This window comes from Umezawaea sp. NPDC059074 (assembly GCF_042738955.1).
Lineage (GTDB): Bacteria > Actinomycetota > Actinomycetes > Mycobacteriales > Pseudonocardiaceae > Umezawaea.
In genome coordinates, this window is sequence record NZ_JBHYHC010000061.1 from 1 (window position 1) to 52,880 (window position 52,880).

Annotated in this window: 50 protein-coding genes; 26 read left to right on the plus strand and 24 right to left on the minus strand. The window is 70.9% G+C overall.

From position 1 onward, the window contains the following. From ACFWW9_RS25810 to ACFWW9_RS25825, 4 genes are all read right to left on the minus strand, one after another. On the minus strand, positions 1-1,044 hold a 1,044-nt coding region (locus ACFWW9_RS25810; RefSeq protein WP_390383001.1), incomplete at its 3' end, for a HEAT repeat domain-containing protein. Between the two features lie 41 nt (positions 1,045-1,085). After that, on the minus strand, positions 1,086-1,568 hold the full coding sequence (locus ACFWW9_RS25815) for a universal stress protein (protein WP_390383004.1): 483 nt from the start codon (positions 1,566-1,568) through the stop codon (positions 1,086-1,088). A gap of 1 nt (position 1,569) precedes the next feature. Further along, a complete protein-coding gene (locus tag ACFWW9_RS25820; protein WP_390383007.1) occupies positions 1,570-2,799 on the minus strand; it encodes an SLC13 family permease in 1,230 nt (409 codons plus the stop codon). Between the two features lie 69 nt (positions 2,800-2,868). Then, on the minus strand, positions 2,869-3,264 hold the full coding sequence (locus ACFWW9_RS25825) for a nuclear transport factor 2 family protein (RefSeq protein WP_390383010.1): 396 nt from the start codon (positions 3,262-3,264) through the stop codon (positions 2,869-2,871). An 88-nt stretch (positions 3,265-3,352) separates the two neighbouring features. Here ACFWW9_RS25825 and ACFWW9_RS25830 point away from each other — a divergent pair, with 88 nt between their 5' ends. Next, positions 3,353-3,730 carry a winged helix-turn-helix transcriptional regulator gene (locus tag ACFWW9_RS25830; protein WP_390383013.1) on the plus strand — a complete coding sequence of 126 codons (378 nt, stop codon included), beginning with the start codon at positions 3,353-3,355 and terminating at the stop codon, positions 3,728-3,730. Here ACFWW9_RS25830 and ACFWW9_RS25835 read toward each other — a convergent pair. Then, on the minus strand, positions 3,712-4,410 hold the full coding sequence (locus ACFWW9_RS25835) for an SDR family oxidoreductase (RefSeq protein ID WP_390383016.1): 699 nt from the start codon (positions 4,408-4,410) through the stop codon (positions 3,712-3,714). The genes ACFWW9_RS25830 and ACFWW9_RS25835 overlap by 19 nt on opposite strands. An 80-nt stretch (positions 4,411-4,490) precedes the next feature. On the opposite strand from ACFWW9_RS25835, the gene ACFWW9_RS25840 reads away from it, so the two are divergent. Beyond that, the gene (locus ACFWW9_RS25840; protein WP_390383019.1) at positions 4,491-4,952 is read left to right on the plus strand and encodes a winged helix-turn-helix transcriptional regulator; all 462 of its coding nucleotides are present in this window, start codon (positions 4,491-4,493) and stop codon (positions 4,950-4,952) included. Positions 4,953-5,226: 274 nt separating this feature from the next. Here the strand turns inward: ACFWW9_RS25840 and ACFWW9_RS25845 are convergent, their stop codons facing one another. After that, a complete protein-coding gene (locus ACFWW9_RS25845) occupies positions 5,227-8,112 on the minus strand; it encodes a BTAD domain-containing putative transcriptional regulator (protein WP_390383022.1) in 2,886 nt (961 codons plus the stop codon). A 330-nt stretch (positions 8,113-8,442) separates the two neighbouring features. Continuing rightward, the gene (locus ACFWW9_RS25850; RefSeq protein ID WP_390383025.1) at positions 8,443-8,814 is read right to left on the minus strand and encodes an STAS domain-containing protein; all 372 of its coding nucleotides are present in this window, start codon (positions 8,812-8,814) and stop codon (positions 8,443-8,445) included. A gap of 134 nt (positions 8,815-8,948) precedes the next feature. On the opposite strand from ACFWW9_RS25850, the gene ACFWW9_RS25855 reads away from it, so the two are divergent. The 4 genes from ACFWW9_RS25855 (at position 8,949) to ACFWW9_RS25870 (ending at position 14,135) form a co-directional block, all read left to right on the plus strand. Beyond that, entirely contained in the window at positions 8,949-9,296 is a 348-nt protein-coding gene (locus ACFWW9_RS25855; RefSeq protein ID WP_390383028.1) for a MerR family transcriptional regulator, read from the plus strand. 73 nt (positions 9,297-9,369) lie between these two features. Continuing rightward, positions 9,370-9,807, plus strand: a complete 438-nt coding sequence (locus tag ACFWW9_RS25860; protein WP_390383146.1) for a response regulator — start codon at positions 9,370-9,372, stop codon at positions 9,805-9,807. Positions 9,808-10,143: 336 nt separating this feature from the next. Then, positions 10,144-12,465 (plus strand): cellulose binding domain-containing protein, encoded by a 2,322-nt coding sequence (locus ACFWW9_RS25865; RefSeq protein WP_390383031.1) that lies wholly within the window; start codon positions 10,144-10,146, stop codon positions 12,463-12,465. Then, positions 12,462-14,135: a cellulose binding domain-containing protein gene (locus tag ACFWW9_RS25870; protein ID WP_390383034.1), complete on the plus strand. Its 1,674-nt coding sequence runs from the start codon at positions 12,462-12,464 to the stop codon at positions 14,133-14,135. Before ACFWW9_RS25865 ends, ACFWW9_RS25870 begins: the two co-directional genes overlap by 4 nt. Positions 14,136-14,248: 113 nt before the next feature. Here the strand turns inward: ACFWW9_RS25870 and ACFWW9_RS25875 are convergent, their stop codons facing one another. From ACFWW9_RS25875 to ACFWW9_RS25890, 4 genes are all read right to left on the minus strand, one after another. Beyond that, a complete protein-coding gene (locus ACFWW9_RS25875; RefSeq protein WP_390383037.1) occupies positions 14,249-16,357 on the minus strand; it encodes a putative bifunctional diguanylate cyclase/phosphodiesterase in 2,109 nt (702 codons plus the stop codon). A gap of 212 nt (positions 16,358-16,569) precedes the next feature. After that, positions 16,570-17,040, minus strand: coding sequence for a PepSY domain-containing protein (locus ACFWW9_RS25880; protein WP_390383040.1), 471 nt, complete (start codon positions 17,038-17,040; stop codon positions 16,570-16,572). An 87-nt stretch (positions 17,041-17,127) separates the two neighbouring features. Continuing rightward, a complete protein-coding gene (locus ACFWW9_RS25885; RefSeq protein WP_390383043.1) occupies positions 17,128-18,387 on the minus strand; it encodes a sensor histidine kinase in 1,260 nt (419 codons plus the stop codon). Between the two features lie 6 nt (positions 18,388-18,393). After that, positions 18,394-19,077: a response regulator transcription factor gene (locus tag ACFWW9_RS25890; RefSeq protein ID WP_390383045.1), complete on the minus strand. Its 684-nt coding sequence runs from the start codon at positions 19,075-19,077 to the stop codon at positions 18,394-18,396. 92 nt (positions 19,078-19,169) lie between these two features. Here ACFWW9_RS25890 and ACFWW9_RS25895 point away from each other — a divergent pair, with 92 nt between their 5' ends. Both ACFWW9_RS25895 and ACFWW9_RS25900 read left to right on the plus strand, forming a co-directional pair. Further along, a complete protein-coding gene (locus ACFWW9_RS25895) occupies positions 19,170-19,628 on the plus strand; it encodes a hypothetical protein (protein ID WP_390383048.1) in 459 nt (152 codons plus the stop codon). A 56-nt stretch (positions 19,629-19,684) separates the two neighbouring features. Next, positions 19,685-21,550 (plus strand): cytochrome c oxidase assembly protein, encoded by a 1,866-nt coding sequence (locus ACFWW9_RS25900; protein ID WP_390383051.1) that lies wholly within the window; start codon positions 19,685-19,687, stop codon positions 21,548-21,550. A gap of 21 nt (positions 21,551-21,571) precedes the next feature. On the opposite strand, the gene ACFWW9_RS25905 is transcribed toward ACFWW9_RS25900, so the two are convergent. Then, on the minus strand, positions 21,572-22,357 hold the full coding sequence (locus tag ACFWW9_RS25905; protein WP_390383054.1) for a DsbA family protein: 786 nt from the start codon (positions 22,355-22,357) through the stop codon (positions 21,572-21,574). Between the two features lie 99 nt (positions 22,358-22,456). Between ACFWW9_RS25905 and ACFWW9_RS25910 the strand changes: the two genes are divergently transcribed. Then, positions 22,457-24,613, plus strand: a complete 2,157-nt coding sequence (locus tag ACFWW9_RS25910; RefSeq protein ID WP_390383056.1) for a heavy metal translocating P-type ATPase — start codon at positions 22,457-22,459, stop codon at positions 24,611-24,613. On the opposite strand, the gene ACFWW9_RS25915 is transcribed toward ACFWW9_RS25910, so the two are convergent. Further along, on the minus strand, positions 24,610-25,341 hold the full coding sequence (locus ACFWW9_RS25915; RefSeq protein ID WP_390383059.1) for a zf-HC2 domain-containing protein: 732 nt from the start codon (positions 25,339-25,341) through the stop codon (positions 24,610-24,612). The genes ACFWW9_RS25910 and ACFWW9_RS25915 overlap by 4 nt on opposite strands. A gap of 63 nt (positions 25,342-25,404) precedes the next feature. Here ACFWW9_RS25915 and ACFWW9_RS25920 point away from each other — a divergent pair, with 63 nt between their 5' ends. Then, on the plus strand, positions 25,405-25,971 hold the full coding sequence (locus ACFWW9_RS25920) for a sigma-70 family RNA polymerase sigma factor (RefSeq protein ID WP_390383061.1): 567 nt from the start codon (positions 25,405-25,407) through the stop codon (positions 25,969-25,971). A gap of 61 nt (positions 25,972-26,032) precedes the next feature. On the opposite strand, the gene ACFWW9_RS25925 is transcribed toward ACFWW9_RS25920, so the two are convergent. The 6 genes from ACFWW9_RS25925 to ACFWW9_RS25950 all read right to left on the minus strand — a co-directional run bounded on the left by ACFWW9_RS25925 (position 26,033) and on the right by ACFWW9_RS25950 (position 32,547). After that, positions 26,033-27,655: a cellulose binding domain-containing protein gene (locus ACFWW9_RS25925; RefSeq protein WP_390383064.1), complete on the minus strand. Its 1,623-nt coding sequence runs from the start codon at positions 27,653-27,655 to the stop codon at positions 26,033-26,035. 172 nt (positions 27,656-27,827) lie between these two features. Then, positions 27,828-28,433: a GNAT family N-acetyltransferase gene (locus ACFWW9_RS25930; protein ID WP_390383067.1), complete on the minus strand. Its 606-nt coding sequence runs from the start codon at positions 28,431-28,433 to the stop codon at positions 27,828-27,830. Next, positions 28,430-30,007: an amidohydrolase gene (locus ACFWW9_RS25935; protein ID WP_390383070.1), complete on the minus strand. Its 1,578-nt coding sequence runs from the start codon at positions 30,005-30,007 to the stop codon at positions 28,430-28,432. The genes ACFWW9_RS25930 and ACFWW9_RS25935 overlap by 4 nt, the downstream gene beginning before the upstream one ends. Next, positions 30,004-30,408 (minus strand): acyl-CoA thioesterase, encoded by a 405-nt coding sequence (locus ACFWW9_RS25940; RefSeq protein WP_390383073.1) that lies wholly within the window; start codon positions 30,406-30,408, stop codon positions 30,004-30,006. The genes ACFWW9_RS25935 and ACFWW9_RS25940 overlap by 4 nt, the downstream gene beginning before the upstream one ends. Further along, a complete protein-coding gene (locus tag ACFWW9_RS25945) occupies positions 30,405-31,808 on the minus strand; it encodes an AMP-binding protein (protein WP_390383076.1) in 1,404 nt (467 codons plus the stop codon). Before ACFWW9_RS25945 ends, ACFWW9_RS25940 begins: the two co-directional genes overlap by 4 nt. Continuing rightward, positions 31,801-32,547 carry an enoyl-CoA hydratase/isomerase family protein gene (locus ACFWW9_RS25950; RefSeq protein ID WP_390383079.1) on the minus strand — a complete coding sequence of 249 codons (747 nt, stop codon included), beginning with the start codon at positions 32,545-32,547 and terminating at the stop codon, positions 31,801-31,803. Before ACFWW9_RS25950 ends, ACFWW9_RS25945 begins: the two co-directional genes overlap by 8 nt. Positions 32,548-32,640: 93 nt before the next feature. On the opposite strand from ACFWW9_RS25950, the gene ACFWW9_RS25955 reads away from it, so the two are divergent. Beyond that, on the plus strand, positions 32,641-33,270 hold the full coding sequence (locus ACFWW9_RS25955) for a TetR/AcrR family transcriptional regulator (RefSeq protein WP_390383082.1): 630 nt from the start codon (positions 32,641-32,643) through the stop codon (positions 33,268-33,270). Positions 33,271-33,274: 4 nt separating this feature from the next. On the opposite strand, the gene ACFWW9_RS25960 is transcribed toward ACFWW9_RS25955, so the two are convergent. Further along, the gene (locus tag ACFWW9_RS25960) at positions 33,275-34,138 is read right to left on the minus strand and encodes an alpha/beta fold hydrolase (protein ID WP_390383085.1); all 864 of its coding nucleotides are present in this window, start codon (positions 34,136-34,138) and stop codon (positions 33,275-33,277) included. Between the two features lie 98 nt (positions 34,139-34,236). Here ACFWW9_RS25960 and ACFWW9_RS25965 point away from each other — a divergent pair, with 98 nt between their 5' ends. Further along, positions 34,237-34,626, plus strand: coding sequence for a nuclear transport factor 2 family protein (locus ACFWW9_RS25965; protein WP_390383088.1), 390 nt, complete (start codon positions 34,237-34,239; stop codon positions 34,624-34,626). Positions 34,627-35,569: 943 nt separating this feature from the next. Here ACFWW9_RS25965 and ACFWW9_RS25970 read toward each other — a convergent pair. Beyond that, positions 35,570-35,776 (minus strand): CsbD family protein, encoded by a 207-nt coding sequence (locus ACFWW9_RS25970; protein ID WP_390383091.1) that lies wholly within the window; start codon positions 35,774-35,776, stop codon positions 35,570-35,572. A gap of 221 nt (positions 35,777-35,997) precedes the next feature. Between ACFWW9_RS25970 and ACFWW9_RS25975 the strand changes: the two genes are divergently transcribed. The 8 genes from ACFWW9_RS25975 to ACFWW9_RS26010 all read left to right on the plus strand — a co-directional run bounded on the left by ACFWW9_RS25975 (position 35,998) and on the right by ACFWW9_RS26010 (position 43,188). Then, positions 35,998-36,555, plus strand: coding sequence for an RNA polymerase sigma factor (locus ACFWW9_RS25975; RefSeq protein ID WP_390383095.1), 558 nt, complete (start codon positions 35,998-36,000; stop codon positions 36,553-36,555). Further along, positions 36,546-37,085 carry an Asp23/Gls24 family envelope stress response protein gene (locus ACFWW9_RS25980; protein WP_390383098.1) on the plus strand — a complete coding sequence of 180 codons (540 nt, stop codon included), beginning with the start codon at positions 36,546-36,548 and terminating at the stop codon, positions 37,083-37,085. Before ACFWW9_RS25975 ends, ACFWW9_RS25980 begins: the two co-directional genes overlap by 10 nt. A gap of 13 nt (positions 37,086-37,098) precedes the next feature. Next, on the plus strand, positions 37,099-37,452 hold the full coding sequence (locus tag ACFWW9_RS25985; RefSeq protein ID WP_390383101.1) for an Asp23/Gls24 family envelope stress response protein: 354 nt from the start codon (positions 37,099-37,101) through the stop codon (positions 37,450-37,452). Further along, complete coding sequence (locus ACFWW9_RS25990) at positions 37,452-37,781, plus strand: hypothetical protein (RefSeq protein WP_390383104.1); 330 nt, start codon at positions 37,452-37,454, stop codon at positions 37,779-37,781. Before ACFWW9_RS25985 ends, ACFWW9_RS25990 begins: the two co-directional genes overlap by 1 nt. A 61-nt stretch (positions 37,782-37,842) precedes the next feature. Beyond that, positions 37,843-38,298 carry an Asp23/Gls24 family envelope stress response protein gene (locus ACFWW9_RS25995; RefSeq protein WP_390383107.1) on the plus strand — a complete coding sequence of 152 codons (456 nt, stop codon included), beginning with the start codon at positions 37,843-37,845 and terminating at the stop codon, positions 38,296-38,298. A 402-nt stretch (positions 38,299-38,700) separates the two neighbouring features. After that, positions 38,701-38,877, plus strand: coding sequence for a hypothetical protein (locus ACFWW9_RS26000; protein WP_390383110.1), 177 nt, complete (start codon positions 38,701-38,703; stop codon positions 38,875-38,877). Positions 38,878-39,560: 683 nt separating this feature from the next. Further along, positions 39,561-40,481: a ketopantoate reductase family protein gene (locus ACFWW9_RS26005; protein WP_390383113.1), complete on the plus strand. Its 921-nt coding sequence runs from the start codon at positions 39,561-39,563 to the stop codon at positions 40,479-40,481. A 133-nt stretch (positions 40,482-40,614) separates the two neighbouring features. Beyond that, positions 40,615-43,188, plus strand: a complete 2,574-nt coding sequence (locus tag ACFWW9_RS26010) for a glycoside hydrolase family 9 protein (protein ID WP_390383116.1) — start codon at positions 40,615-40,617, stop codon at positions 43,186-43,188. Here ACFWW9_RS26010 and ACFWW9_RS26015 read toward each other — a convergent pair. From ACFWW9_RS26015 to ACFWW9_RS26025, 3 genes are all read right to left on the minus strand, one after another. Beyond that, on the minus strand, positions 43,185-43,775 hold the full coding sequence (locus tag ACFWW9_RS26015) for an acetoacetate decarboxylase family protein (RefSeq protein WP_390383120.1): 591 nt from the start codon (positions 43,773-43,775) through the stop codon (positions 43,185-43,187). The two genes, ACFWW9_RS26010 and ACFWW9_RS26015, sit on opposite strands and share 4 nt — an antisense overlap. A 143-nt stretch (positions 43,776-43,918) precedes the next feature. Beyond that, complete coding sequence (locus ACFWW9_RS26020; RefSeq protein WP_390383123.1) at positions 43,919-45,580, minus strand: FAD-dependent oxidoreductase; 1,662 nt, start codon at positions 45,578-45,580, stop codon at positions 43,919-43,921. Then, entirely contained in the window at positions 45,577-47,025 is a 1,449-nt protein-coding gene (locus ACFWW9_RS26025; protein WP_390383126.1) for a flavin-containing monooxygenase, read from the minus strand. The genes ACFWW9_RS26020 and ACFWW9_RS26025 overlap by 4 nt, the downstream gene beginning before the upstream one ends. Positions 47,026-47,096: 71 nt before the next feature. Here ACFWW9_RS26025 and ACFWW9_RS26030 point away from each other — a divergent pair, with 71 nt between their 5' ends. The 6 genes from ACFWW9_RS26030 to ACFWW9_RS26055 all read left to right on the plus strand — a co-directional run bounded on the left by ACFWW9_RS26030 (position 47,097) and on the right by ACFWW9_RS26055 (position 52,703). Continuing rightward, positions 47,097-48,134: an AraC family transcriptional regulator gene (locus ACFWW9_RS26030; protein ID WP_390383129.1), complete on the plus strand. Its 1,038-nt coding sequence runs from the start codon at positions 47,097-47,099 to the stop codon at positions 48,132-48,134. A 71-nt stretch (positions 48,135-48,205) separates the two neighbouring features. Continuing rightward, positions 48,206-48,949: an SDR family NAD(P)-dependent oxidoreductase gene (locus tag ACFWW9_RS26035; protein WP_390383132.1), complete on the plus strand. Its 744-nt coding sequence runs from the start codon at positions 48,206-48,208 to the stop codon at positions 48,947-48,949. A 53-nt stretch (positions 48,950-49,002) separates the two neighbouring features. Further along, entirely contained in the window at positions 49,003-50,106 is a 1,104-nt protein-coding gene (locus ACFWW9_RS26040; RefSeq protein WP_390383135.1) for a pyridoxal-phosphate dependent enzyme, read from the plus strand. Continuing rightward, positions 50,103-50,723 carry a transcriptional regulator gene (locus tag ACFWW9_RS26045; protein WP_390383138.1) on the plus strand — a complete coding sequence of 207 codons (621 nt, stop codon included), beginning with the start codon at positions 50,103-50,105 and terminating at the stop codon, positions 50,721-50,723. Before ACFWW9_RS26040 ends, ACFWW9_RS26045 begins: the two co-directional genes overlap by 4 nt. A gap of 2 nt (positions 50,724-50,725) precedes the next feature. Then, on the plus strand, positions 50,726-51,793 hold the full coding sequence (locus ACFWW9_RS26050) for a DSD1 family PLP-dependent enzyme (RefSeq protein ID WP_390383141.1): 1,068 nt from the start codon (positions 50,726-50,728) through the stop codon (positions 51,791-51,793). Between the two features lie 4 nt (positions 51,794-51,797). Further along, positions 51,798-52,703 carry an ornithine cyclodeaminase family protein gene (locus tag ACFWW9_RS26055; RefSeq protein WP_390383144.1) on the plus strand — a complete coding sequence of 302 codons (906 nt, stop codon included), beginning with the start codon at positions 51,798-51,800 and terminating at the stop codon, positions 52,701-52,703. The last annotated feature ends 177 nt before the right edge of the window (positions 52,704-52,880 follow it).

The following is a 52,880-nucleotide window of genomic DNA, read 5'->3' on the forward strand; positions in this document are numbered from 1 at the left end:
GTCCAGCTCCACGGCCCGACCGCGCAGCACGGCGACCACCGCGCGGACCACGACGTCAGACGGGTCGGTCAGCATCCGCTCGACCAGCGCCACGTCCACCGCTCCCAGCCGCCGAAGCGCCCGCACGGCCGCGGCTCGGACACGGGGCTCAGGGTCCGCCAGCCACGGCCGCACCAGAGCGGCGTCCGCGGGCTCGCCGGTCTCTCCCAGACCCGCCACCCCGCGCGGCAGTGCGACGCGGTACCGATCGGCCGCGTCGGGCACCAACCTCTGAGCGACCGACCGCACCAACGGACTCCGGTCGAACAACGCCGCCACCGCCGCGTCCCGCCTCCCGAGCACGCGCACGGCTTCCGCCCGCACGGACGCGGCCCGGCACGACAGCAGCACCCGGAACGCGTCGACGTCGTCCGCCAACCGCGTCGCCGCCGCCACGCACCTGAGCCGGATTGGCAGGTCCGGATCGCACAACGCCCCGCGCAGCACCGAACCCAACCCCAGACTCCCCCGCCTCAGCGCCACGTCGTAGGCGAAGCGCCGCACCCGCACGTCGGCCACCGCCAACGCCGCCGCCAGCACCTCGGGCTCAGCCTCGCGCAACGCGGCCTCCACCCGGTCCGCGAGCCACCCGCCCAGCCGCCGCTCCCGAAGCGCGAACGCCACCGGTGCCAAGTCCACGACACCCGGCCCGTCCAGCAGCCGTTCGCACGCCGTCCGGGCACGGTCGCGCACCGGCCCCACCCAGTCCGCCGACCGCAGCGCCAGCACCTGCGGCCACTCGCCGCGCTTCGCGATCACCGCGACCTCGGCCTCGCGCACCCACCCGCTCGGCCCGCACGCCATCAGCACCCGCTCCAGACCGCCGATCTCCCCCCGCTGGTCGAGCACCGCGACCCAGGCGGGCCGGACCCACGGGCTGTAGCGCGCGGCCTCGTCCAGCGCGAGCCACGTGCGCGCGGACGCCGTCGTGAGGAAGTCCTCGGCGGCGGTCGGGTCCAGGTCGAGCAGCGACTCCACGAGCGGAGCGCCTTCGGCGGTGATCACCAGGCGATCCTTCCCGCCGACGCCCGACCGGCGCATCCCGTTTACCGAGGTGGCGGTGGGATCGACTCGATGCCGGGCGCCTGTTCCGGCCACACCAGCAGCACCGGGCACGGCGCGTGGTCGACGACGAAGCGGGTGGCGTGGCCGAGGCTCTTGGGGCCGAGCCGCGAGCGGTCGCCGTCGCGGGCGACGATCAGCAGGTCCGCTTCCGACGCCGCGGCGATGACCTGCTCCTCGGGCCTGCCGTGGCGGTCGGTGGTGGTCGCGGGCAGGCCCAGTTCCTCGGCGGCCACGCGCAGCAGCGCGGCGGCGGCCTCGGCGGCCAACTCCTCCACCTGGTTTCCGGGGTCGCGTTCGGGGTGGCCGCGACCCAGCAGACCGGCGAACGCGCCGTGCGCGGCTCCGGGCACGCCGGTGTGCGTCACGTGCAGCAGTTCCACCCGCGCGTCCGGCGGGGCCAGCGTTCGCGCGGCGTGCACGCTCGCGCGCCAGGTGCCTTCGACGATCCAGACGACGATGTCCACATCAGCCTCCGATCACGGTCAGGCCCGCCCACAGTCCGAGCACGGCGAGCACCAGGGACACCGGCACGGTGAGCAGGCCGAGCTTGGTGAACTCGGCGAGGTCGGCCCTGGTGTCGTGCTGGTGCAGGATCCGACGCCACAGCAGGGTGGCCAGCGAGCCGACGTAGGTCAGGTTGGGGCCGATGTTGACGCCGATCAGGACCGCCAGCACGGCTCCGGTGCCGCCCGACGCCGCCAGCGGCAGCAGCACCAGCACGGCGGGCAGGTTGTTGATCAGGTTGGCCAGCACGGCGGCCACGGCCGCCAGCCCCAGCAGTGCGAGCAGCGTGCTGCCGGTGGGGATGAGGTGCCCGACGGCGGAGGACAGGCCGTTGTCCACGACCGCGCGGACCACGATCCCCAGCGCCAGCACGAACACCAGGAACGGGATGCTCGTCGAACCGACCAGCGCCGCCGGGGTCGTGGTGCGGCGCACGAGCGCGCGCACGCCCAGCACGAGCGCCCCGCCGAACGCGGCCCACGCGGGGTCGACACCGAGCAGCGACGTGACCGCGAACCCGACCAGCGTCAGCCCCAGCACCACGAGCACGAACCGCGGGGCCTGCTTCGCGGGCACCGGCACGCCGTCCGCGCCCGCCGCGAGGTCGGAGGCGAAGAACATCCGGAACACCACGTACTCCACGGCCACGGCGGCGAGCCACGGCAGCGCCATGAGCCCGGCGAACCGGGTGAACGAGATCCCGGCCGCGGTGAACGCCAGCAGGTTGGTCAGGTTCGACACCGGCAGCAGCAGCGACGCCGAGTTCGCCAGGTGCGTGCACGCGTACACGTGCGGCTTCGGCCGGGCTCCCAGGCGTGACGCGGTCGCGAACACCACCGGTGTCAGCAGCACGACCGTCGCGTCCAGGCTCAGCACGGCCGTGATCGCCGCGGCGACGCCGAACACCGCGCCCAGCAAGCGTTTCGGGCTGCCCGAGCACAGCCGGGCCATCAACGACCCGGCCGCCTCGAACAGCCCCTCGTCCGCGCACAGACGAGCCAGCACCAGCACGGCGGCGAGGAAGGCAACGACCGGCGCCAGCCGTTCGACCTCCGCGACCGCGTGCGGCACCGAGATCGCCCCGGTCGCCAGCACCACGCCCGCGGCGGGCACCGCCGCCACCGCCTCCGGCCAGCCCCTCGGCCGGATGACGGCGAACGCCAGCACCGCCACCAGCAGCACCACGGACACGACGGTGTTCAGCTCGGACCTCCCCGCACGACGGCGTTCATCATCCAACGCGGCCGGCGGGTCGGCAGATCAGCTCCCCCAGAACTCGTCCTCGGCGGGCTGGTCGGCCCCGAACAGCCACACCTCGACGATGAGGTCGTCGACCACGCGAAGCAGGTCCACGCCGTCCATCGCCAGCTCGCCGCCGTCGCGCGACGCGGTGAAGTGGATGGTCGCGGCCACCAGGTCGCCGTTGCCCATGAGGTGGTCGACGCGGTCGATCCGGAACGTCCCGCCGCTGGTCTCCACCATCCCGCCGATCATGGCGAACACCTCGCCGCTCCCGGACCGCCTGCCGGAGAAGCGGTTCGCGCCGGGCTGGTGCCAGACGACGTCCGGCGACAGCAGCGCGCCGACGGTGTCGAGGTCGTTCACGGCGAGCGCGTCGAAGTACTTCCGGACGACGGCGATGGTCCGATCGGACATGGTGGTGCCTCCCTGTTGTCGTTGCAGGGGGCTATGGTTCCCATTGGTGACCAATTACCTCAACGTAACCATTGGACGGCTGCGAGCCATGTCACAGGACCCGCGCTGGGACGTGCTGTCCCGGACCTGCCCGTCGCGCACGTCGCTGGCGCGCATCGCGAACAAGTGGACCGCCATGATCGTGATCACCCTGGCCGACGGACCCCGCCGGTTCGGCGAGGTCCGCGACGCGCTGGACGGCATCAGCGGCAAGGTGCTCACGTCCACGCTCCGCGACCTGCAACGCGACGGCCTGCTCCGCCGCACCGCCTACGCCGAGGTCCCACCCAGGGTCGAGTACGAGCTGACGCCGCTCGGCCACACGCTGCACGCCCCCTTGGAAGCCCTCTGCCGGTGGGCGGAGGACCACATCCCCGAGGTGCTGACCGCGCGCGACGAGTTCGACGATCAGGCGAACTTCGGGTAGAGCGCAACCACACCACCGGCCAGCTTCGCCTGGACGGACCGGCTGTGGTCGTCGGCCACAACCTCGACCTCACCCGCCTCAACACCGTCGAGCGCGAGCCCCGCAACGATGGCGGGATCGTTCTTCGGCGCGTCGATCCCCGCCGCCATGTCGGTGTCCAGGAACCCGACGTGCAACGCCGTGACCTGCGTGCCCTGGTCAGCCAGCTCATTCCGCAACGCGTTGGTCAACGACCACTGCGCGGACTTGGCGGCGGCGTACGCGGCAAAACCGGGCGCGTTGATCCAGGACAGAACGGACAGCACGTTCAACACCGCACTGCTGTCGTGCTCAGCGAGCTGAGGAGCAAACGCCCTGGTCACCGCCAACGTGCCGAAGAAATGCGTGTCCATCTCCAGCCGAATGTCGTCGAGCGACCCTTCGACCAGCGACGCCCGCGTGTACGACCCGGCATTGTTGATCAGGATCGAAACACCGGTCGCCGTACGTGCCGCCTCGGCCACCGACTCGGGATCGGTCACGTCCAACGCGATCGGGATGACACCGGGCAGGTCGACCGAAGAGGGGTTGCGAGCACCGGCGTAAACCGTGGCACCGCGCTTCAGGAGCTGCTCGGCGAAGTGCCTGCCAAGCCCGCGGTTGGCGCCGGTGACGAGTGCGGTGCGGCCCGAGAGGTCCATGGGATGTTCTCCAGTCTGAGTTGGTTTTTCCAACGTAGCACCTGACTCGGAAAACACAAGTCAGAGGTACGATGACTCACATGGCCACCCCGAAACTGCTGGAATCCCCGTGCTCGATCGCCCGCAGCCTCGGGGTCCTAGGCGAACGCTGGACGTTCCTGGTACTACGAGAAGCGTTGACGGGCTCAACCCGCTTCGCCCAGTTCCGCGACTCCCTGGGCCTGGCCCCAGACGTCCTCACGACCCGCCTGTCAACCCTCGTCGACTACGGCGTGATGACCCGCGAGCCCTACCGCGAACCAGGGAGCAGACCACGAGACGCCTACCACCTCACCCCAGCAGGCCGCGAACTCCACCTAGTCCTAGCCGCACTACAGCAATGGGGCGACCACCACCTGCCCTACAAAGACGGCCCCACAATCGAACGCAGAACCCGCACGGACAACCGCCCCGTACGCGTCGCCTTCGTAGACGACCAGGGCACCGAAATCCCCGAAAACGAAGTAAAAACCCTCCGCACAGCGGCCTACCCCACCACCTAGCCCCCACACGGAGCCGACCTACCCACCCCCAGCACGGTCACGGAAGCACGCAAGCCTCCCGTCGACCAGCCCCCTCCCGCCACCCCGATCCAAAGCGCCCTCATGCCCAAAACGGTTTGTCAAGGCATCTTTCCCGCCTTGACAAACCGTTTTGGGCATGGAGACAATTGCGCGAGCGGGGTGACGGGACCCCCGGACTCACTCAAGCGGAGTGACGCCCCCCGGACCTACGCAAGCAGAGTGACGGACCGAGAACCCACACCCCCGTGGAACTTCACCCGCCCACATTCACCCGAGGCGCAGGCAACCGAGCCCCTTCCATCTGCAACAACCGCTCCGCGATCGCCCGCACAGCAGGCAACTTCAACTCCTCCAAGATCGCCAACGCCCTCAACCACGTAGCCCGAGCCCCCACCCGATCCCCGGCTTCGAGCATCGTGTCCCCAAGCTCCATCAACTCTTCAGCCTCGTACACGGGAACATTCGCCGCCCGGTACAACTCGATGGCCCGTTCCCGATACCGGATCGCCTGCTCGTACTGCCCCCGCAACCGATGCGACTCGGCGAGCACCACCCAGCAGTTCCCTTCCCCGTTCCCATCCCCCAGCTCCCGAAAGATGCTCATAGCCTTCCGGGTCAACGCCACCGCGACCGTGTGATCCCCAAGGTGGGACCGAGCCCAAGCCAACCCGTGCAACGAGTTCGCCTGCCCCAACAAATCCCCAGCCTGCTCGTACAACTCATACGCCAACCGATGATGCTCAGCAGACTCCGCGAACCGCGACCGCCGCCCATCGATCGACCCAAGTCCACTGTGGACATGAGCCTGCTCATGACTAAGCCCCAACGACTGGAAGATCTCCTGCGTCCGCGCCAACAACGCAACAGCCTCATCCGGCCGATCAAGATAATGCCGCGCCCCCGCCAAACTCCGCATCGCCAACGCCCGCCCCAACGGATCACCTTCGATCTCCGAGGCAGCGACCACCACCGACATCGTCGCTTCCCACTCGTGCCACAGCCCTTGGAACTGGAAGTGCTGCTGCATCGACAGCGCCAGCCCCCTGGCATACGCCGGTTTCCCGGTAGCGGCCGCAAACCGAACCACAGCCGTCAAGACCTGACGCTCAGTCGCCAACCACTCGTACGCCTCTTTGTCGTCCTCAGCGACCTCCGGCCGCACCCCCGGCAACGGCGGCGGCGGCGCGTCGAGCACCAGCCTCGGCTTGAGCAGCACGTGCCCTTGGTGCGCGGTCTGCCGATAATGATCCAGCAGCCGCGCCAGCGCCGCCTCACGATCGGCGTCCGAGTCCAGCTCCCGGCTGAGTTCCTTGGCGTACACCTGGATCAGGTCGTGAGCGACGAACCGCCGCGGCGCGTGCTCGGTCACGAGCCGACCGCGGATCAGCTCGATCATCAGCGACCGCGTCTCCCTGGGGTCCGCGCCCAGCAGGCTCCCGGCGGCGGCCAGCGAGATGTCTGGTCCGAGGTGCAGCGACAGCAGCCGGAACAGCCGCGCCGCCCGTTCCCCCAGCATCCGGTACGACCACGAGAACACCGTGCGCACGTCTCCGCTGCTGCCGTCGCCGAACGCGTCCAGGCTGCCTTCCGTGTCCCGCAGCTCGTCGGCGATCGCGGCCAACGGGAAGTCCGGGTGCGCGGCCGCCCGCGCCGCCACCAGGCTCAACGCCAGCGGCAGGCCCGCGCAGAACCGGACGATGTCCTCCACCGCCTGCGGTTCGGCGGCCACGCGGTGGTCGCCGATCCGCTTGACCAGGTTCTCCACCGCCTCCTCGGCGGACAGGACGTCCAACGACACCAGGTGCGCCCCGTCGGTGGCCATCAACCCGGTCAGCCGGTCGCGGCTCGTGACGATCACCAGGCAGCTCGCCGAGCCGGGCAGCAGCGGCCGGACCTGGTTCGCGTCGCGGGCGTTGTCCAGCACCACCAGCATCCGCTTGCCCGCCGTGAGGCTGCGGTAGAGGCCCATCTGCTCGTCCACCGTCGACGGCATCCGGGTCGGCAGGACGTCCAGCGCGCCGAGGAACCCGCGTAAGGCCTCCGCCGGGTCCATCGCCGCGCTGCTCAGGTCGAACCCGCGCAGGTTCACGTACAGCTGGCCATCGGGGTACCGCTCGGCCAGCGTGTGCGCCAGGTGCACCGCGAGCGTGGTCTTGCCCGTGCCGGGCATGCCGTCGATCGCGCAGATCACCGTCGACCCGGACGTGGTCGACAGCCCCGGCACCAGCCCCCGCAGCCGGGCCAGCACCGAGCGGCGACCGGTGAACGCGGGCAGGTCGGACGGCAGCTGCGCGGGCCGCAGTCCCGGCCTGGGCTGCGGACGCGACTCGACCCGTGCGGGCTCCGGCGGCGCCTCGGGCACGACCTCCTGGGCCAGCACGCGCTGGTAGGCCCCGCGCAGTTCCGGTCCGGGGCCGATGCCCAGTTCGTCGGAGAGGTGGGTGCGCACGACCTGGAAGATCCCCAGCGCCTCCGCCTGGTGGCCCGCGGCGGCGAGCAGCAGCATGACCTGCGCCTGGAGCGCCTCGTCCAGCCGGGCCTGCGCCGCCACCGCGCGCAGGGCGGGCAGCAGCTCGTCGGCCATCCCGGCGGTCCGCGCGATCTCGGCGGCCTCCCTGGCCAGCGCGACGCGCTCGTGGTCGATGGTGGAGAACAGCGCGGTCGCCCGCGACCCCACGTCCAGGCCGTCGGCGCACCGGCCGTGCCACAGCCCGAACGCCGAGGCGTACACCGGCACCGCGGCCGCGTGGTCGCCGTCGTCGACGATCCGGTCGGCCTCCGCCACCAGCGCGCGGAACCGCAGCAGGTCCAGCGACCGCTCGTCGACCGCCAGCTCGTAGCCGCCCGCGCGACGGAGGAGCCAATTGCCCTCGGCCCTGGGCGGCAGGCCCGGCTCCAGCATCCGGCGCAGCAGCCCGACGGAGCGGTGGACAACGTTGACAGCGCTCGTCGGCGCGCTGTCGTCCCACATCAGGTCGACCAGTTCCGCGAGGCTGACGGGCCTGCCCGCGCCCGCGAGGAGGAACGCGAGGACGAGGCGCTGCTGCGGGGCGCCGAGGTCGATCTCCACGTCGTCGCGCCACGCCCGGACCGGGCCCAGCACCGTGAAGCGAATCCGCGAGGCGCCGTTTCCCGTCAACTACCGGCCTCCTCGTCGTCATCGGCGGGCTCGTCCCGGACCCACCCGACTTGAATACGATATCAAATAAGGTTTTTCACCTCGGGCACGACGAGGGCGCTCCAGCAGCCGCGCGAAGGGGATTCCCCAGCTCGCCGGACCTGCGGGAACACCACTCGACCCGTCCCGAATGCTGGGAAATCGCAGCCTGAGCGCTCCCATCCCGACAGTGAACAATTCTCGGAATTTCGCCGGTCCGCGCCAATGGCGACCGGGGACGTCCCAGGGCTCCGAAAAGTTGTCAGGTGTGCGAAGGCCGACATTCCGCGCCCTCCGAACGGCGGAATCCGGTCACGCCGCCAGCGCCGCGGCCACCGTGGGGTAGATCTCCAGCAGGCTGTCGAGGGCGGTCAGCTTGAGAGGCCTGGCCACGGCGCGGGTCGCGACGACGATCCGGAACGGCACTCCGTCCCGCAGCCCCCGCTCGTGGCAGCGCACGAGCGCGCTCAGCCCGGACGAGTCGAGGAACGTCACCCCGGTCAGGTCGGCGACCAGCGGCGATTCCGCGCTCGCCGCGCCCACGAGGCGTTCCTCCAGCTCGGGCACCGTGTTCATGTCGACGTCGCCCGCGACGGCGACCACCACCGCGCCGTCCACGGCGCTCTGGTGCACACGCATCCGCGGCGATTCCGCGTCGTAGTCCTGTCCAGGGACGGTGCGCATGACGACCTCTCCTCGCTCGGGCGGACCCGCTGTCCGCGACAGAGAAAATCTACACCCGCGATAGTAGACATTGACGAGCCATCGGCATAGGTTAGGTTTCTGACCGGGTGATCCGCTCCACTCCGGAAGGTCCTATGGGTCCAGCGCACGGCACTCCCGACCGCTCAGCGGACGACAAGCTCGACGACGACGACTACCCCGCCTACTCGATGGGCCGGGCCGCCGAGATCCTCGGCGTGACGCAGGTGTTCCTGCGCGGCCTGGACAACGCCCGGCTGATCACGCCCCAGCGGTCCGAGGGCGGCCACCGCCGCTACTCCCGCTACCAGCTGCGCCTGGCCGGGCGCGTCCGGGAACTGGTGGACCAGGGCACGGCGGTCGACGCCGCCTGCCGGATCGTGATCCTGGAGGACCAGCTCACCGAGGCGCTGCGCGTCAACGAGGAGCTGAAGCGGTCCTCTTCGGACACCGCGCCGAACTGAGCGCGGGCGAACCGCGGCCGACGTGGCACGATGACCACGTCCGCTCAGCCGCAGGATTGGGGACTCCGCCGTGATGGTTTCCGCCGCGTCCGCGATCGACGTCCTGCTCGTCGAGGACGACGCGGGCGACGCGCTCATCACCGAGGAGGCGTTCGAGCACCACAAGGTGTTCAACCGGCTCCACGTGGTGCGCGACGGCGTGCGGGCGCTGGCGTTCCTGCGGCACGAGGGCGAGTACGCGGACGCGCCCCGGCCGGGCCTGATCCTGCTGGACCTCAGCCTGCCGAGGCTGGACGGCCACGAGGTGCTCGCGGCGATCAAGCAGGACGCGGACCTGCGCCGCATCCCGGTGGTCGTGCTGACGACCTCGGAGGCGGAGGAGGACGTCCTGCGGAGCTATCAGCTGCACGCGAACGCGTACGTGACCAAACCGGTCGACTTCGACGCGTTCGTGGGGGCCATTCGGCAGATCGACGACTTCTTCATCACGGTCGTCGCCCGCCCTCGCTGAAAAGTTTCCTGAATCGGTTCAAGACTGCCCGGTTCACGAGTGGGAAATAGTGGGTAATCCACACCGGACGACCCATCGCCGCAGCGTGATACCGGTTGCGGTCGCCTTCGCGCACCCACTGGACCACTGGTTAATAAGCTCTGCCGACCAGGTCGGATCGCCTATTTCACATCCTTGACCAATGGCACCCGAACCAATTCTTCGCCAATCGTTGACGACCGTGCCGCGCGTTACTCACAATGCGTCTCCAAGGTGTGAGCCGCCACACATCTTCGGGTCCACGATTGTCCCTTGGAGGTTTGGGTGTCCCGAAGTCATCGCCTACGTCGAGCCGCCGTGCTCGGGTTGGTGGGTTCGCTCGCCGCGGCGGGCGTCGCCGTCCTGGTGAACGCCGCCGACGCGGCGCCGGGTGCGGGCGCGCTCACCGGGTTGAACACCTCGGCGAGCAACCGCCGGGCGCCCGTGAGCGGCCTGTACGACTGGAGCAAGGCCGGATACCGGGGTGGCCAGAACCTTCCCGGTGCCGGTGAGACCAATCCCAGCGCCGCCTGCCAGATCACCGCGGCGGAGCTGGCGAGCCAGTTCAACGTCAAGCCGAACGACGGCGCCGACGACTCGGCGGGTCTCCAGTCGGCCATCGACTCGATCAAGTCCACCTGCTCCCCCTCGGCGAGCTACACGAAGCTGAGCCTGATCACGCTGCCCGCGGGTGAGCTGGCCGTGTCGCGCGAGCTGCACGTCGACGCGGACTACCTGATCATCCGCGGCGCGGGCAAGGACGCCACGAAGATCACCTACAAGCCCGACGCGAACACCCTCTACGACACCCTCACCGAGGACGGCTCGGACTGGGACGAGGACGGGATGACCGCGGGCGCGGGCAAGGGCGGCTGGCTGTGGCCGGGCCGCGGCCTGTTCCGGGTCCAGTCGCGGGGCGTCGACCCCAGCTACGCGAGCGACTACGCCTCGGCCCCCGCCAACCGCAAGGACATCTTCGAGGGCACGGTCAACGTGCACTGGAAGGTCGGCGCGAAGCTGCGGGCGAAGCCGGGCGACACCGTGAACGCGGCCAAGCAGGGCGACCGCACGGTGTACCTCGCGACGAACGCGAACATGGCGAACATGACCGTCGGGTCGTTCATCAACATCCGCGCGGCGAACTCGGTGAAGTTCTACGAGCAGCAGAAGGCGACCGGGACCGAGTTCCCGATGCTGAACATGCACATGCGGGCGCAGATCTTCACGATCTCGTCGGTCGACACGGCGAACAAGACCGTCACGGTCGACAAGCCGCTGGAGTACGACGTCCCGGTGAACTCCACGTCGGACGGCTCCGCGCCGATCGACGGGGCGGTCTACGACTCGAAGGCCTCGCCGCTGGTCGACCCGGTCGTCGGCGTCGGCTTCGAGGACTTCGGCTTCACCCAGGCGATGCCGGGCCTCAACCAGGCCGACTCGGTCGACAACTACGGCAACATGGCCCCCAACGCGGAGATGCACGGCATCGTCTTCAAGTGGGCGGCGAACTCCTGGGTGCGCGGCATCAAGGCGGAGATGACCGGGTCGCACCCGATCGTCACCGAGGAGGCGAAGAACCTCCAGATCGTGGACAACGAGCTGGACGGCTCGTGGAACAAGGGCAAGGGCGGCAACGGGTACTTCCGCGGCTCGCGCGTGTGGGACTCGCTCTACGCGGGCAACACCTCGCGCAACCTGCGGCACTTCACGTTCCAGTGGTCCGCGTCGGGCAACGTCGTGATCGGCAACGACTTCGACTCCGACCTGAACCTGCACGGCGGGTGGGAGCGCAACAACCTGTTCGAGCTGAACACGGTGCGGGTGTCCTACGCCCACCGCTCGGCCAACTGCCGCGCCAACTGCGGTGAGGAGGGCGGCGGCGGTCCGGACAACTCGAACTGGTTCCCGATCTGGTGGGGCGCGGGCAAGAAGGCCGTCAAGTGGTCCGGCGCGTCCGGTCCCCGCAACGTCTTCTTCAACAACACGATGACCAAGCAGACCGCGACCGGCGGCCCGTTCAACGCCTACTACGCCGACCACACGAAGGTCTACCAGTTCGGCTGGAACGGCACCGGCTACCAGCACCTGGACGTCGGCGGCACGCCCATCTCCGACTGGGCGACCAACGAGCAGCGCGACTACACCGGCGGCCACGGCGTGGACGCGAGCAAGTCGGACACGGCGGCCTCGCTGTTCCTGACCTCGGTCAACTCCACCCCGCCGTCCAACACGACCACGACGACCACCACCACGACGACCACGACGACGTCAACCACCACGACCACCCCCACCACGACGACGACCACGACCACCCCGCCGTCGACCGGCTGCGTGACCGCGAAGGTCACCCAGACCTCGGTGTGGAGCAGCGGTTACGGGGCCGACGTGGTGATCACCAACGGGTGCGCGGCGGCGATCACGGCGTGGACGGTCGAGTTCGACCTGCCCTCCGGCACGACGGTCAGCAGCTCGTGGAACTCCGTCCGGACCTCGTCCGGCCAGCACCACAGGTTCACCAACGCGAGCTTCAACGGCACCGTCAAGCCCGGCGCCACCGCGAAGTTCGGCTTCAACGCCTCGGGCACCGGCCTCGCCACCGGCTGCGCCGTCAACGGAAACCCCTGCGGAGGAACGCGATGAGGAAACGAGCACTGGCGCTCGCCGGTGTGGTCGCCACGGTCGGGGCGCTGCTGAGCGCCACGGCCGCCCAGGCGGCCGCGCCCCAGCTCACCGCCGCCGTCACCCAGACCTCGGTGTGGAACAGCGGCTACGGCGCGGACGTCGTGATCACCAACTCCGGTGACGCGGCCAGCACGTCGTGGACGGTCGAGTTCGACCTGCCGTCGGGCACCACGGTCAGCAGCTCGTGGAACTCCGTCCGGACCTCCTCCGGCCAGCACCACAAGTTCACCAACGCGAGCTTCAACGGCGCCATCAAGCCCGGTGCCACGGCCAAGTTCGGCTTCAACGCCTCGGGCGGCAGCCTGCCGACGAACTGCACGGTCAACGGGGTCGCGTGCGGCGGCGGGACCACCCCGCCCGCCGACACCCAGGCGCCCACGGTGCCGGGCGGCCTGCGGACCACCGACGTCACGGCGAGCTCGGTGTCGCTGTCGTGGACGGCGTCGACCGACAACGTGGCCGTCACCGGCTACGAGGTGCTGGTGGGCGGCGCGGTGAACTCCACGGTCTCGGGCACGACGGCCACGGTCAACGGCCTGTCCCCCGCCACCGCGTACTCGTTCACCGTGCGGGCCCGTGACGCGGCGGGCAACCGCTCGGCGGCGAGCACGGCCGTGAGCGCCACCACCAGCCCGGACGGCGGCGGAGGCGGCGGCACGGTGAACGTGTCCACCGCGGCCCAGCTCCAGGCCGCGCTGGCGGCGGCCACCCCCGGCCAGACCATCAAACTGGCCGCGGGCACCTACCGCGGGTCGTTCGTCGTGAACGGGCGAGCGGGCACGGCGTCGCAGCGGATCACGCTGAGCGGCCCGGCGAGCGCCGTCATCATCAACGACGGGCCGTCGGGTGACGCCCCGTCGTGCCCGGCCCCGACCGCGGGCTGGGACTCCGGGTACGGCCTGTGGGTCTTCAACTCCCCGTACTGGAACCTCACCGGGTTCACCGTGCAGGAGTCGAAGAAGGGGATCGTCCTCGACAACTCCCACCACACGACCATCGACTCCGTGTCGGTGCACCACGTGGACGAGGAAGCGGTCCACTTCCGGCGCTCGTCGGCCGACAGCGTCCTGCGCAACTCGACGATCACGAACACCGGCCTCGTCCAGCCCGGCTACGGCGAAGGCGTCTACCTCGGTTCCGCCAACTCCAACTGGTCGTGCCACGGGAACACCGGCGGGATCGACCGCGGCGACCGGATCCAGGTGCTGAACAACAAGATCGGGCCGAACATCGCGGCGGAGCCGATCGACGTGAAGGAAGGCACCTACGAGGGGGTCATCCGCGGGAACACGTTCGACGGGCAGGGCATCACCGGGGAGAACTCGGCCGACTCGTGGATCGACGTGAAGGGGATCGGGTACGTGATCGAGGACAACATCGGGACGTTCCGCAGTCCTGGCGTGTTCGCGAACGGGTACGAGACCCACAACACGAGCACCACGCCCTCGTTGCCGAACGGCTGCGGGAACGTGTGGCGGAACAACCGGTCGGACCTGGGTGGGGTCGGTCAGTACGCCATCAACATCACGTCGGTGTCGAAGTGCACGGCCATGCCCAACGTCGTGTACGCGTCGAACACCGTGACCGGGGCGGTGAAGGGACTGACGAACGCGAGCGTCACCCCGTAGAACAGCCCCACCGAACGGGCCCGGCGGCTGTCAGGAGCCGCCGGGCCCGTTCGTGTTCGCGGGTTCTGGGGTGGCTCTCCCGGCAGCTGCGATGTGCCTGGTGGTGGGCCACCTCAGTGTCGTTTCGCTTCCCAGATGACCGAGGGTTGCACGTCCCAGTTCTCCGCCACGTCCGGTTTGCCGAAGAGGTACCCCTGGGCGTAGTTGCAGCCCGCTTCGCGGAGCCAGTCGGCTTGTGCGGGGGTTTCTATGCCCTCGGCCACCGCGACCGCGCCCAGTACTTCGGTCAGGTCGATGATGCAGCGGACCACGCCTGCCGTGCGGCCGGATTCTCCCAGCTCCGCCGTGAAGGACTTGTCGATCTTCACGACGTCGAACGGGTAGCGCTGCAAGTAGCTGAGCGAGGAGTAGCCGGTGCCGAAGTCGTCCAGTGCCACGCGCACACCGGTCTCGCGGACGGACATCAGGGCTCGCATGGCCACCTCGTCCGCCCACACCGATTCGGTCACCTCGATCGTCAACGCCGACGGGCGCAGGCCGGTGGTGGTGAGGACCCGGTCGAGGCTTTGCAGGAAGCCCGAGTTGGAGAGTTGGCGGGTGGAGACGTTGACGGTGACGCCGATCGACCTGTCCTGCCAGCGGACCGCCTGGTCGCACGCGTCTTCGAGTACGCGGTTGCCCAGCGGGACGATGAGGCCTGTCTCCTCCGCCAGGCCGATGAACTCCACGGGGCTCAGGAGGCCGTGGCCCGGGCGTTGCCAGCGGACCAGGGCTTCGGCGCCGGTAACCTTGCCGGTGCCCAGGTCGACGATCGGTTGGTAGTGCAGGACCAACTGGCCGTCGTCGATCGCGGCTCGCAGGTCCACCTTGTCGCGTTGGCGGGCCAAGGCCTGCTCGCCCATTTCCGGGACGAACTGGCGGAAGCGGGCTCCTCCCTCGCGTTTTGCCACGTACATGGCGGTGTCGGCGTCGCGGAGCAGGTCGGTCGCCGTGGTGGCGCCCTCGGACACGGCGATCCCGACGCTCGCGCGGATCACCAACTCGTAGCCGAACGCGGACAGCGGCTCGGCCAGGGCGGCGAGGACGCGTTCGCCCAGTCGGCCGCTGTCGTCGACGTCGTGGCCGGGTGCGAGGACGGCGAACTCGTCGCCGCCTATCCGCGCGGCGGTCGCGCCGGGGCCGACGGCTCCCCGGATGCGGTCGGCCGCCGCCACGAGGTACTCGTCGCCCGCTTCGTGGCCCTCGGTGTCGTTGATCTCCTTGAACTGGTCCAGGTCTATCACCAGCAGGCCGACCGGGCCGTCGGCGCCGGGAACCGCTCGTTCGACCAGGTGCAGGAAGTGCGCGCGGCCCGCGAGGCCGGTCAGTTCGTCGCGTTCGGAGCGGGTGCGGAGGGCGTCCTCGCGGCGGGTTCGGCTGCTCACGTCGACCACGGCCACCAGCGTGCCCTCGTCGACCGGGGTCGGGTGGAGGGCCAGCACGCCCGACTCGCCCACCCGGACCTCCACGGGGTCGGTGGCGGGCCGGAGGCAGCCGTGGGCGCACTGGCTGATGTCCGGGCCGTGCGGGCACGGCACCACGCCCGCCGCCTCCCAGTCGAGCAGCGTCCGGGCGCGGTCGTTGTGGAGTTGGGGCACACCGTCGCCGTCCAGCAGCACCAGGCCGACCGGGCTCGCCTGGACGACCGCCGACATGGTCCGGTGCGCCGACGCGGCGAGCCGCGCGGCCCCCACCGTCTTGTAGAGCGCGCCGGAGCCGATGACCAGCCCCACCAACGGCATGATCGCGCCCACCAGCGCGTCGACGCCGACCGGCCGGGAGTGCAGGTCGAACCCGATCGCCGTGCCGAGCCCGATCAGGTAGCCCAGCAACGCGGGAAGGGCTTTCACCGGGAACCACGTCGTCCCGCCGCGCAGCGAGCGCCGGACCGTGACGCCGAACAGGAACCCGATCACCGGTTGCGGGCCGGGGAGCACGAAAAATGCGGCCACGGCGATGATCCCCTCGGCGGCCGCCACCCACCACTCGTCGCCGTCCGGCCGCACCACCCAAGTCGACAGCACGACCACCGCCAGCACCGCCATCGGGTAGTGCAGCGGCCCCTGTCCCGCGCCCGTCAGCGCGGCGACGAGCGCGAGCCCGCCCATCCAGGCGAAAGCACTGGTGAGCAGGCGCACCCCTCGTAGTTCGACCTTGCTCTGCGCTGTCGTCACCTCGTCCACCGGTTCCACGGTCGCGGCCGAAACCCCCAGGTCGTGGCGCGACCGACTCCTGTCGTGCGAAGCCTCGCAATATCCAATCCTCGCACGTCCCGGACAACCGCCAACAGGGTGATCGGATCTGCGGGAAACCATTCCACCAGAGTCCTTTGTGGACCTACCGGAGAGGAAAGAACGGTGAAAGACCCGGCGCACCAGGCCTTTCGCCGCTCCGACTAGTGGTCGTCGCCACCCCTGCCCCGGCGGCCACCGTGGTCGTCACCGCCACTTCCGGTCACCGTTCCGGCCTCAGCGTCCACCCTGATGTCGTAACGCCCACCCGTTCCCTCGACCCGGACGTGCCACTCCCACCGACCGTGTTCGAGCTCCCGCTCGGTGCGGACGACCCGCCCGCCGCCCGCCCGGGCGAGCGCGATCCGCTCGGCTTCGGCCGCCGACACCCCGACCGGAGCCGACGGCGAGTCGGTGGTCGTGGTGGTCGAGGACGAGGTGGTGGTCGGCCGGACCGAGATGGACGTGTCCCGCGGGACGGTCGTCGAGGTGGACGTGCCGGTAGCGCTGGTCGACGTGCCGGTAGCGCTGGTGGAGCGGCTGTCGTCGGCTCCCGCGAACGCCGCGGCGGTCCCCGCGGTCACCAGCAGCGCGAGCGTGCCGCCCACCAGGATCGCGTTCCTCCGGTTTGACATGATCGGCCCCTTTCCGTTGTGAGCTGGACAGGACCCACGGTGCCGATCACCGCCCTAGCGGCGCGCTGTCGCACGGTTAACGCGCTCCTAAGCCGCCGGACCGAACTCCACGGCCACGAGCAGCCCGCCCCACTCGGAGACGTCGAGCCGCAGCCCGCCACCGGCCTGTTCCGCGGTGCGCCGCACGATGTCGAGCCCGAGCCCGCTGGACCCCGATCCGCTGCTCCCCCGCCGCACGGCCGCCGCGTCCAGTCCCGGCCCGGCGTCGGCCACGACCAGCCGCGCGCCGCCGCCGTCACGGGCGGTCAGCGCCACCCGGAAGTCCGTGCCGTCGGGGGTGTGGGCGAAGACGTTGCCCAGCAGGGCGTCCACGCCCGCCTCCAGGTCCGCCTTGGCGACGGCCACCGGCAGCGGTCCGTCCGGCACGTCCACGCCGACCGCCCGGTCGGTGTCCTCGGCCAGCACCAGCCAGAACGCCACCCGCTCGCGCACGACCTCGGCCGCGTCGCTGCCGCCCGCCGGGTCGACGCCCCGCCGCCGGGCCTGGTCGATCACCTGCGTCACGGCCCGCTGCACGGCGTCCACGCCCGCGCCGATGCGGTCGGCGTCGTCGGGCTCCCCCAGCGCCTCGGCGTCCAGCCGCAACGCCATCAGCGGCGTGCGCACCCGGTGCGACAGGTCCGCGATGGTCTCGCGCTCCTCGCGCAGCAGGTCCGCGATGCGGCCCGCGAGCCCGTTGAGCGCCGTGCCGACCACGCCGATCTCCGCGGGCGCGGTCGGGTCGGCCCTGGCGTCCAGCTCACCGCGCGCCAGCCGGTGCGACACGGCGGCGAGCGCGATCGTCGACCGCACCAGCGAGCGGGCCAGCCGGTCGGCGACCACGAGGCTCACCGCGAGCAGCACCACGCCCAGCCCGCCGAGCAGCAACCACGCCCGCCCGACGCCCGCCGTCAACTCCTCGTCCGGCACGAACGTCCGGATCACGCCCAGCGTCGACACCGGCCCGCCGACGGTGAACACGATCTCCCGCCCGCCCGGCACCACACCGGACGCGCTACTGCCCTGGAAGGCCAACTCCACCAACGACGTGCGGTCCGCGACCGCCCCCAGCCTGCTGCCGTCGGCCAGGAACACCGAGGCGCGCGGGTCGACCTGCTGGACGCTCAACGACAGCGCCCGCGAGTCCGTAGTGGCGACCAGCGCGCTGAGCGACTGCGCCCGCACGGTGGCGGCCTGCACGGCCCGGTCGGCGGCCACGTCGCGGATCAGCAGCGCCAGCGGCAGCAGGAACGCGATCAGCACCAGCGAGGTCGTCGCCCCGACCAGCAGCAGCACCCGTCGGCGCACGGCGGCTCACTCCCCCGGCGCGCTGAGCCGGACCCCGACGCCGCGGACGGCGTGCAGGTAGCGGACGTCCTGCGCGGTCTCGCCGAGCTTGCGCCGCAGCCACGACAGGTGCACGTCGACCGTCTTGTCCGGCCCGCCGTAGGGCAGCCGCCACACCTCCGTCAGCAGCTCCCGCTTGCCGACGACCTCGCCCGCCCGGTTCGCCAGGTAGTGCAGCAGGTCGAACTCGCGCGGCGTGAGGTCGAGCGCGCGGCCGTCCAGGCTGGCCCGGCGCGACTTCGGGTCGATCCGCAGCCCGCCCACGACCACCGCGGCGTCCTCGGTGTGCTCGCCGCCGCGCCGCAGCACGGCCCGGACGCGCGCGTCGAGCTGCGCCGCCCCGAACGGCTTCACCAGGTAGTCGTCCGCGCCCGCGTCGAGCACGGCGACGATCTCGTCCTCGCCGTCGCGGGCGGTCGCGACGACCACCGGCACCCGGCTGACCCCGCGCAGCATCCGCAGCATCGTGACGCCGTCGAGGTCGGGCAGCCCGAGGTCGAGCACGACCAGGTCCGGCCGGTCGCCGACCGCCTGCTCCAGGCCCGCCAGCGCGGTCGGCGCCCAGGTCACGACGTGACCGCGCTCGGTCAGGCCGCGGATCAGCGCGGTGCGGATCCGCGGGTCGTCCTCGATCAGCAGCACCTGGGCCATGGGTCGAACGGTAGGCCACGTCCGGCGCCCGCGCGCCCGGCTTAGGAGTCCGTTAGGAGCGCGTTAACGCTCGGCGGCGGCATACTGGCCGCATGTCCCGCCCCTGGTCCGGCCGCACCCGAGCGCTCACGGTGGCGCTCGCCTGGGCGGCCGCGCTGGTGGCCGCGACGGTCGTCGGGCTCACCGCCGTGAACGCCATCGGCAGCGGGATCGTCGGCGCGGGGCAACGCCCGCTGTCCCAGTCCGAAGTGGACGCCCGCCTCTCGGCACTCCCCAGTCCTCCCAGGACTTCCCCCACGCCGACGACGACGTCCACACCGGAACCGACCACCGAGCCGACCGTGGTCACCAGCCAGGGCGGCACGGTCATCGCGCGCTGCTCCGGTGGCCTCGTCGAGGTCATGTCGGCCACGCCCGCCCAGGGGTTCCAGGCGCGGACCGAGTCCGGCGAGGACCACCCGTCGATCCGGTTCACCTCCGGCCGCACCAGGGTGGAGATCAGGCTGCGCTGCGTGGACGGCGTTCCCCGGTCGGAGATCAAGAACGACTGACCGGTGGTCGTCGTCACACCCCGGAACCACTGCGGGCGTTCCCGCGACCGGTGGGCGTGCATCGACTGCTCAGGGCTTCCGGCTGGTTCGCGGCGACGGCGGTGGTCGTCGTGGTGGTCGCGCTGATCGGCGGTGACGGGCACGCGGCCGTCGGCGACAGCGACCCCGGAGCAGCCGTCCGCTACGCGGTCGCGCTGGTGCGGCTGGTCGCGGACGCCTCGGGCGCGCTGTGCGTGGGAGCGCTGGTGTTCGCCGCGTTCCTGGCCGTGCCGCAGGAGTCCGGCGTCCTGGCGGTCGACGGGTACGCGGCGCTCCGGGCCGCCGGACGTGCCGCCACGGCGTGGTGCGCGGCGGCGTCGGCGATGGTGCCGCTGGACATCGCGGACGCCTCCGGCCAACGGCTGTCCGAAGTGGACACCGGCCTGTTCGCCGCGCTGGACACCCCGAAGGCGTGGACCGTCACGGCGGTCCTGGCGCTGGTGGTCGCGGTCGGCTGCCGGGTCGCGCTCACCTGGCCGTCGACCGTCGCCCTGCTGGGCGCGGCGGTGCTCGCGCTGCTCCCGCCGGTCGTGACCGGGCACGCGTCGGTGGGCGCGGGCCACGACCTGGCGTCGAACGCGGCCATGGCGCACGTCGTGGCCTCGGCGGTGTGGCTCGGCACGCTCACCGTGCTGCTCGTCCGCCGCGGCCCCGACCTCGCCCTCCGCCGGTACCGGGTGGTGGCCGCGCTCTGCTGGGGCGTGCTCGCCGCGTCCGGCATCGTCCAGGGCCTGGTGCTGGTCGCGCCCGCCGACCTCGCGACCACGCTGTACGGCCGGTTGTTGCTGGTCAAGGTGGTGTTGCTCGGCGCGCTGGGTCTCCTCGGCATCGTCCTGCGCCGCCGCGCCACCCGCGCCGCCCACCTCGCGGGCATCGACCTGACCTTGCTCGCGGTGAGCGTCGGCGTCTCCGTCGGCCTGGTGCGCCAACCGCCACCGGAGTTCTTCGCGCACCCGGCGACCGCGATGGACTCGCTGATCGGCTACGACCTGTCCACGCCGTTCGACCCGTGGTCGGTCCGCTTCGACCTCGTCCTCGGCACGGCCGCGCTCGTGCTGGCGGTCGGCTACCTCGTCGGCGTGCGGACGTTGCGCGGGCGTGGCGACGCCTGGCCGGCGGGCCGGACCACGGCGTGGCTGCTCGGCTGCGCCGTCCTGCTGCTCGCCACGTCGTCGGCCGTCGGCCGGTACGCGCCCGGCGTGTTCAGCGTGCACATGGTGGCGCACATGGCGTTGACCATGCTCGCGCCGGTGCTGCTGGTGCTCGGCGGCCCGGTGACGCTGGCCCTGCGGGCGGTGCCGACCGGCGAGCACGGTCCCCGCGAGTGGCTGGCGGCGCTGCCGCACTGCCGCCTGGCGCGGGTGCTCACGACGCCCGCCGTCGCGTGCGCGCTGTTCGTCGGCTCGTACTACGCCCTGTACCTGTCGCCGCTGTTCGGCGCGGCGCTGCCGCAGCACTGGGCGCACGTCCTGATGAACACGCACTTCCTGCTGACGGGCTACCTGTTCTACTGGACGGTGATCGGCGTCGACCCCGGTCCGCGCAGGCTGCCGCACCTGGGCAGGCTGGGGATGCTGTTCGCGGTCATGCCGTTCCACGCCTTCTTCGGCGTCATCGTGCTGTCGACCCACGACGTGATCGGGGCGAACTTCTACCGCTCGCTGGACCTGCCGTGGGTGCCGGACCTGCTGGCCGACCAGCACCTCGGCGGCGGCATCGCGTGGGCGTCCGGGGAGGTGCCGATGCTGGTCGTGGTGATCGCCCTGCTGGTGCAGTGGTCACGCGCGGACCACCGCGAGGCCCGGCGGTCCGACCGGCACTCGGACGACGACCTGGCCGCCTACAACGCGATGCTCGCGACCCTCGCGGAGACCCGCCGCTGAGACGGCGGGTCCCCACCGCGGTCAGCCGGTCAGCTTCGACAGCCAGGCCGGGTCGGCCGTGTTGACGATCTGGCCGCCGGACGCCACGGTCGGCGTGCCGAAGTACGACTGGCCCGACTCCGTGCGCTGGAGCGCCGGGTCCGACCCCGCCTTCTGGAACGCCGCCTTCACGGTCGCGTTGTACGTGCCGCCGCGGACGTCCTGCTCGTAGCTGCCGCCGACGCCGAGGTCCTTGCCCAGCTGCACGAGCTGGTCGGCCGTGTACCCCGCGCCGCCTTCACGGGGCTGCGCGCCGAACAGGCTGTCGTGGAAGTCGGCGAACTTCTCCGGGGTGTTCTTCGCCACCGACAGCGCCGCGTTCGCGGACAGCAGCGAGTAGCCCGGCGGCGTCGACTTCGAGTCCAGCAGGTTGACCACGTGGTAGCGCACCTTCAGCTTCCCGCTGGTCACGGCCTGCTCGATGGACGGGCCGTTCTGCTTCTCGAACGTGCCGCAGATCGGGCAGAGGAAGTCCTCGTACACGTCGATCGTGGCCTTCGCGTCGTCCTTGCCGACGACGACGGTGCCGGTCTGCTCCTCCAGCGCCACGGGCACGCCCGCCACGCCCGCCGTGACGGCGGGGATCCCGCCGGTCTGCACGGCCGTGTCCTGCTTCTTGCTCGCCAGCACCACTCCACCGACGACGAAGGCGGCGAGCACCAGCACGACCACCACACCGGCGATGATCGCGACCCGGTTTCCCCCTGCTCCCCTGGCCTGCGCCACGGCCTTGCTGCCCCGCTTGCGCGTGGCGTTCTTGCTGCTCATCGGCTTTCCCGCTCTCCTGTTCTGGCCTACCCCCACACCGGTCGGCCGGGCGGCGCCAGAAGTTCCGGGGAACTCCGCCGCGCCCGTACCCGACCTGTGGTGGACCCGACCGGCGAGCACGAGGGCATCACCGTGGACACCATCCAGGAAAGCACGAACCGGCAGGTCGAGTTGGCAATCGGGGGAATGACCTGCGCAGCCTGCGCGTCGCGGGTCGAGCGCAAGCTCGCCAAGCTCCCCGGAGTGCACGCGGTGGTGAACTACGCCACCGAACGCGCGACTGTGCTCGCTCCGTCCGATGTGGACCTGGCGCGGCTGGTGAGCGCGGTCGACGCGGCGGGCTACACCGCGTCGCCGGTGCTCGACGCGCCGGAACGGGACCCGAGCCGCGCGCTGTGGCGACGGCTGGTCGTGGCCGTGCTGCTCACGTTCCCGCTCGGCGACCTGTCGCTGGCGGTGTCGCTGGTGCCCGCGGCGCGGTTCCCCGGCTGGCAGTGGGTGTGCCTGGCGCTCGCGCTGCCGGTCGTGACGTGGGCGGCGTGGCCGTTCCACCGGGCCGCGGCGAAGAACCTGCGGCACGGGGCGACCTCGATGGACACGCTGGTGTCGCTGGGGGTGCTGGCCGCGTTCGGGTGGTCGCTGGTCGGCCTGTTCGGCGGCGGGCGCGGGATCTACCTGGAGACGGCGGCGGGCGTGACGACGTTCCTGCTGGCGGGGCGGTACTTCGAGGCGCGGGCGAAGCGGACGGCGGGCGCGGCGCTGCGGGCGTTGTCGATGCTGGGGGCCAAGGACGTGGCGATCCTGCGGCCCGGCGGCGAGGTCCGCCTGCCGGTGGAGCACCTGCGGGTGGGCGAGCGGTTCGTGGTGCGGCCCGGCGAGCGGATCGCGGCGGACGGGCTGGTGGACGAGGGCTGGTCCACTGTGGACGCGAGCATGATGACCGGCGAGTCCGTCCCGGTGGAGGTCACCGCGGGCTCGGCGGTCGTCGGCGGCACGATCTCGCTCGGCGGCAGGCTCGTGGTGCGGGCCACCGGGGTCGGCGCGGACACCCACCTGGCCCGGATGGCGAAGCTCGTGGAGGACGCGCAGACCGGCAAGTCCGACGCGCAACGGCTGGCGGACCGCGTCTCGGCGGTGTTCGTGCCGGTCGTGCTGGCGCTGGCCTGCGTCACGCTGGCCGCGTGGCTGCTGTCCGGTCACGCCGCGCAGGACTCGTTCGCCGCGGCGCTGGCGGTGCTGATCATCGCCTGCCCGTGCGCGCTGGGGCTGGCCACGCCGACCGCGCTGCTGGTGGCGACCGGGCGTGGAGCGCAGTCGGGAATCCTGATCCGCGGGCCGCGTGCCTTGGAAGCCACCCGATCGGTGGACATCGTGCTGCTGGACAAGACCGGGACCGTGACCACCGGGCGGATGGCCGTGGAGGAGGTGCACGGCGACGTGCTGCGCCTGGCGGCCGCCGTCGAGTCCGCGTCGGAGCACGCGATCGCCTCGGCCGTGACCGGCGCGGTGGAGGGGGACCTGCCCGAGGTCACCGGGTTCCGCGCGGTGCCCGGCCTGGGGGCGGTGGGCGTCGTCGAGGGGAGTGAGGTCGCGGTGGGCCGCCCGGTGCTGTTCGACGTCGTGCCGCCGGACCTGGAGGCCATCCGGCAGGCGTGGGAGCGGCAGGGGCGCACGGTCGTGGTCGTCGGGTGGGACGGCCGGGCGGAGGGGCTGATCGCGGTGTCCGACGCCGTGAAGCCGAGCGCGGCCGACGCGGTGCGCGACCTGCGGGCGCTCGGGCTGCGGCCGATCCTCGTCACCGGCGACAACGAGACGACCGCGCGGCACGTGGCGGCGCTGGTGGGCATCGACGAGGTGCACGCGGGTGTGCTGCCGGACGGCAAGGTCGCGCTGGTCAGGGCGTTGCGGGAGGCCGGACACCGGGTCGCGGTGGTGGGCGACGGGGTGAACGACGGCCCCGCGCTGGCCGCCGCCGACCTGGGCATGGCCATCGGGACGGGCACCGACGTGGCGCTCGCGGCGGCGGACCTGATCCTCGTGCGGGACAGCCTGGGTACCGTGCCCGACGCGATCCGGCTGTCCCGGCGGACGCTGCGCACCATCCGGCAGAACCTCGGGTGGGCGTTCGGCTACAACGTGGCCGCCCTGCCCGTGGCCGCGCTCGGCCTGCTCAACCCGTTCGTGGCCGGGGCGGCGATGGCGCTGTCGTCGGTGTTCGTGGTGTCCAACAGCGTCCGGCTGAGGAACTTCCGCTAGGCCGCGCGCTTGTGGTTGACCGGCCGCAGGTGCCGCCACCGGCCGCCGGGCTCCGGCTTCGCGGGCACGTCCGCGACGGCGCCGCCCTGGTCGGTCGGGGTGGTGAGCGGCACCCGCTCGGCGGGCGTGCCGTCGCCCGGCGAGCGGTCGCGGTGCACGATCAGCAGCACGACCAGCCCCAGCACCAGCAGCGCGTGCGAGGTGATGCGGGAGACGGGCGCGGCCCCCGAGACCAGGTCCTGCGCCGAGAACGGCACCAGGACCGCCACGAACGCCGCCATCACCGGCAGCATCCCCGTGGTCGCGCCGGGGCGCAGGGCCGTCCAGAACATCCCCAGGCCCAGCGCCAGGTTCCACGCCGTGCTCTCGTTGAACAGGTGGGTCGCGCCGCCCTCGTGACCGGCGTGGCCCGAGTCGACGCCGAACACCTGCGCCAGGCCGAGCGTGAGCTGGGCGACCGCGAGCCCCGCCAGCACGGCGCGGGCCGTCCAACCACGGGTCGACGGCGGCACGTGGGCGGGCGCGGCGGCCAGGATCGACGCCGCGAGGTCCGGCACGTCCACGGCCGGGCGCACCCGCAGCGCACGGGTCAGCGCGCCGAGGCTCGCCTGCCACTCCCGGCACCCGGCGCAGGTGGCGAGGTGCGCGTCCGTCTCCGACGCGGGCACGGGTTCGGCCTCGCCGTCCGCCCGCGCCGACACAGCTTCCCGACAGGTGTCGCAGTCCACGAGGAGATTGTCGGCCAGAACCGCGCGGAAGTTCCCACCGATCGGGTGAGCTAGCCTCCGAACGTGCCCACCCCACGCGACGACGACGCCACCACAGCCTGGGCCCTCGCCGCCGGCGCGGGCGACCGCGACGCGCTGGAGCGGTTCGTCCGCGCGACCCAGCGCGACGTCTGGCGGCTGGTCGCCCACCTGGCGAACGTCGGCGCGGCGGACGACCTCACGCAGGAGGTCTACCTCCGCGCGCTGCGCAGCCTGCCCGGTTTCGAGGGCCGGTCCTCCGCCCGCACGTGGCTGCTGTCGATCGCCCGCCGGACCGTCGTGGACCACATCCGCGCGGCCGTGGCGCGGCCGTCCATCGCCTGGTCGACGGACTACCTGGAGGCGGCCGACGCGACCGTCCACCGGGGTCCCCGCACGGGCTTCGAGGACGTGGTCGAGCTGAACGTGATGCTCGACGGCCTGGCCCCGGAACGCCGGGAGGCGCTGGTCCTCACCCAGGTCTTCGGCCTGTCCTACGCCGAGGTGGCCGACATCTGCGACTGCCCGATCGGCACCGTCCGCTCCCGCGTGGCCAGGGCCCGCGACGACCTGCTGCGCGCGACCGGCCAAGAGGACTCCGGCGTGGTCTGACGGCCTGGCGCGGGGGTTCGCACACCCCCGCACCAGGCCCTGGGACGCCCTGTGGCGCGACCTACCTGGCGGAGCAGGTCGGGAGCGTCCCACCCCCGGTGCCGGTGCTCTGGTAGCCGAACTCGGTCGACTGGCCAGCACCGAGGGAGCCGTTGAAGGCGACGTTGGTGAACCGCACGTCGCCGCTGTTGCCACTGCGGTCGGCGTTCCAGGCGTTGGTGATGGTCGCGCCGGACGGCAGGGTCGCGGCGACCGTCCACCCGGTGATCGCGGACGCCCCCGCCGTGACCTTGACCGTGGCGACGAACCCGCCGTTCCACTGGTTCAGCGAGACCGACGCCGAGCAGCCGCCACCGGGGTTCGGCGGCGGGGTGGTCGTGGTCGTGGTGGTGGTAGTCGTCGTGGTGGTGGGGTCACCGGGTCCGTCGGACAGCGTCGGGGTGGTCCAGTCCCGCCACTGCGCCAGGGTGCCCGCCGCCTTGCTGGAGATCCTGATCGAGCCGGGCGCGTTGCCGGTCTTGAGCAGGAACTTCTGGATGTTCTGCTGCAACGGCGTCCGCCACTCCGGACGGTTGGCGCAGTGGTTGCCGTCCTGGACGTCGGACCAGTAGGTGATGTTGTCGCCCGCGCCCAACGCCTTGTAGACCTCCGCGCCACCCAGCGCGGCCACGCTCGCCGACCGCGGCCCGAGGTTGGCGATGTGCGGGTTGTCCATGATGAACAACCCCCGTGGAGCGACCATCGCGACGATCTCGTGGGTGTCCACCGGCAGCCCGTTCGGGTTGCCCGTGAACGACCCGAACGCGTCCCCCAGCCACGGCTGCTCGCCGTAGGCGCTGCTCAGGCTCTGCGCTCCCTCGCCGGGGATGCCGCGGAAGATCGGAGCGCCCGCGCTGCCGGACTCGATCGGCATGGTCAACGCGATCCGCTGGTCGAACGCGCCGATCACGAACGCGCCCTTCCCGAACCGCGAACACCCCGTGACACCGACGGCGTCCGCCTTCAGGACGGTGCCGCCGGACAGTTCGATGACGTCGATCAGCCTGCTCACACCCCACGACCACGCCGCGAGCAGACCGGTCGTGCTGGTCGCGCCGTAGAGGCTGTAGAACGCGCCCTGCTTGTTGTTGCGGGGCGTGCCCTCCTTGCCCACGGCGTACGGGTCGTAGTTGATCACCGCCGCGCCCGAGGCCTTGATGGTGGCCGTGTCCGCGCCGAACCCGCCGAGGACGACCACCGCCGGGAACGGACCGGTGCCGCTGGGCAGTTCGACCTTCGCCGAGAAGCTGGAGCTCTTGCCGTTGAACGAGGAGTTCACCGTGATGTTCGTGCTGGACACGGTGCCGGTGACGGTCGTGGGCTTGCCGGGCTTCTCGCCGTAGACGGTCTTCTCGGCGAGTTCCCGGATCTCCGCGCGCCTGCACCGCCAGTCGGACTTCGCCGTGAGGCGCGAGCCGTTGATCCTGGTGAAGGGGTCGGGGAGCTTGGCGTTGGAGGGGGTGGAGCCGGGCAGGGTGACGGGGCAGTCCGCGCCCTCGTCCTCGACGGCGGCGATGCTGATGACGGACGCCCGCGCCGGTGTGGTCCTCGCGGCCACCGTGACAGCTCCAGCGACCGTGATGGCGGCCATCGCGAGCAGGGCGACGGCCGACCGGGTCCTCGAGCGGCCCGAGTTGGTGATCACCAGGGCCCTCCTTCCGGGATCATGGAGGTGGCGGCAGGCGCTCAAAAGTTTCGAGTACGTTATCGAAACATGTCAACGGCACCGCGCCGGGTTGCTCCACTTTCCCGGTCTCATATGGCGATCATCAGCACCAAGAACGATCCAGCTTGGTCCTGACACTCGAAACTTTCGACTATCCGAGCCTGCTCGCAACCAGCGTCCGCCGAACGGCCGGATGATCGGCGGCCAGCCCGTACCGGTGCTCGTACACGGCCTCCACGACCGCCCGCAGGCCTTCACCCGTGATCGGCGGGGTCGGCGACCGGTCCAGGTCCACGGCCATCAGCCGCAGCGGGTGCGGCTCCTCGTCGCCGTGCGGCGGCAGGTAGTCGGCCACCGGCAGCAGCAACGCCCCGTTGCGCTCGTAGAACGCGATCCGCCGGTTCCGGACCACGACCTCGTCGGCGTCCACACCGCTCTCGTCCGGGTCCTCCACGTCGTGGACCATCCGCGTGAACCCGGCCTCGCCCATCGCGCGGGTCACGTGCGACCACAGCAGCGACCCGACCCCGCGGCCACGACTGCCCGCCACGAAGTACCGCAGGAACACCCATCCGGTGTCCGCCAACGGCCGCAGGACAGCGAACCCGATCGGCACGTCGTCGACCAGCGCGAACGCCCGGTCCTCCAGCAGCCCGGCGAAGTCCGCGCGCAGGTGCGGCGCGAACCCGTCCTCGTAGATCCCGCGCACCACCTCGAGATCGGCCGCCCCCAACGACCCCGCGTCGACCAGCTTCACCGGAACACCCCTCCGACCATCGTCCGCAGCACCGCGATGTCCTTGATCCGCCCCGGATCCACGGTCGCCGGGTTGTCCGACAGCACCACGAGGTCGGCGAGCTTGCCCGGCGTGATCGTCCCCTTCACCGCCTCCTGGCACGACGCGTACGCGGAGCCGTAGGTGAAGGCCCGCAACGCCTCCAGCCCGTTGATCGCCTCGTCGGGGTTGAAGGAGGCCCCGGACGACGTCACCTGGTTCACCATGTCGTGCATCCCCAGCAGCGGGGCCCCGCGCACCACCGGCCGGTCCGAACTCCCCGGCACGACCAGCCCGGCGTCCAGCAGCGACCGCTGCCGGTAGGCCCACTTCACCCTCTCCGGCCCCAGCGCGCGGATCATGCCGTCGCCGATCTCGTTGACGAACCGGCCCTGCGGCACCGGGACCACGCCCAGCGCGACCGCCCGTGCCACCTGGTCGGCCCGTGCGACGCCGAAGTGCTCGATCCGGTGCCGCGTCCCCGCGCGGGGGAAGTCGCGGGCCGCGGACTCGTAGGCGTCCAGCACGAGATCGATGGCCGCGTCGCCGATCGCGTGCGTGGCCACCCGCCACCCGGACCGGTGCGCCTCGACGATCGTCGCCGCCAACTCCGCGGCGTCCCCTTGCAGGTAGCCGCGTTCGCCGGGCGTGTCCGCGAAGTCCTGGCACATGGCCGACGTGTGCCCGATCAGCGACCCGTCGGAGAACACCTTGACCGGCCCGATCCGCAGCCAGTCGTCCCCGAACCCGCTGCGGATCCCCAGGTCCAGCCCCAACGACAGCCCGTCGTCGGCGTGCGCGGACAGCGACCGCAGCGCGTCCACGGCCACCATCAGCTCGACCCGGACGTGCAGCCGCCCCTGGTCCCGCGCGGCCTGGTACGCGGCGACCTCGACCGGCGACTTCCCGATCCAGCCGCCGCCGATCCCGGCTTCCGTGCAGCTGGTGATGCCCTCGGCGAGGTACTGCCTGCCCGCGAGGTCGATGGCGTCGACCAGCGTGGCCACGGGGTACGGCAGCACCAGCGAGTTCACCAGCTGTTGCGCCTGCTCCTGCAACAGCCCGGTCTCCGTGTCGACGACACCGCCGACGACCTCCACCGGACCTTTGGTGATCCCCAGCGCTTCCAGCACCGGCGTGTTCACCACGCACATGTGCCCGGACGTGTGCTTCAGCCACACCTTCCGCCCCGGCGCGACCCGGTCCAGCTCGGCGCGCGTGGGGTGGCCGCCGATCTTGTTCTGGTCGTACCCGGCCCCGACGACCCACTCGCCCGGCTCGACGGTCCGCGCCTTCTCTCCCACGGCCCGGTACAGCTCGTCCAGGTCCGCGACCCGGAGGTCCACTTCGGACAGTGTGAGCCCGAACCACGCCATGTGGTTGTGCGCGTCGTGGAACCCCGGCACGACCACGGCCCCGCCCAGGTCCACGACCTCGCGCGCGGGCACGTCCTCCAGCGCCACGATCCGGTCGCCGAGGATCGCGACCGACCGCGCGTTCGGCCCGTCGAGGGTGACGACCTCGGCGTTGGTGAGCAGCAGGTCCGCCTCGATCACGACTGGTGCTCCGCGAAAGTCGTGCGGTACCAGTCGCTCCACGGCGACGGCTTGCCGGTCGCCGGATCGGTCTTCACGATCACCCGATACCCCTTCGCGTACGTCACCTCGGCACCGCAGCGGAACCCGTACACCGCGCTGGTGGTCCCGATCCGGTCGAACGTCAACTCCACCCGCAGCGGTCCCGGCGCGGTCACCGCGGCCAGGAACTCCACGTGCAGCTCCCGCACCACGTAGTGCAGGTCGGGATCACGGTCGCCGAACCGCGCCCACCCCTTGCCCAGCTCCTCGAACAACGCCGACTGCGCGCGTTCCACGTGCACCGCGAACCGCGAGTTGTGCAGCGTCCCGTTGAGGTCCAGCTCGTCGAAGAACACCGGGCTGTCCCAGGAGAACGTCATGGCGCGCTCCGGTCCAGCAGCTGCTTGGCGACCCGTTCCGACGGCGTCATCGGCAGGCTCTCGCGGAACTCCCAGTACCGCGGCACCTTGAACGACGCCAGCCGCTCCCCGCAGTACTCCGCCAGCTCCTCCGCGCTCACGTCGCCGACGACGAACGCCTTCACCTCTTCGCCGCGGATCTCGTCCGGCACCCCCACCACGGCCACCAGCGTCACCGCGGGATGGCTCAGCAGCACCTCTTCCACCTCGTGCGCCGCGATGTTCTCCCCGCTGCGCCGGATCATGTCCTTGATCCGCCCCAGGTGGTACACCCGCCCCTGCTCGTCGAGCCGCGCCAGGTCGCCGGTCGGGAACCACCCGTCGCGCAGCACGCTGGGCAGCCCGAGGTAGCCGTCCATCATCCCCGGCCCGCGCAGCAGCAGTTCACCGTTGACGACCTTGACCTCGCGGTGCGCCGCGGGCCGTCCCAGGCAGCCCGACCCCACCAGTTCGTCGTGCTCCTCGGCCCCGACCCGGATGTCCGCGCCGGTCTCGGTCATGCCGAACGCCTCGTACCACCCGACGCCCCAGCGTTCCTCCAGCACGGCGTGCAGCGACGGCGGGATCGCCGAGGCTTGCACGGCCCGCACCCGGTGCGACCGGTCGAGCGGCGACTCGGGCATCCGCAGCAGCAACGTCGGCATCGCGCCGAGGCAGTAGAAGTACGTGACGTCGTGCTCGCGGACCTTGTCCCAGAACGACGACGGGTGGAACCCGTCCAGCACCACCAGTTCCGCGCCGGACAGCAGCGCCGCCACCACGTTCCACTGCGGGTCGATGTAGTGGAACGGCTGCGCCGTCAGCATCACGTCGTCCGCGACGAGCCGGGGGAACTCCTCCACCATGCTGTTGCCCAGCGTCGTCCAGTACCGGTGCGACAGCACGCACCCCTTCGGCGACCCCGTGGTCCCGGACGTGTACTGGATGTTGACCGCGGCCCCCGGATCGACCGGCCCCTGCTCGAACCCGTCCACGGGCGCCAGGTCGTCGACGAGCAGCACCGGCACCGCCAGCGACTCGGCCAACGGCCGGAACTCCTCGGTCGTCACCACCGCGACCGCCGCCGAGTCGCGCAGCAGGTGCTCGGCGTCCACGCTGCGGTACTTCACGTTGACCGGCACCATCGCCGCGCCCAGCCGGGCCAGCGCGAGCCACACCAGCGGGAACTCCGGCTGGTTCCGCAGCCACACGGCGACCCGGTCCCCGGCCCCGATTCCTTTGAGCCGCAACGCCTGCGCGTACCCGGCCGTCAGCCGGTCGACGTCGCCGAAGGTCAGCCGGACGCCGGGGTCGAACGTCCACGCGACCCGCTCCGGCCACAGTTCCCCCGCCCGGCGGACGGCGGTGACGAGGTCAGCCACGGCCGAACTCCTCTCGCGGTGCGTCCCCTTCCCCGGACAGGCTGGTCAGCAGCGCGTGGTCCACCTCGGTCGCGAGTGCCTCCTCGAGCGTCGCGTCCAACCCCAGGTCCAGCACCCGCTTGGCCAGGCTCACGGCCACCCGCGGCCGCGCGGCAATCCGCGCCGCCAGGTCCAGCGCGACCTTCTCGTGCTCACCGGCGGGCGCGACCCGGCTGATCAGCCCGATCGCCGCGGCCTCGACGGCGGGCACCCGCTCGCCGAGCAGCAGCAACTCCTTCGCCTTCGCGAGCCCCACCAGGTGCGGCAGCAGGCGCGAGATCCCACCCGTCACGCTCAGTCCCACGCTGACCTCGGGAAACCCGAACTGCGCTCCCTCGTCGGCGACGACCAGGTCGCACGCCAGCGCGAACTCGCACCCGGCTCCGAGCGCGTAACCGTGGACGGCCGCGATCACCACACCGGGAAACCGCCTGGTCAGCCGCGTGACGTCCTGGATCCGCTCCAGCCGTGCGCGGGTCTCCAGCACGGTCTCGACCGGCTCGGGCTCCTTCAGGTCGTGCCCGGCGCAGAACGCCCGCCCACGCCCCGCGAGCACCACCACGGCCGCACCATCGGCCGCCGCGCGGGTCAACGCGTCCACCAGCCCGTCCGTCAGCGCGGGCACGACGGCGTTCAGCCGCTCCGGCCGGTTGAGGTGGATCAGCGCCACGCCGTCGCGGCACTCGTACTCGACAACCACGGGTGCTCCTCGTAGCCGGTCCCCGATCGATCGATCGATCGGGTTTAATGGTGACCGTAGGTCGGGTCCGCCGAAGTGGTCAAGAGGTGCGTGATGAGTCCGACCGGAACGAGGGTCCGGGACGCCGCGATCGAGTTGTTCGCCGAACGCGGCTTCCACGGCACCGGCATCCGCGACCTGGCCGAACGCGCGGGCCTGTCGTCCGCGACGCTCTACCACTACATGGGCACCAAGGAGGACCTGCTCGTCTCGATCATGACCGAGAGCCTCGGCCGCCTGGTCGAGGCGGGCGAGCGCCTCACCACCGCCGACCCGTTGACCCGGATCATCGGCCTGGTCGAGTTGCACGTCCTCACCCACGCCATGCGCAGGCTGGAGACCAGGGTCGTCGACGACGAGATGCGCTCCCTGTCACCGGCCCGCCGCAAGGCAGTGGTGGCGCTGCGCGACCGCTACGAGGCGCTGTGGCAGGACGCCATTGACGCGGGCGTCGCCGACGGCGTCTTCCACGTCCGCGCCCCGAGGGTCGCCCGCCTGGCCCTGCTGGAGATGTGCGGCGGCATCGCCCGCTGGTACACCCCCGACGGCCCCATCCCCTTGGAAGACCTGGCCCTGCGCTACGCCGAGATGGCCTTGGGCGTCCTAGGCGTGGCAGGCCCACCCCCACCCCTCGACGTCGACACGGTCCGCCGCACCCGCGCCTTGGTCGACGAGATCTGGTGACCGATCACAACACCCGCCCCAAGAACCCGCGCATGTACCCCGCGACCACGTCCAGGTGGCTCTCCAACAGGAAGTGCCCACCGTTCACCAGGTGCACCTCCGCCTCGGGCAGGTCCCGCAGGAACGCCCGCGCCCCCTCCGGCCCGAAGATCTCGTCATTGCGCCCCCACACCGCCAACAGCGGAACCTGACTGGTGCGGAAGTACTCGTGGAACTTCGGGTACAGCTCCACGTTCGTCCGGTAGTCCAGGAACAACCGCATCTGCACCTCGTCGTTCCCCGGCCGCGACACCCGCTCGTGGTCGTGCGTCCACGAGTCCGGACTGACCAGACTCACGTCCGGCACCCCGTGCGTGTACTGCCACCGAATGGCGTCCAGGCTCAACGCCGCCCGCACCGGCCCATCCGTCTCGGGGCTCGGATCAGCCCAGTAGGCCCGCACAGGAGCCCAGAACTCCGGCACCAGCCCTTCCTCGTAGGCGTTCCCGTTCTGCGTCACGATCGCCGTGATCCGCTCCGGCCGCCGCACCGCGAGCCGCCACCCCACAGGTGCCCCGTAGTCCTGCACGTACAACGCGGCCCGCTCCACCCCGAGCTGATCGAGCAACCCGTCCACCACCTCGGCAAGCGCGTCAAACGAGTACTCGAACTCCTCGACCACTGGCGCCCCAGACTGCCCGAACCCCACCAGATCCGGCGCGATCACGTGGTACCGATCAGCCAACAAGGGGATCAACTCACGAAACATGTGCGAACTGGCCGGAAACCCGTGCAACAGCACCACCACCGGCCCATCACCAGGCCCAGCCTCCCGGTAGAAGACAGACTGCCCACCGACAACGGCGGTCCGATGGTGAACCGAAACCATGACTAACCCCTAACGACGCTCAATCCGGTTAGATACCACGCTCATACGACCACGCGATCCCTAACCTGTCAAGCACGCCCATGTGGTTAGATCAATCCATGACCCCTCAAGACATCGTCAACCAGCACATCCGCGCAGGCATGCTCGCCGACGCAGACGCCAAAACCGCCCTCTACACCTCCACCGGCATCTACGAAGCCCCGTTAGCCCACCAAAACGGCCCCTACCCCCACCGCCTGGAAGGCCACAACGCCCTCCACGCCGGCTTCACCACCATCCACAACCTGGCCAAGCACTCCACCCGCCAGGTAGACCCCACCAACTCCACACTCACCCTGCACACCACAACCGACCCAGACGTCTTCATCGTCGAGTTGGACGCCGCCTTCACCAACGCCCCACCGGTCCCACTAGTGCAGATCTACCGCCTACACGAAGGCAAAATCGCCCACCTACGCGACTACTTCGCCCCAGACACCACCCTCTAACCCACACCCCTCCCTCGGAGACCTCACCGCCCCTCTCGCTGGCCAGGCTCACACCGGCCCGCCTCGCCCAGCGAGACACACCACTACCCAACCCACACACCTGAGTGCTCCACCCCCACCCACCCCTCCAACCACTCCCAGCCCTCATCCACGAAGACCCACTTCCACAGCCCCCTCACCGAGCCCTTCGCCCTCACCAACCCCTCGACTTCATAAGGTCATTCAGCCCCACCACGCTCTAGTCCGTGGCAACCGCTTGGCCTCACCAACCCCACGACCCCATAATGCCGCGCGGCCTAACCAACCTGCTCGGCTCAACCAAGCCCTCGGCCTCACCAAGCCCGCCCGGCCTCATCACCTTCGCGGCTCAACAAAACCCCCGGCCTCACCGAACCCTTGGCCTCACAAAACCGCTCGGCCTTACCCAACCGCGCGGCCCTACCAAACCGCTCGGCCCCAGCGACCTCGCGGCCCCAGCGATCTGGCGACTCAACCAACCGCTTGGCCCACCAAGCCCTCGGCCCCACCGCAAACCCGCCCACCAACTTGCCCGGCTTCACCAAGCCCTCGGCCCGCCAAGCCTCTCGGCCTCATCAACCTCGCGACTCCACCAAGCCCCAGGCCTCACCAAGCCCAGCCTCACCTCAAACGCGCCCACCAACCTGCCCGGCTTCACCAAGCCCTCGGCCCACCAAGCCTCTCGGCCTCACCAACCCTGCGACTCCACCAAGCCCCGGCCTCACCAAGCCCGCAGCCCCACCGCAAACGCGCCCACCTCAGCCCTCACCCAAGCCGAGCAGCGCCCGCACTCTCCCCACCAACCCCCTCCCACCACCCTCCAAACACCCCAACCAACCGACACCCCACCCCCACCCGCGCACCACCGTCCTCTCAGGACAGGATCCGGCCGGCAGGCCCCCGACAGACCTGCCGACCGGAAGTCCTACTTGGAGAAGACGTTCTTGATCTTCTCGATGCCATCCCCGACGGCGTCCTTCACGTCCTCCACGACGTTCTTCAGCCCCGCCGACGCCTGGTCCGCCTGACCTTCCGTCTTCAGCTCCTCGTTGCCGGTGACGTCACCCGCGGTCTCCTTCGCCTTGCCGCCGAGCTCCTCGGCCTTGTTGCTGATCTTGTCGCCCAACGACATCGCGCTTCTCCTTCGACGTGCGGCCTCCGGTGGATGACCGTCTCGCGGATAGGACACAGCGTCGGCCGCATTCGTCACGTCCACGATCGAGGGACTACCGGGTGACGACGATCACCGTCGACGATGCTGGTCCAGGCCGTGACGTTTCCGCTCCGGCCGTGTCCTACCGGAAGCCGTTGGAAGGAGAACTCGCCGATGCCGTGCGCAGTCGGAGGTCGGGGATGACGCAGATCGAAGTCGTCGACGACCCGTTGGACGACGTCACGCTCGTGACCCGTGCGCGGGATGGCGACTTGCGAGCCTACGAGGTGCTGGTGCTCCGCTATCAAGGGCAGATGTACCGGTTCGCCGCGCGGATGCTCGCGAACCGGGCTGACGCCGAGGACGTGGTGCAGGAGGTCTTCCTCGCCGCGTGGCGGAAACTCGAGCAACTCCAGGAAGGAGCGGCGTTCGTGTCGTGGCTGTACCGGACGACCACGAACCGCTGCCTCAACGTGATCCGCACTCGCAAACCGCAGGCGGAGGTGGAACCGGAGGAGCACGAGGCGACCGGCGGCCTCCCGGAGCGGTCGATCGAGGTCAGCGAGCAGATGGCCGCGCTCGAGAGAGCACTGCCGACGCTGACGAAGGAGCAACGGGCGTGCTGGCTGCTGCGCGAAGTGGACGGTCTGTCCTACGACGAGATCGCGAAGACCATCGGCTGCTCGGTGACGGTGGTCCGCGGCCGGATCGCGCGAGCAAGAGTGCAACTGGCGGAGGTGATGGCGCCATGGCGATGAACGACACCGACGAGAGCTACCTGCTGCCCTGCGGCCGTGACGTCGAGGCGGTCTGGGACCGGCTCGACGAGATCGACGCGCACGAACTGGAGTGCCCGCACTGCCTGGGTGCCCGCGAGAGCCTCCGCGCTCTGCGCGCGGCCACCGAGGAGATGGCGAACGACACCGAGCAGCCGTCGCACGCGCTCTTCGGGCGGATCATGTCCGCGGTCCGCGCCGACATGGGGCGCGGCGCGATGCTCGCGCTGTCGAACGACGACACCGGTCCCGTCCAGGTGAGCGAACGGGCCATCGCGGCGGTGCTGCGGTTCGCCGCCGACAGCGTCATCGGTGTCCGCGCCCGGCACTGCGAGGTGGTCGCCCACCTGGACGTGGTCTTCGTGTCGATGAGGATCGCGGTGGAGTACGGGAAGTTCACCGTCGGGGTGGTGGACGTGGTGCGCGATCGGGTGACAGCGGCGGCCTCCGCGCGCGTCGGCGTGCGCGTGAACCGCTTGGACATCACCGTCGAAGATTTGTACGACCTCTGAGGGAACGGGCGACATGACAGCGGAGCACGTGATCACGAAACCGGTCGTGGCCGCCGTGGCCGCGCACGCGGCGAGCCGGGTCGTCGGAGTGGTGCGCGTGGAGCCCGGCGTCACCGGTCTGGTCGGTTCGGTGGCGCGCGCCGCCAGGCAACGGCTCAAGGGGCTCGACCCGGCGCCCACCGAGGGTGTCCGGGTGCGGATGGACGGGGACGTGCGAATGGAGATCGACATCGTGACCTCGGCACACGACCAAGCGGCCGCCGTGGCGCGGGCCGTGCAACGAGCGGTCACCCGCGCCGTCACCGCCGCCACCGGGCTCCCGGTCGCGGCGGTGACGGTGTGCGTCCTGGACATCGAGCTGTCGTGATGACGTCGACCGAGGTGGCGGAGAAGCTGCTCGCCGCGCTGCGCGGGGTCCCCGGCCTGCGACCCGCCACGCCGCCGGTGAAACCCACCGTCCCGTGGGTGCCCTGGGACTGGGACACGCTCGCACTCGACCTCGGTGCGGAGGTCGTGGAGGTGCGCGTGGTCGCGACCGCGCTGCCCCTGCCGCCGTTGCTGGCCGAGGCGACCCACGCGCTGCGCGAGGTGCTGCGCCACACCCCGTTCGCGAATGCCCTGCTCCGCATCGTGGTGACGGACCTCGACGCCGGAGCGTTGCGAAACGAGACCCGAACCACACGATCGGGGACGTGACGATCCACCGCCCCGCCGTGTCCTACCACCAGAACCGAAATCAACCCCAAGGAGCGCGACGATGACCACCTCGACCGCCACCACCGAACCGAAGACCGCAGTCGCCACGACGAACGGCAACCTCGTCACGGAGCACGGTTCCACGACGATCGCCGACACGGTCGTGCAGAAGATCGCGGGCCTCGCGGCGCGTGAGATCAACGGTGTCCACGCACTCGGCACCGGCACGTCCCGCGCGTTCGGCGCGATCCGCGAACGCATTCCCGGCGCGTCCGCCAGCGCGGGCCAGGGTGTGTCCGTCGAGGTCGGCGAGAAGCAGGCCGCCATCGACCTGCAACTGCTGGTCGAGTACGGCGTCCCCATCGCCGACTTGGCTCGCTCGGTGCGCCGCAACGTGATCACGTCGATCGAGCGCATGACCGGCCTCGAGGTCGTCGAGGTCAACATCACCGTCGTGGACGTCAACATCCCCGGCGACGACGACACCACCCCACCCGAGCCCGCCCGCGTCCAGTAACACCGACCCCACCCGATAACACCGGTCCTGGCCAACGCCCCGGCCAGCAGGTCCTGCCCACCAGCGCCGCACTCACCCAGCGGCACAGGTGCCGCCCAACCCACTGGCGGCGGGCGAATCCACAACCACCGTGCTCCACCCACACCACAACGCCCGCCAACACCAACACAACCCCTTCACCAGCACACCCGCTAACCAGCACGACCGGCTTCATCCAAAGCCGCCCGTCGCCCAGCGGGAACCGACTCCGCGTTGCGCCGTCCGCATCCAGCGGAATGGCCCTCACCCGACCAGCGTGAGCCAACTCGGCTGGCGGCCCCCAGCCGATAACGACTCCCAAAGCCGCTCATGTCCGGCGAAGCAGGCCCACCAGACCTCGAATTCCACTGGAGACACGACCAGATGACTGCCACCGCACTCGGACTGCTGTCCGGCATCGCGCTCGGCTTCGCCGCGGCGTTCGGCGGGTTCAGCGCTTTTCTCATCGTGCTCGCGTTCGGCGCGATGGGGCTGATCGCGGGGCGAGTGGCTGAGGGCAAGCTGGATCTGTCCCAGCTGACCAACCGGGATCGGGGGTGACCATCAGACACCTGACAGGTCGCGCCGTCCGAAGTGGACGGAGCCGCCATCCCGTCCTGGCGAAGGACTGTGGCCCACTCACGCTGACCAGCCCTCGTGGGACAGCGTCAAGAACTGCGGTGGATGCTCGTGGCCAGGGGGCTCGAGCATCCACCGCTCCACAGGCCCCCGACGGTGGGACGGCCAAGCGCCGAAGCCGAAGAACAGCGGTAGGGATCTCGCCGGACCAGACACCTCCGGACTTCAGCGGAGGCCGATCACCCGCGACCTCTACCCGACCAACCCCACCCGACGGACTCGGCTCGACCGACTCCACCCATGCCAACTCGGCCAGACCGACTCCACCCGTGCCGACTCGGCCAGACGGACTCGGCCAGACCGACTCCACGCGTGCTGGCTTGGCCTGTGCTGGCTCGGCCCATGCTGGCTCGGCCGTGCCGATCCGCCTCGGGCTGTTCCCGTGCCGATCGGCCTCGGGCTGTTGCTCGCCTGGCTGACGACTGCCGTCGCCAACCAGGTCGGGTCAAGGGGGTCTCGTCCAGGGTGGCGACTGCCCGCCGAGGTGACTCAGCCGATGATGCGCGTGGAGCTGGCAAGCCACGCGGTGTGGGTGGTGGGGAGGGGCTTCTCAGAGCGCGGATCGGGGTTGCTGGTGTCGATCACCGCGCCTACCGTCGGCTGGCATGAGGATCCTCGTTGTCGGTGCGGGCGCGACCGGTGGTTATTTCGGTGCTCGGCTTGCTTTGGCGGGTCGTGACGTTACGTTTCTCGTTCGGCCTGGGCGTGCTCGGGTGTTGCGGGAGCGTGGGTTGCGGATCGTCGAGGCCGAGGGTGAGACCTCGGTCGAGCCGACGCTGGTGGAGGCGGGTGGAATCGCCGGGACGTACGACCTGGTGTTGTTGTCCGTCAAGGCGACGACGCTCGTCGGGGCCATTGAGGACTTCGCCCCGGCGGTGGGGCCGGAGACCTTGATCCTGCCGGTGCTCAACGGGATGGCACACCTCGATGTGCTCGCGAAGCGCTTCGGGGAGGGCGCGGTGTTGGGTGGGACCGCGCGGATCGTTACCACGTTGAACGATGTCGGTGACATCGTCCGGATCGGTGGGCCGCACCTGTTGAACTACGGCGCTCGCACGAGTCCGCCGCCCGCGAAGCTCGCCGAGGTGGAGCGGGTGCTCACCGACGTGGGGTTCGACGCGGTGCTGCTCGACGACATCGTCGGCGACATGTGGACGAAGTGGGCGTTCATCACGGCGATCGGGGCGGTGACGTGCCTGTTGCGCGGGTCGGTCGGTGAGGTCGTCGCCGTGCCGGGTGGTGCGGCGTTCGCGGAGGCCGTGGTGGGTGAGACGGCGGCGATCGTGGCAGCTGCGGGGCATCCGGTGCCGGAGCAGCAGTTGGGGTTCATCAAGGCCACGGTGACGACGCCGGGGTCGCCGTTGACGTCGTCGCTGTACCGCGACCTGGTGTCCGGTCGGAGCACGGAGGTCGAGCAGCTGTTCGGTGATCTGGTCGCGGTGGCGAAGCAGGTCGGGGTCGACGCTCCCCTGCTCGGGCTGACGACCGCCGCGCTCCGGGTGCACCAGGCCCGCGTGGAGGGCTGACCCGACTCGGCTCTGTACAGACCGCGAACCTGCCCCTATGTTTCTGGGAGCGCTCCCAGAACGCCGGGGCGTGGCCGTCAGAGCGGACGGCACGGCACCCCTGCACGCGTGCCGAGGCTCGAGGAGATCACCCATGACACCCCGATGGCATCGCGCCACAACGGCGGCCACGATCGCGTTAGCCCTGGTAGTGACAGGGGCGACCGGATATCAAGCGTCAGCGGCGGACTACGAGCGGATCGTCAACGGCGCTTTCTCCAGCGGTACCTCCGACCCCTGGTGGACCGGCGCGGGCACCTCCGGCCGGGTCGTGGACGGCGAGTTCTGCACCGCCGTCACGGGCGGCACCGCGAACCCCTGGGACGCCCTGATCGGGCAGAACGGCGTGCCGTCCGAGGCAGGTCAGCGCTACACGTTCGCGTTCGACGCGCATGCCACCACGGCGCAGCGGATCTCGGCCGTGTCCGGTGAGGGTGTCGCCCCCTACCGGCAGAACGCCAAGGCGGACTTCGACGTCACCACCGCCAAGCAGCGGTTCACGTTCACCTTCACCTCGTCGCTCGACTTCCCCGACGCGGGCAGCGGGCAGGTGGCGTTCCACCTCGGCGGCCAGTCGTTCGACAACACGATCTGCGTCGACAACGTGTCGCTGATCGGCGGGGTCGTGCCGCCTGGCGGCACGCCGGGGACGCCGACCAAGAAGATCCAGGTCAACCAGGTCGCGTACCTGCCCGGTCTGCCCAAGCACGCCACGCTCGTCAGCGACGCCACCACGCCCCAGGCCTGGACCGTGCGCGACGCCGCGGGCACCGCCGTGGCCACCGGGCAGAGCACACCGAAGGGGGTCGACGCGGCCTCGGGCGACCCGGTGCACCTGATCGACTTCTCGTCGTTCGACACCGCGGGCACCGGCTACACGCTGGCCGTCGGCGACGACGTGAGCTTCCCGTTCGACATCACCGCCGCCCCGTTCAACGCCCTGCGCCGCGACTCGCTGGCGTTCTTCTACCACCAGCGCAGCGGCACCCCGATCGAGGCGGCGTACGTCGGCGACACCTACGCCCGCGCGGCGGGCCACCTGAACGTCGCGCCGAACCAGGGCGACGACAACGTCCCCTGCCGGGCCGACCTGAACTGCGGTTACACCCTCGACGTGCGCGGCGGCTGGTACGACGCGGGCGACCACGGCAAGTACGTCGTCAACGGCGGCATCTCGGCGTGGCAGGTGCTGGACACCTACGAGCGGGCCATCGCGCTCGGCGACGCCAGCGCGTTGGGCGACGGCACGTTGGCCATCCCGGAGCGGGCGAACGGCGTGCCGGACATCCTCGACGAGGCCCGCTGGGAGGTCGAGTTCCTGCTGAAGATGCAGGCTCCGAGCGGCATGGTGCACCACAAGGTCCACGACGCGAACTGGACCGGCCTGCCGACGTTGCCTAACCAGGACCCGCAGCCGCGCAGGCTGTCCGCGGTGAGCACGGCGGCGACGCTGAACACCGCCGCCGTGGCCGCCCAGGCCGCCCGGATCTGGAAGACGATCGACCCCGCGTTCTCCGCGAAAGCCCTGCTGGCGGCCGAAAAGGCCTACACGGCGGCGAAGGCGAACCCGAACGTGCTCGCCGACCCCAACGACGGCACCGGCGGCGGGACGTACTCCGACGGCACAGTCACCGACGAGTTCTACTGGGCCGCGGCCGAGCTGTTCACGACCACCGGCGGCGACGCCTACCGCGCCGACGTCACGGGTTCCCCGCTGTACAAGGGCACCAGCCTCACCACGCGGGGCTTCGACTGGGCGTCGACCGGCCCGCTCGGTGACGTGACGCTCGCCGTGGTGCCCAACGGCCTGCCGCACGCGGACGTCGCGGCGATCCGCCAGGCGTTCGCCACGACCGCCGACGCCCACCTCGCCCAGATGGCGACCCAGGGCTACCCGGCTCCCTACCGGAACGCCGACGGCTCCTACGACTGGGGCTCGAACGGTCTGGTGGCCAACAACGCGATGGTGCTGGCGCTGGCGGCAGACTTCACCGGCGACGCCAAGTACCGCGCGGGCGTGTACGAGACGATGAACTACCTGCTGGGCCGCAACCCGACGGGCTACTCCTACGTCAGCGGCTACGGCGACCAGCCGGTGCGCAACGTCCACCACCGGTTCTGGGCCAACCAGCTCGACCCGTCGCTGCCCATCGCGCCGCCCGGCGTGCTGTCCGGCGGCCCGAACAGCGGCTTGCAGGACCCGGTCGCGGCCCGGCTGCTCCAGGGCTGCAAGCCGCAGAAGTGCTTCGTCGACCACATCGAGGCGTATTCGCTCAACGAGGTCACGGTCAACTGGAACTCCGCTCTCGCGTGGGTGGCGAACTGGGCCGCGGAGAAGTCCGACGGCAAGGCCGGGTGCTCCGTCGACTACCAGGTGGCGAAGTGGCCGTCCGGCCAGGTCGCGACCGTCAAGGTGACCAACACCGGCGCGAAGGCCTGGCAGGGCTGGACGTTGGGCTTCGACTTCCCCGGCGGTCAGAAGATCGCCAACGGCTGGTCGGCGGACTGGCGGCAGGACGGCGCGAGCGTCACGGCGACCCACCTGCCGTGGAACACCTCGGTCAAGCCGGGCACGTCGACCTACCTCGGGTTCGTGGCCACGTCGTCCGCGTCCGACGCCGATCCGACGACGTTCCGGGTCGACGGGAAGGTGTGCGGGAAGGGCTAGCCGAAGCGCATCCGGAACGACACCACCGACAGCCCGAGGAACGGCGTCCGGCCGCGCAGCCAGGCCAGCGGCCCGTCGGGTGCGATCCGCCACCGCACGGCGGCGAACCGCACCCGACCGCTCGCCCGCACCGGTGTGCGGGCGAGCGCTCCGCCACGGGTCTGGAACACCGAGCCCGCGACGGGCAGCGGCACACCTCGCCCGTACGAGGTGTGCCGCGCCTCGGCGATGCCGGTCGCCGTGGCGGCGAAGGCGGGAGCGGGCACGATCGTCAGCTCGGCCAACTCCTTGGGCACGCCCCACAACGCGCGTCCACCCGCCCGCGAGGCGGGGCTGTCGACCCAGATGTGCGTGATCGACAGCCCGAACCGGAGGCCGCGGCGCACGAGGACCGCGGTGAGCAGTTCGCGGTACGGGAGCAGGCTGCCGGGCAGGTAATCGACGAACGCCGTCGTCACCAGCGCGCGGCCGAACGCGGTGACCGGCCGCACCCCGGCGGGCAAACCCGGCAGGTCTCCGACACGGGCCGTCCACAGCGACAGGCAGCCGTGCCCGTGCAGGTCCCAGGGCGCGGGCGGGTAGTCCACGAGCACCTCCTCACTTCACCAGGCGCAAAGCGCCCAGAGCGGTGACCGGCCGAGGCAAGTCGCCGACAGAGGCCATCCACAACGACACGCAGCCATACCCCTGCGGTCCACAGGGCACGAAGGGGTGGTCCACGGGCACGTCCTCACTTCACCAGGCGCAGAGCGCCGGGGGCGGTGTCCGGGACCACCGGTCGTCGGGGCGCGACGGGCGCGACCCGGACGTAGGCGGCCCCCAGCGGCGGGCGGGGGTCGGGGTCGCCGAGGTTGGGCCACAGCGACGCGGCCCGCTCGGCGAGCGCGGTGATGGTGAGCGACGGGTTCACGCCGGGGTTGGCCGGGATCGTGGACCCGTCGATCACGTGCAGGCCCTCGTAGCCGTGCACCCGGTGGTACGGGTCGACGACCCCGGTCGCCGCCGTCGCGCCGATGACGCACCCGCCGATGAAATGGCCGGTCATCGGGATGTCGGCCAGGTCGGTCCACGCGCCGCCGGGGATGCCGTCGATCTTCGCCGCGACCCGGCGGGCCACGTCGTGACCGGCCGGGATCCACGTCGGGATCGGGTCGCCCTCCCCCGGCGAACTGGTCAGCCGCCTGCCGAACACGCCGGGGCGGGTGCGGGTGGTGAGCGAGTTGTCCAGGTTCTGCATGACCAGCAGCGCCACCGTCTGCTCCGACCAGTGCCGGGGTCCGAGGAGTCGGCGCAGGTCGTGGCGGCGGCGCAGGAGTTGCCGCGCGCCCAGCTGCCACCGGGGCGTGCCCGGCTCGGCGTCCACGAGCACGGTCATCAGCAGCCCCATGAGGTTGCTGCCCCGGCCGTAGCGGACCGGTTCGACGTGGGTGTGCTCGTCGGGGTGCATCGACGACGTCACCGCCACACCACGGGAGTAGTCGGCGGTGTCGGTCCGCGCCCGCACGCCCAGGACGGCTTCGGAGTTGGTGCGCGCCAACACCCCCAGCCGGTCGGACAGCCGGGGCAGACTCCCCTGGTCGCGCAACCGGTGCAAGAGCTTCTGCGTCCCCAGCGCCGCCGCGGCGAACACGACGTGCCGCGCGGTGAACGTCCGCCGCTCGCCGGGCAGCACGCCGGTGCCGCGCGTGTCGACGCGGTAGCCGCCCCGGATCGGCCGGACGTCGACGGCCGTGGTCAACGGGTGCACCACCGCGCCAGCGGTCTCGGCGAGGTGCAGGTAGTTCTTCACCAGCGTGTTCTTCGCCCCGTGACGGCAGCCGGTCATGCACTCGCCGCAGTGCGTGCACCCCGTGCGCTCCGGGCCGACGCCGCCGAAGTACGGGTCCGCCACGCGCTTCCCTGGCGTGCCGAGGAAAACTCCCACGCGCGCCGCGTTCCGCCGCACGCCCAGGTCGTCGGCGACCTCGCGCAGCACGTCGTCCGCCGGGGTCGACCGCGGGTACTCCGCGACGCCGAGCATCCGCGTCGCCTGCTCGTACCAGGGCGCGAGCTCGGCCCGCCAGTCGGTGATCCCGCTCCACCGCGGGTCGCGGTAGAACGGCTCCGGCGGCTCGTACAGGGTGTTCGCGTAGACCAGCGACCCGCCGCCCACGCCCGCGCCGCTGAGCACCAGCACGTCGCGCAGCAGGTCGATCCGCTGGATGCCGAGGCAGCCGAGTCGGGGCGCGAACAGGTAGTCGCGCAGGTGCCACGAACTGGCCGCGAACTCGTCGTCGGCGAACCGCCGACCCGCCTCCAGCACGCCGACCCGGTACCCCTTCTCGGTCAGCCGCAACGCGGTCGCGCTGCCGCCGAAGCCCGAGCCGATCACCAGCACGTCGTAGTCGGTCATCGCGCGCCTCCGTGGTGGAAGTCCCGGTGGTCCACGACCGCGGTGCGGCGGCGGTACTCCCGCACCGAGCCGGGCCAGTTGGTCGTGATCCGCCCGGTGGCGTCGCGGTACCAGCTCGCACACCGGGTCCACACCGTGCGCGACAGCCGGTCCTGGGTCTCGGCGTCGAACCGGTCCGCGACCTCGCGCCGGACCTCCACAGTGGACACCCCGCTCGCCGCGAGGTGGCGCACCAGCCGCAGGACGTACCCGCACTGCCCCTCGATCATGGAGATCACCGAGTTGCCGCCGAGGTTCGTGTTCGGCCCGTAGAGCAGGAAGAAGTTCGGGAACCCCGGCACCGTGATGCCCAGGTGGGCGCGCGCGCCGCCCGCCCACTCGTCGGCCAGCTCACGCCCGTCGCGACCGCGGATCCGCATCGGCGCGAGGAAGTCGGTCGCCGCGAACCCGGTGCCGTAGACGATCACGTCGGCGGGGTGCTCGACGCCGTCGGCGGTGCGCACGCCCGTGGGCGTGACCGCGACGATCTTCTCGGTCACCACGTCCACGTTGGGCTGCGCGAGCGTGGGGAACCACTCGTTGGAGAACAGCAGCCGCTGGCACCCGATCCGGTGCGTCGGCACGAGTCGCGCCCGCAGCCGACGGTCGGGCACTTGGCGGCGCAAGTGCAGCCGGAACAGGCCGTTCACCAGGGTGCCAAGCGGTTGCGCGGTGGTCAGCGCGGCCGTGAGCAGTTCGCCGACGAGCCACGTGCCGACCCGCCCGACCCGTTGCGCGACCGGCACGGCGTGGAACAGCCGCCGGTGCCACGGGCGGTACCAGCGGTCGGGTTTCGGCACGACGTGCGGCGCCGTCCGCTGGAACACGGTGACCCGCGCGGCGCCGGGTTGCAGGTGCGGGACGAACTGGACCGCGCTGGCCCCGGTGCCGATCACGGCGATCCGCTTGTCCTCCAGGTCGTGCTCGTGCTCCCAGCGCGCGCTGTGGAACGCCGGGCCGCGGAACGTCCGCGCGCCGGGCAGGTCCGGCACGACCGGCCGGGACAGCTGGCCGACGGCCGACACCAGCACCTCCGCCTCCACGACCTCGCCGCCCGCCAACTCGACCCGCCACCGGTCGACGGTCTCGTCGAACGACGCCGCGACGACCTCGGCGCCGAACCGGACGTGGTCGACCACCTCGGCCGCGACCCGGCGCAGGTAGGCGTGGATGTCCGGCCGCTGGGCGTACCGCCGCGGCCAGCCGGGGTTGGGGGCGAACGAGTAGGAGTAGAGCGACGAGGGCACGTCGCACGCGGCTCCCGGATACGTGTTGTCGCGCCAAACGCCGCCGAGGTCGTCCGCGCGTTCGAGGACGGTCACGGCGAAGCCGGAGCGGCGCAGCGCGATCGCCATGGCGATCCCGGAGAAGCCCGCGCCGATGACGACGACACGCGTGTGATCCACAGCGCCGACCGTAGGGAGGTGCACACGTCCGGCCCAAGACAGGAGCGGACGGGCGATCCACAATGTCGGCCATGGAATCCCTCGCGGAGCCCGTGATCGGTCACTGGGACTTCCCGCGCAGCGTGGCAGGTGTGGCGTTACTGGTGCGGTTCGGCGTGGAGCACGGTCACGACGCCGAATCGCTGCTGGTGGACAGCGGGATCACGCCCGCGGACCTGACCGACCCGACCGCCGAGGTGGCGGCCGTGCAGGAGCTGCGGGTGGTGCGGACCCTGGCCGGACTGATGCCCGACGCCGGTCCCGCGCTCGGCGGCCGCTACCACGTCACGACGTTCGGCATCCTCGGCTACGCGTTCATGAGCAGCCCGACCGTGCTGGACGCGGTGAACGTGGCGCTGCGCTTCCTGGACCTCAGCTTCACGTTCAGCATCCCCCGAGCGTCCCTGGTGGACGGCAGGGCCCGCATCGAACTCGACGACTCGGCCCTGCCCACGCCCGTGGCGCGGTTCCTGGTGGAGCGGGACCTGGCCGCCATCCACACGGTCATCGGCGAACTCCTCCCCGGCGGGGTTCCGCTGCTGGCGGCCGACTTCGCGTTCCCGGAACCGGCCGACGTCACCGAGCACGAGCGCGTGTTCGGCCTGCGGCCCCGGTTCGGGCAGGCCGTCACGGCCGCGGACTTCGACGCCGCCTTCCTGCACCGCCCGCTGCCGCAGGCCGATCCGCACACCGTGGCCGCGTGCGAGGCGCAGTGCCGCGACCTGGTGGCCCGCCGCCGCGCGCGGGTCGGGATCGCCCACGAGGTCCGCGACCTGCTCACCCGACCGGGCTCGATCGCCATCGGGATGGAGCAGGTGGCCCGCGAGCTGGCGATCAGCACCAGGACGTTGCGGCGCAGGCTCGCCGAGTGCGGCACGAGCTACCAGGAGCTGCTGGACGAGGTGCGCGAGGCGCTGGCCCAGGAGTTGCTGACCACGCTGGCGGTCGAGGACGTGGCGCTGCGCCTGGGCTACGCGGAGGCGTCGAGCTTCATCCACGCGTTCAAGCGCTGGAAGGGCGTCACGCCCGCCGCGTACGCCCGTAGCCACGGATCGCCGATCAGGGGATAACCGGGCGGTGAACGCGGTCGCGAAAAGCGACGACTCTCGTGGACGCAAGCACTCCACGGGAAGGAACCACCATGAAGATCGCCATCGTCACCGGGGGCAACCGGGGTCTCGGCCGCGACGCCGCCCTCGCACTGGCGCGCCACGGGGTCGACTCGATCATCACCTACCGCTCCAACGCCGCCGAGGCCGACGCGGTCGTGGCCGAGATCGCCGCGCTCGGTCGCACGGCCGTGGCGCTGCGGCTGGACGTGACCGAGCGCGCCGGGTTCGTCGACGAGGTCCGCCGGACCCTGAAGGAGACCTGGGACCGCGACACCTTCGACCACCTGGTCAACAACGGGGGCATCGCGCACCACCTGTCGTTCGCCGACACCACGGAGGAGGCGTTCGACGAGCTGATGAACATCCAGTTCAAGGGCGTCTTCTTCCTCACGCAGGACCTCCTGCCGGTCATCGCCGACGGCGGGCGCATCCTGAACGTGTCGACCGGCCTCGCCCGGTTCACCACGCCCGGCTACGTCGCCTACGCGTCCATGAAGGGCGCGGTCGAGGTGCTGACCCGCTACCTGGCCAAGGAACTGGGCTCGCGCGGCATCACCGTGAACACGATCGCGCCGGGACCGATCGCGACCGACTTCGGCGGCGGTGTCGTGCGCGACAACGCCGACCTCAACGCGGCCCTCTCGTCGCAGTCCGCGCTGGGCCGCGTCGGTCTGGCCGACGACATCGGCGGCGTCGTCGCGTGGCTGCTGTCGGACGACAGCAGGTGGATCACCGGTCAGCGGGTGGAGGTCTCGGGCGGCATCAACCTCTGACCATCTAGACCCTTCGTCTACACTTGGACCAAACGTCCAGACGAAGGGTGGCCATGTACCTCGACGCGCGGTCCGGCCGGACCTACCCGCTCGACCCGCTGCGCTGGAGCGGGGACGACGGGGCACCTCTGACGGTGGCCCCGTCGCCCGGCCTCGCCCCGGCCGACATCGAGACCGGAACGCGCTCGCTGTGGCGCTACCGGGCCGCGCTCCCCGGCGACCTGACCAGCCCGGTCTCCCTCGGCGAGGGCTGCACGCCGCTGCTCGACCGCGACTGGCACGGCACGCCCGTCCGCTTCAAGCTGGAGTGGTTCAGCCCCACCGGCAGCTTCAAGGACCGCGGCACGACCGTGATGATGTCCGCACTGGCGCAGGCGGGCGTGACCAGCGTGATCGAGGACAGCTCCGGCAACGGCGGCTCGTCGGTGGCCGCCTACAGCGCGGCCGCGGGCATCAAGGCCCGCATCCTCGCCCCCGAGGGCACGTCCCCCGCCAAGGTCCTCCAGGCCCGCGCCTACGGCGCCGAGGTCGCACTTGTGCCCGGCGACCGCGAGGCCACATCCGCGCAAGCGCTGCGCGAATCGGCGGACACCTGCTACGCGAGCCACAACTGGCACCCGTTCTTCCTCCAGGGCACGAAGACCCTCGCCTACGAACTCTGGGAAGACCTCGGCTTCACCGCCCCGGACGCCGTCGTCACGGTCGCGGGCGCGGGCAGCACCGTCCTGGGCTGCGACCTGGGCTTCAGCGAACTGCTGGCCGCGGGCCGCATCCCGCGCCTGCCGCGCCTGCTGGTGGCCCAGCCGCGCCACTGCGCCCCGCTCCACGACCGGTTCCACGGCATCACCGGCACGACGTTCGCCCCCACGATCGCCGAGGGCACCGCGATCCGCGAGCCCCTCCGCCTGCCGGAGGTCCTGGACGCCGTCCGCCGCTCGCACGGCGACTTCGCCGCCCTCCCGGAGGAGGCCATCGCCCAGGCCGTCCGCGACCTGGCAGCGCAAGGCCTCTACGCCGAACCCACGAGCGCGACCGCCGCAGCCGCCATCGACGTGTTCACCCAGCGCGGCGCCATCCGCCCCGGCGAGACCACGGTCGTCATCCTCACCGGCTCCGGCCTCAAGGCCCCCACGACCGTGGCCGGGGTGTTCGCGTGACCGAGGACGAACTCCTGCTGCGCGAGGCTGAAACCATCGCCACGGCGCTCGGCCGCATGTTCCCCGGCCTCTGCGAGGTCGTCCTGCACGACCTCCGCGACCCGGCCCACACCGTGCGCGTCATCGAGAACAACCTGTCCGGCCGCAAGATCGGCGATCCGGCGACGGAGATCGGCGTGGCCCGCATCCAGGACCCCGACTACCCGAACGTGATCCAGAACTACCCCAACACGTTCCCCGACGGCCGCCCGGCGAAGAGCACGTCCATCGGCATCAAGAACAGCGAGGGCGTCTACATCGCCGCCCTCTGCCTGAACATGGACGTCTCCCTGTTCGCCACGGTGTCCCGCAGCCTGCACAACCTCATCAGCACCGACGACCAACAGCAACCGCTGACGGAAACCCTGCGCGCCCGCACCGTCGACGGCCTCCGCGCCCTCGTCGAGGAGTTCGCCGCGTCCAGGGGCAAAACCCCCCGTGCCCTCACCCCACCCGACCGCAGGGAGCTGCTGAGGAACCTGAAGGAGAACGGCTACCTGGACGTGAAGCACTCGGTCCCCGTCCTGACCGACATCCTCGGCGTCTCCCGCGCCACCATCTACAACTACGTGAGCTGACGATGACGACACCGCACCTGCTGCTCGACCTGCCCAAGGTCCACCGCAACATCGACCGCCTCAAGTCCCACGTCACCACCCTCGGCTCCACCCTGCGCCCCCACGTGAAAACCGCGAAGTCGATCGACGTGGCCAAACTCCTCTTCGACGGCACCACGGGCCCGATCACCGTCTCCACCCTCCACGAGGCGGAAGCGTTCGCGGCCAACGGCTTCACCGACATCGTCTACGCGGTAGGCATCTCCCCGGACAAACTCGACCGCGTCCGAGCCCTCCGCGCCCAAGGCGTGGACCTCGTGGTACTCCTCGACAGCGTCGAACAGGCCCGCTCCACCGACGTCCCGGCCTTGATCGAAATCGACTGCGACGGCCACCGCGGCGGCGTCGACGCCACCTCCCCAGAGCTGATCGCCATCGCCACCGCCCTGGGCGACAATCTCCGCGGCGTCCTCACCCACGCGGGCGAGTCGTACTACTGCTACACCGAGGAATCCCTGACGGCAGCAGCAGAACACGAACGCGCCACCGCAGTCCAGGCAGCAGAAACCCTACGAGCACAGGGTTTCCCAACGCCGGTAGTCAGCATCGGCTCCACCCCCACGGCCCACTTCGCCCGCGACCTCACCGGCATCACCGAGGTGAGAGCGGGCAACTTCGTCTTCTTCGACCTCGTCATGGCAGGCATCGGCGTCTGCACCCTCGACGACCTGGCTCTCTCGGTCGTCACAACGGTAATCGGCCACAGGCACGACAAGGGCTGGATCCTCACCGACGCGGGCTGGATGGCCACCTCCCGCGACCGTGGCACAGCGGCCCAACCCACCGACCAGGGCTACGGCCTCGTCACCACCGAGACAGGCACCCTCATCCCCGACCTCCTCATGACCGGAGCCAGCCAGGAACACGGCGTCCTCTCCCTCAGGGAGGGATCGACGGAACCCCTGCCAGACCTCCCCGTGGGCACCAGACTCCGCGTCCTCCCCAACCACGCGTGCGCCACAGCGGCACAACACACCCACTACCACCTGACCACGTCCACCACGACGTGGCCACGACTGAACGGCTGGTAGCACCATGCGTTTCCTGTCCGAAGAGGACTCAGCAGCCCTCATCACCGAACAACTCGCCTACGACGCCGTCCGCACAGCCCTCATAGCAGCGGTAGCGGACGACACCACCACGTTCCCAGCCCTCCCAGCACACGGCTCCCGCCCCCACAACAGGTTCACCCTCAAATCAGCGGCAGCCTCCGACATCGCGGGCGTGAAGATCGGCAGCTACTGGCCGGACAACACCACGGGCCCCCGCCACAACTCCACGATCCTCCTGCTGGACCAGAACACCGGCCGCATCGCCGCAGTCGTGGAAGCAGCAAAGGTCAACGCCTACCGCACAGCAGCAGCGGACGCCGTGGCAGCAGACACCTTGGCACTCCAAAGCGCCAGCACCCTCACCATCTTCGGCACAGGTCACCAGGCCTACTACGAGTGCACAGCACTGGCGAAGATCCGCCCCCTCACCACCATCCACGTAGTGGCAAGAACAGCGACACACGGCGAAACCCTGGTCACCCAACTGACCAAGGCAGGCCTCCCAGCCACCCTCACCCCAGCGGAAGAAGCGGTACGCGCCGCAGACATCATCGTCACAGCGACAACGGCAAGAACCCCACTCTTCGACGCCACCTGGGTAACCCCAGGTACCCACGTGGCCTCCATGGGCTCAGACGCCAAGGGCAAACAAGAACTCCCCCCAGCCCTCCTGACCACAGCAGACCTCTACTGCGACCTCCCAACCCAATCCACCACGATCGGCGAATTCCAACACGCCAAAACCACCAACACCATCACCGCACTAGGAAACGTACTAACCGGAAAAGCCAAGGGCAGACAGTCACAAGACACCATCACCGTCTTCGACAGCTCAGGCCTGGCACTACAAGACCTCTACATCGCCACCACACTACTAGCCAAAACCTGACCACAAGCAGACCCAAGGCAAACGTAGTGGCCCACCACCCCGGCACAGAGTCGACCAGCAACCACGCTGGAACTACCAGACGCAGGCCACGGAACGTGGCCGATTTGACATGGGGATTTCGGCCTTAAAATTGCAGTCGGGCGGGACTCTCTTTGGACCGCCTTTTGAGCCCGACAA

Coding starts and splice junctions, on each gene's coding strand:
- ACFWW9_RS25835 (WP_390383016.1), bottom strand. CDS start 4,410: ATGGACCTCTCGGGCCGCACCGCACTCGTCACCGGCGCCAACCGCGGG.
- ACFWW9_RS25960 (WP_390383085.1), bottom strand. CDS start 34,138: ATGGTTTCGGTTCACCATCGGACCGCCGTTGTCGGTGGGCAGTCTGTC.
- ACFWW9_RS25975 (WP_390383095.1), top strand. CDS start 35,998: ATGACGCAGATCGAAGTCGTCGACGACCCGTTGGACGACGTCACGCTC.
- ACFWW9_RS26005 (WP_390383113.1), top strand. CDS start 39,561: ATGAGGATCCTCGTTGTCGGTGCGGGCGCGACCGGTGGTTATTTCGGT.
- ACFWW9_RS25855 (WP_390383028.1), top strand. CDS start 8,949: ATGGGTCCAGCGCACGGCACTCCCGACCGCTCAGCGGACGACAAGCTC.
- ACFWW9_RS25870 (WP_390383034.1), top strand. CDS start 12,462: ATGAGGAAACGAGCACTGGCGCTCGCCGGTGTGGTCGCCACGGTCGGG.
- ACFWW9_RS25880 (WP_390383040.1), bottom strand. CDS start 17,040: ATGTCAAACCGGAGGAACGCGATCCTGGTGGGCGGCACGCTCGCGCTG.
- ACFWW9_RS25905 (WP_390383054.1), bottom strand. CDS start 22,357: ATGAGCAGCAAGAACGCCACGCGCAAGCGGGGCAGCAAGGCCGTGGCG.
- ACFWW9_RS26030 (WP_390383129.1), top strand. CDS start 47,097: ATGGAATCCCTCGCGGAGCCCGTGATCGGTCACTGGGACTTCCCGCGC.
- ACFWW9_RS26055 (WP_390383144.1), top strand. CDS start 51,798: ATGCGTTTCCTGTCCGAAGAGGACTCAGCAGCCCTCATCACCGAACAA.
- ACFWW9_RS26020 (WP_390383123.1), bottom strand. CDS start 45,580: ATGACCGACTACGACGTGCTGGTGATCGGCTCGGGCTTCGGCGGCAGC.
- ACFWW9_RS25850 (WP_390383025.1), bottom strand. CDS start 8,814: ATGCGCACCGTCCCTGGACAGGACTACGACGCGGAATCGCCGCGGATG.
- ACFWW9_RS26010 (WP_390383116.1), top strand. CDS start 40,615: ATGACACCCCGATGGCATCGCGCCACAACGGCGGCCACGATCGCGTTA.
- ACFWW9_RS25980 (WP_390383098.1), top strand. CDS start 36,546: ATGGCGATGAACGACACCGACGAGAGCTACCTGCTGCCCTGCGGCCGT.
- ACFWW9_RS25985 (WP_390383101.1), top strand. CDS start 37,099: ATGACAGCGGAGCACGTGATCACGAAACCGGTCGTGGCCGCCGTGGCC.
- ACFWW9_RS26040 (WP_390383135.1), top strand. CDS start 49,003: ATGTACCTCGACGCGCGGTCCGGCCGGACCTACCCGCTCGACCCGCTG.
- ACFWW9_RS25840 (WP_390383019.1), top strand. CDS start 4,491: ATGGCCACCCCGAAACTGCTGGAATCCCCGTGCTCGATCGCCCGCAGC.
- ACFWW9_RS25965 (WP_390383088.1), top strand. CDS start 34,237: ATGACCCCTCAAGACATCGTCAACCAGCACATCCGCGCAGGCATGCTC.
- ACFWW9_RS25895 (WP_390383048.1), top strand. CDS start 19,170: ATGTCCCGCCCCTGGTCCGGCCGCACCCGAGCGCTCACGGTGGCGCTC.
- ACFWW9_RS25990 (WP_390383104.1), top strand. CDS start 37,452: ATGACGTCGACCGAGGTGGCGGAGAAGCTGCTCGCCGCGCTGCGCGGG.
- ACFWW9_RS25995 (WP_390383107.1), top strand. CDS start 37,843: ATGACCACCTCGACCGCCACCACCGAACCGAAGACCGCAGTCGCCACG.
- ACFWW9_RS25890 (WP_390383045.1), bottom strand. CDS start 19,077: ATGGCCCAGGTGCTGCTGATCGAGGACGACCCGCGGATCCGCACCGCG.
- ACFWW9_RS25860 (WP_390383146.1), top strand. CDS start 9,370: ATGGTTTCCGCCGCGTCCGCGATCGACGTCCTGCTCGTCGAGGACGAC.
- ACFWW9_RS25940 (WP_390383073.1), bottom strand. CDS start 30,408: ATGACGTTCTCCTGGGACAGCCCGGTGTTCTTCGACGAGCTGGACCTC.
- ACFWW9_RS26035 (WP_390383132.1), top strand. CDS start 48,206: ATGAAGATCGCCATCGTCACCGGGGGCAACCGGGGTCTCGGCCGCGAC.
- ACFWW9_RS26000 (WP_390383110.1), top strand. CDS start 38,701: ATGACTGCCACCGCACTCGGACTGCTGTCCGGCATCGCGCTCGGCTTC.
- ACFWW9_RS25830 (WP_390383013.1), top strand. CDS start 3,353: ATGTCACAGGACCCGCGCTGGGACGTGCTGTCCCGGACCTGCCCGTCG.
- ACFWW9_RS25825 (WP_390383010.1), bottom strand. CDS start 3,264: ATGTCCGATCGGACCATCGCCGTCGTCCGGAAGTACTTCGACGCGCTC.
- ACFWW9_RS25970 (WP_390383091.1), bottom strand. CDS start 35,776: ATGTCGTTGGGCGACAAGATCAGCAACAAGGCCGAGGAGCTCGGCGGC.
- ACFWW9_RS26050 (WP_390383141.1), top strand. CDS start 50,726: ATGACGACACCGCACCTGCTGCTCGACCTGCCCAAGGTCCACCGCAAC.
- ACFWW9_RS25955 (WP_390383082.1), top strand. CDS start 32,641: ATGAGTCCGACCGGAACGAGGGTCCGGGACGCCGCGATCGAGTTGTTC.